This window comes from Shewanella aestuarii (assembly GCF_011765625.1).
In the GTDB taxonomy this organism is placed as follows: domain Bacteria; phylum Pseudomonadota; class Gammaproteobacteria; order Enterobacterales; family Shewanellaceae; genus Shewanella; species Shewanella aestuarii_A.
This window is the reverse complement of sequence record NZ_CP050313.1, coordinates 3,239,088-3,296,758: the sequence shown is the minus strand read 5'-3', so window position 1 is coordinate 3,296,758 and position 57,671 is coordinate 3,239,088. Positions and strand designations below refer to the sequence as shown.

The following is a 57,671-nucleotide window of genomic DNA, read 5'->3' as shown; positions in this document are numbered from 1 at the left end:
TTTGATAATATTAAACTTGTTGTTGCAGTATTAAGTGAGTCACAGCAGGATTTTAGTTGTCATGAAATTACTCTTGATCCTACAGAGGGGGATTAGTGTACTTTGCCGTCTGCTGGTTGGAAGGATGGATTGTTTGCGGCCCATGTAATCAATATCAAGTATCATTCAAACTTTGTGATAACCCTAGTAGTATAAAAGTGCTCAGCCAAATTGATGTACCAATAATGAGTATGCAACAAGTCAGCTTTATGTGTGTTGAAAGCGCTCACTTTGATCATTGCTGATATTTTTAGTTATTGTAGATAATAAAAAACCGCCCGCAGGCGGTTTTTGTAATACATTTATTTATAAGCCGGCATCAGCGCGTAAAACTTCTGCTTTATCAGTTGCTTCCCATGGGAAACATTCACGGCCAAAATGGCCATAAGCTGCCGTTTGTTGGTAAATCGGACGCGCTAAATCTAGCATTGCTGTTAAGCCATACGGACGTAGTTCGAAGTGTTGACGTACTAATTTAATTAATACTTCCTCAGACACTTTTCCTGTGCCAAATGTTTCGATGCTAATCGATGTTGGCTCGGCCACGCCAATGGCATAAGATACTTGAATCTCACAGCGGTCAGCTAAACCAGCAGCAACAATGTTTTTAGCAACATAACGCGCAGCATATGCTGCACTACGGTCGACTTTTGAAGGGTCTTTACCTGAGAATGCTCCACCACCATGGCGAGCCATGCCACCATAAGTATCTACGATGATTTTGCGGCCTGTTAGACCACAGTCACCCACAGGACCACCAATCACAAAGCGACCGGTTGGGTTAATGAAAAACTTGGTGTCTTTATTTAACCATTGCGCAGGTAATACAGGTTTGATGATGGTTTCCATCACACCTTCAATGAGATCTGCTTGCTTGATGTCTTCGCGGTGTTGAGTGGACAATACGATAGCATCGATACCAACAATTTTACCTTCATTATAAGCAAAGGTTACTTGGCTTTTTGCATCAGGGCGCAGCCAAGGCAATGTGCCATCTTTACGTACTTCAGATTGGCGTTTAACCAATTTGTGAGCGTAAGTAATAGGGGCTGGCATTAATACGTCAGTTTCGTTGCTAGCATAGCCAAACATTAACCCTTGGTCGCCGGCACCTTGCTCTGCTGGATCTTCACGGTCAACACCTTGGTTGATGTCTGGCGATTGCTTACCAATTGCGTTTAATACTGCACAAGAATCTGCGTCAAACCCCATGTCTGAGTGGGTATAACCGATTTCACGGACGGTTTTACGGGTAATTTCTTCGATATCAACCCAAGCAGAGGTGGTCACTTCGCCACCCACTAATACCATGCCTGTTTTGACATAGGTTTCACACGCAACGCGAGCTTTAGGATCTTGCTCAAGAATTGCGTCTAATACCGCATCAGAAATCTGATCGGCGATTTTATCTGGATGACCTTCTGAAACTGATTCAGAAGTGAACAAGTGCTTTGCCATAGTTGGAAGTTCTCGTCGTTTGCTGGAAGAAAAAATTTTAAAAAAGTATACGTCTAGACGTCTATTCTAGTCGAAATCGATTTTGATAACACCCCTGTATACGATCAAAAGCTAAGTTTTGTGCAATACCGCAAAAATTCATTTTTAGTCCATTGTTTTTGTTTCATATCAAATTTAATTAACTTTATGATTAATTTTGACTTTTGTGATGGCCGAACAATTTGCCGTTTCTATTTTGTACAAAAATATGAACAATCTAATTTATGAAAATAAATTTAATTCATGCTTGCAATGATGAAATTAGCTTTTGTTTAGTGATTATTTATTTTGTGTTAGCGCTAACTTTCTGGTTTTAGATAGTTTTATCATAATAACTAGCGTGTAAGTTGGTGGGATATTAACCGCGACGAAATATAAATTTGCGTCACGCCGCCGAGTAAGGGAAAATATGACTCCATAATTGCCCGCTAGACCTCATCAACAAGAACAAGCAGGAGAGAGCATGTCATCTCGTAAAGAACTCGCTAACGCAATTCGTGCGTTAAGTATGGATGCCGTTCAAAAAGCTAATTCTGGACACCCAGGCGCACCAATGGGTATGGCCGATATTGCTGAAGTGTTATGGAATGATTTTTTAAAGCACAACCCTAACAACCCAAATTGGGCAGACCGCGACCGTTTTATTTTATCTAACGGCCATGGTTCTATGCTTATCTACTCTTTACTGCACTTAACCGGTTATGCACTGCCAATTGAAGAATTAAAACAATTCCGTCAATTACACTCAAAAACACCTGGGCACCCAGAATACGGTTACACCCCTGGTGTTGAAACAACCACAGGCCCATTGGGTGCGGGTATCAGTAATGCCGTCGGTATGGCGATTGCTGAAAAAACTTTAGCCGCTCAATTCAACCGCCCAGGTTTTGATATTGTTGATCACTTCACATATTGTTTCTTAGGTGATGGCTGTTTAATGGAAGGTATCTCTCATGAGGCTTGTTCATTAGCAGGTACATTAGGTTTAGGTAAGTTAATTGCATTTTGGGATGACAACGGTATTTCTATCGATGGTCATGTTGAAGGCTGGTTTACTGACGACACACCAAAACGTTTTGAATCTTATGGTTGGCATGTTATTGCAGACGTTGATGGCCATGATAGTGATGCTATCCGTGCTGCAATTGAACAAGCTAAAGCTGTCACAGACAAGCCAACCATGATTTGTTGCAAAACCATTATTGGTTTTGGTTCACCAAATAAGTCTGGTAGCCACGATTGTCACGGAGCGCCACTTGGTGATGCTGAAATTGCAGCGGCTCGTGAATTTTTAGGTTGGCCACACGCACCATTTGATATTCCTGCTGATGTTTATGCGGGTTGGGATGCAAAAGAGCAAGGTCAAATGAATGAAGCAGCATGGAACGATAAGTTTGCTGCATATCAAGCTGCATTTCCTGAATTAGCTGCAGAATATGAACGCCGTGTATTAAAAGGTGAACTACCAGCTGAATTTGAAGCCAAAGCGCAAGCCTTTATTCAAGAGTGCCAAGATAAAGGCGAATCTATTGCAAGTCGTAAAGCGTCACAAAATGCCATTGGTGTATTTGGTGCCATGTTACCTGAATTACTAGGTGGTAGTGCTGACTTAGCTGGATCAAACTTAACCCTTTGGTCTGGTTCTAAAGGGATTCAAGATGATCCTGCTGGCAATTATATTTTCTACGGTGTTCGTGAATTCGGTATGAGCGGCATAATGAACGGCGTGTCTTTACACGGTGGTTTCATCAATTATGGCGCAACCTTCATGATGTTTATGGAGTACGCTCGTAATGCGGTACGTATGTCTGCGTTAATGGGTATTCAAAATATCTTTGTTTACACCCATGACTCAATTGGTCAAGGTGAAGATGGCCCTACTCACCAACCCGTTGAGCAGTTAGCTAACTTGCGCTTAACACCTAATATGGCGGTATGGCGTCCATGTGATGCAGCAGAAACTGCAGTAGCTTGGAAAGCAGCTATTGAGCGTCGTGATGCACCAACGTCATTAATTTTTAGCCGTCAAGGCTTAAAAGCACAAGCGCGTAATGCTGAGCAGCTAGTAAATGTAGCTAAAGGTGCATATGTACTTCAAGACTGTGATGGCGTAGCCGATGTGATTTTAATTGCAACCGGTAGTGAAGTTCAGCTAGCACTTGATTCTGCTGCGGCATTAACTGCTGATGGTATTAAGGTTCGTGTGGTATCTATGCCTTCAAACACTGAGTTTGATAAGCAAGATGCTGCTTACAAAGAATCAGTATTACCAAAAGCGGTCACTAAACGTGTTGCAATTGAAGCCGCTCATACAGATTTCTGGTACAAGTATGTTGGCTTTGGCGGTGATGTTGTTGGTATGACAACATTTGGTGAGTCAGCGCCTGGTGGTGACTTAATGAAACACTTTGGTTTCACTGTTGAAAACGTTGTCAGCAAAGTAAAAGCATTAGCTTAATCGCAATTTTAATTAGCACTTATATATTAAGTGCTTAATTGTGTATAATGTTACGGCCTGCATCTTGATGCAGGCCGTTTTTGTTTTTATCGCCTAATTATTATTAGATGCTGGTTTAAATTACATCTGGATGTTGAATGATTCGAGTCGCAATTAATGGGTATGGTCGTATTGGACGCTCAATTCTGAGAGCGTTATATGAATCTGGAAAACGTCATCAAATTCAGATTGTTGCGATTAATGAACTGGCTACTCCACAAGGTGTTTGTCACCTCACACAATACGATACCACTCATGGTCGTTTTCAAACTCAAGTTGCCTTAAAAGACAATCATCTAGTGATAGGTGATGATGCAATCATTCTCTTAAATCAACCCGACCCAAGTAAACTACCCTGGGCAGCGTTAGATATTGATATTGTCTACGAGGCGAGTGGAAGCCTACAAGACCGCCAAGAGTGTGAAGTTCACCTCCATGCGGGCGCAAAGCAAGTGTTAATATCACATCCATCTTCTGCTGATGTCGATGCTACCATTGTGTATGGTGTGAATCATCATTTGCTGCAAGCTCATCATACAGTGGTGTCTAATGCATCTTGTACCACTAATTGTATTGTGCCGGTTATCGATGTTTTAGATCGACATTTTGGCGTTAAAAGTGGCGCAATTACCACCATCCATTCGGCAATGAACGATCAACAAGTCATTGATGCTTATCATGAGGATTTGCGCCGCACCCGTGCAGCTGGGCAATCGATTATTCCGGTAGACACTAAACTCGCTCGAGGGATTGAGCGGATTTTACCGGCAATGAAAGACAAGTTTGAAGCGATTTCTGTCAGAGTACCAACCATTAATGTGACTGCGATTGATTTGTCTGTAACGCTGGAGAAACGTGTTGATATTGCTCAGGTCAACTCTGTTTTAGCCAAGGCCTCTAATGGCAGTTTTAACGGAATTTTAGGCTATACTGACGAGCCATTAGTGTCGTGTGATTTTAACCACGATCCAAGGTCTAGTATTGTTGATGGTACGCAAACCCGTGTCAGTGCCGGTCATTTAGTTAAATTATTATTGTGGTGTGACAACGAGTGGGGTTTTGCTAACCGCATGCTCGATACCAGCTTGGCGATGTATGCAGCCAAGCAAAATGATGTGAAGTCGTAAGCGAATTTTAAACCGTGGGTATGCTACCGGCGGGAATTCAGTATTTGTTTTATTATTTTTTAACTTTAAAAGGAAAGGCTGATTATGGCAATTATCAATATGTCAGATTTAGATCTGCAAAATAAGCGTGTCCTTATTCGTGAAGATTTAAACGTACCCGTAAAAGATGGTGTAGTTACCAGTGATGCACGTTTACGTGCCGCATTACCAACCATTAAATTGGCGCTTGAAAAAGGCGCGGCTGTAATGGTGATGTCGCACCTTGGTCGCCCAACCGAAGGTGAATTTAACCCAGAGTTCTCACTACAACCTGTTGTTGATTATTTGGCTAATGCGCTTGATTGTCCTGTACGTCTAGCTACTGATTATTTAGACGGTGTAGAAGCTAATGTTGGTGAGGTTGTGGTATTTGAAAACGTCCGCTTTAACCTTGGTGAAAAGAAAAACGATGAAGCTTTAGCCAAGAAAATGGCCGCTTTATGCGATGTATATGTAATGGATGCTTTTGGTACAGCTCATCGCGCTCAAGCTTCGACTCATGGTGTTGGTTTATTTGCACCAATTGCGTGCGCTGGCCCGTTATTAGCGCAAGAGTTAGATGCCTTAGCTAAAGCTATGGATAACCCTGCTCGTCCTTTAGTCGCGATTGTTGGTGGTTCTAAAGTGTCTACTAAGCTAACTGTGCTTGAAAGTTTATCAACGATTGTTGATCAACTTGTTGTGGGCGGTGGCATTGCGAACACCTTTATTGCCGCTGCAGGCTACAATGTTGGTAAATCATTATATGAAGCGGATTTACTGGATGAAGCTAAACGTCTTGTGGCTAATGCGAAAAGTCGTGGTGGTGATATTCCTGTGCCAACTGATGTTGTTGTTGCTGGCGAGTTTAGCCCAACGGCAGCTGCCACATTAAAGCCTGTGAGCGAGGTATCTGACTCGGATATGATTTTTGATATTGGCCCAGACAGCGCAGAAGCCTTAGCTAAAATTATCGAACAAGCAGGCACCATTGTGTGGAATGGACCTGTTGGCGTGTTTGAGTTTGACCAATTTGGTAAAGGTACTGAGCGAATTGCAATGGCCATTGCGGAATCCAAAGCCTTCTCTATTGCTGGTGGTGGTGACACCTTAGCTGCAGTAGATAAGTATGATATTGCTGATAAAGTTTCTTATATTTCTACTGGTGGTGGTGCATTTTTAGAGTTTTTAGAAGGCAAAAAATTACCAGCGGTAGAAATGCTTGAACAACGCGGTGCATAATTTGCATTAATTTGTCGACATAAGATTGTGTTATGTATTGCGACATAAAAATAATAATTATTAAAACGAAAACCGCTCTGTAAATGTCATGAACCATATTTACAGGGTATAAAAATCCATCCAAAAAATAGCGACCTAGGTGAGTAATCACCCTATAATTGGAGAAAAAAATGGCTCTTATCTCTCTACGACAATTGCTAGACCATGCCGCAGAGCATGGTTATGGTGTTCCTGCTTTTAACGTCAATAACCTTGAGCAAATGCGTGCGATTATGCAAGCTGCTGAGGCAACAGACAGCCCTGTTATCGTGCAGGCATCCGCTGGTGCGCGTAAATATGCTCGCCCGCAATTTTTAAAATACTTGATGGCAGCTGCACTTGAGCAATACCCTGATATTCCAGTCTGTATTCATCAAGATCACGGTACCGATCCGGATATTTGTCAGCGCTCAATTCAGTTGGGTATGTCATCTGTCATGATGGACGGCTCGTTAATGGCTGATGGTAAAACACCTGCCTCTTATGAGTACAACGTCGATGTAACTCGTCGAACTGTTGCGTTTGCTCATGCCTGTGGTGTGTCAGTGGAAGGTGAAATTGGTTGTTTAGGTAGCCTAGAAACCGGTATGGCTGGTGAAGAAGATGGCGTTGGTGCAGAAGGTGTTTTAAGCCATGACCAGTTATTAACAACACCTGAAGAAGCTGCCCGCTTTGTTGCTGATACTCATGTTGATGCTTTAGCTATTGCAATTGGTACTAGCCACGGTGCTTATAAGTTTAGCCGTAAGCCAACAGGTGATGTTTTACGTATCGACCGTATTAAAGAAATTCACGCACGCATTCCTAATACTCACCTTGTTATGCACGGTTCATCTTCTGTACCGCAAGAATGGTTAGAAATTATCAATCAATATGGTGGCGCTATTCCGGAAACTTATGGCGTGCCATTAGAAGAAATCGTTGAAGGTATTAAGCACGGTGTGCGTAAAGTAAACATTGATACTGATTTACGCTTAGCCTCAACGGGTGCTGTACGTAAATTCTTAGCAGAAAACCCCGCTGAGTTTGATCCTCGTAAATTCTTAAAAGCGTCAATGGAAGCCATGGCAGACATTTGTACTACGCGTTATGAAGCATTTGGTTGTGCTGGCATGGGCTCTAAAATTAAGCCTAAATCATTACAGGCAATGTATAAAGCTTACCAAGCTGGTGAGTTAGATCCGCAAATCAACTAACCCAGACTGTTAAATCTAAAAACCGCTTAATACCCTTAGGCGGTTTTTTTATGGGGCAAATCTGTTTAAGTGGGAGATGAACTCGGCTCAATAGAATAAAAACAATACTTACAACAAGTTACTATATTTATAAATCTATAAATATTTTTGTTGGTAATTTTATTACTAAGTGTGTTGTTTATTTGTGCAAAATGACGCATTATCCTCGCCCCAAAATGGTCTTTAAGACTATTTTAAGTGGACTTTAGCGTACAATTAATAAGGTTTATTATGGCTTTGTGGCGTTTCAGTTTGAATTGTCATACTTGTTTAACATGTAATTTAATTTCTTAGATTAACTCCCCAGATTAACACCTTGCTTTAAGTGAACTTGCAACATGCACACACAATCAGACAAACCTTTATCGTTATTTTCCTTAACTTGGCCATTATTTTTTGATTTTGCGCTGCACTTTCTAACTGCAGCGTTGAACACTTTTATGATCAGCCATGTGTCTTATCAAGGCGTAGCCGCTTTGTCTGTCGGTAATATGGTATTTGAATTATCAATTACTTTATTTAGTTTTGTCAGTATTGGTGCCAGTGTAGTGATAACACAATACTTAGGGGCTAAGAATAAAGCTGGCGCGCGTGATGTTGTGTATTCCGCAATAGGTTTTAATTTAGGGGTTGGGGTTGTTGCGGCAATTGGTGTGATATCAGGTGCTAGCACCATCTTATATTTAATGAACTTGCCTGAGCATCTGCTCGCAGATGGGAAGTTATATCTGCAAATTGTCGGTTTGTGCCTGATTCCCGAGGCAATGGCAATGTGTGTTGCTGGTGCAATGCGAGCCCATGGTCATACTCAACAAGCCATGTGGGTAACTTTAGCGATGAATTTGATTACTTTTGTGGGTAATTTATTACTGCTATATGGCTGGTTTGGTTTGCCTGAAATGGGAGTAGCAGGTGTAGCAATAAGTACAGTTATTGGTCGCTTGGTTGGTATGACTATTATGTTGGTATTGTTTGTTCGTTATACCGGTATTAGTTTGAATGTTGGCGCAATTTTAAGACCTCAATGGAAAATGCTCAAAAAAGTGTTTCATATTGGTCTGCCTGCAGCAGGTGAAAATTTGTCCTGGATGCTGCAGTTTTTAGTGGTGACCTCTTTTGTTGGATTGATGGGTGATAAAGCATTAGCGGCACAGTCCTTATATTTTCAGATCTGCATGTTTATTTTACTGTTTGGTCTGTCAATTGGTATTGGTAACGAAATTATTATTGGTCATTTAGTGGGAGCTAAGCAGATTAAAGCTGCTGAGGCGCAAATGTATCGCGCATTGAAAATCGGCTTAGTGGTTACAACACTTGTTGCAGCCTTTGCCGCAATGTGGGGGGATGATCTTGTCGCTTGGTTTACCGATGAAACCGATGTATTAGCATTAGTCGGTCCTTTATTTATCTTAACCCTATTTATGGAGCCAGGACGTACCTTTAACTTGGTCGTCATTAATGCATTAAGGGCTAGCGGGGATGCTAAGTTTCCATTTTTTGTAGGTGTCCTATCTATGTGGTGTGTAGCTGTGTCAGGGGCATATTATTTAGGTGTGCACCTAGAGTATGGCTTGTTAGGTATTTGGGCAGCACTTGCTCTTGATGAATGGCTTCGAGGCTTAGCAATGTTATGGCGCTGGCGTAGCGGTCGTTGGCAATCAAAAAGCTTAGTACTAGAGTCTGCGTAGTTTGGTGTAGCGTTTTTGTCAAATAGATATTAAAAGTGTTAATATGCGTGCGATTTTTAGGGGAATACTGGTTTAAAGGGATCGTATACATGAATAAAATGCTTTTAGTGGCAGCAATGACATTAGCGACAGGTTTTGCTACTCCGTTTACTGCTCAGGCTGGTGCTGACTTTGTTGAGGGCGATAAAACTTTCGCAGGTGAAGCAGAATTAGGCGCAACACTTACAACAGGCAATACAGATACATCATCGTATAAAGCTCGTTTAGCAATGAAGCATGAATTAGGCAATTGGGAAAATCAGTACCTTTTAGAAGGCTTATATAAAGAAGACACTGATGAAGTAACCGCTAAGCGTTACTTTGCTGGTATTCAAGGCGATTACCAGCTAAGCGATCGTAGTTACTTGTTTGCTAATACTAACTATGAAGTTGACCCATTTACAGGTTACGACTTTACCTCTACAACTTCAGCTGGTTACGGTTACCGTTTCATTGACACTCCAGATATGCTGTTTAAGGCTGAAGCGGGTCCCGGTTACATATATCAAAAGCTAGATGATGAAAACGCATTAGTTGAAGGCGAAGATAGTGTTGATAGTATTGTTGGCCACGCCGTTGTTGATTTTGAAATGAAGATCAGCGATTCATCTAAATTCAAGCAGCGTTTTATCGGAGATTGGGGTGATAAGTTAGATGCTCGATCAGAAACGTCATTAACGGCTAACATTGTTGGCGCATTAGCAATGAAGTTTGCGGTTATTGTGCGTTATAACAGTGACCCACTCGATGATAAAAAAAGCACAGATACAGAAACCAACATGACCTTACTATATGCATTCTAGTTTTTCTATTATGTAGTGCAAAATCATTTGGTTTAACAAAGTCGACTATGTCGGCTTTGTTGTTTCTAAGTAATCCATATTTAAAGCTGGGCTTACTTATATAAGAAGGAACATACAAAATAATAAATGCACATCGAAAAGAGATGGCTTTAGTTAACTTTAGTAAAGTTCTCGAAAGATAAAACCAGCATACCGCATTTGACTAACTATCTTTACTTGAATCCACTTTCAATACTTGTTTTAAAATCCAATTAAATATTTTGTATCTAGCAGTAAAATTGACATTTTGTGGATAAGTTTGGGGGTAATAAGTGTGTATCTTGTATTTAAGTCACTAATTCTAAAAAAAGCCAAATTAATTCAAAAAAGCCCTTGCGCTAAAATCTTATCTGCCTATAATGCGCATCCACTGACACGGCAGACAGCAATAGCCAACACCGAGCCAGCTTGATTTGATTAGCAAATAGGCAATCAAATTAAGGCGAAAAGAAAGTTTGAAAAAACACTTGACGCCAACACGGGAAAGCGTAGAATACGCAGCCCAAGCCAACGACCTAGCGTCAACGGCCACTAAGCAAAGGTTAATTCTTTCGGCATTAGTAACGCTCTTTAACAAACTAAACAAGAAATCTGTGTGGACATTCACAGGTATTGAGTTATTCGAAATTGCTTCTTAGGAAGCAATCAAAAATTTAAACTCAATGTCTTCTCTCTTAAATGAGAATGATGAATGTTCATAGCAATATGTACAAAAGACTTTGTTAACTTCGGTTGATAAAGCAATCAGAATTCATTGAGCCGAGACTTAGTCTCAAAAAACTTTAATTGAAGAGTTTGATCATGGCTCAGATTGAACGCTGGCGGCAGGCCTAACACATGCAAGTCGAGCGGCAGCGGGAAGATAGCTTGCTATCTTTGCCGGCGAGCGGCGGACGGGTGAGTAATGCCTAGGGATCTGCCCAGTCGAGGGGGATAACAGTTGGAAACGACTGCTAATACCGCATACGCCCTACGGGGGAAAGGAGGGGACCTTCGGGCCTTCCGCGATTGGATGAACCTAGGTGGGATTAGCTAGTTGGTGAGGTAATGGCTCACCAAGGCGACGATCCCTAGCTGTTCTGAGAGGATGATCAGCCACACTGGGACTGAGACACGGCCCAGACTCCTACGGGAGGCAGCAGTGGGGAATATTGCACAATGGGCGAAAGCCTGATGCAGCCATGCCGCGTGTGTGAAGAAGGCCTTCGGGTTGTAAAGCACTTTCAGTAGGGAGGAAAGGTTAGCAATTAATACTTGTTAGCTGTGACGTTACCTACAGAAGAAGGACCGGCTAACTCCGTGCCAGCAGCCGCGGTAATACGGAGGGTCCGAGCGTTAATCGGAATTACTGGGCGTAAAGCGTGCGCAGGCGGTTATTTAAGCCAGATGTGAAAGCCCCGGGCTCAACCTGGGAATTGCATTTGGAACTGAGTAACTAGAGTCTTGTAGAGGGGGGTAGAATTTCAGGTGTAGCGGTGAAATGCGTAGAGATCTGAAGGAATACCGGTGGCGAAGGCGGCCCCCTGGACAAAGACTGACGCTCATGCACGAAAGCGTGGGGAGCAAACAGGATTAGATACCCTGGTAGTCCACGCCGTAAACGATGTCTACTCGGAGTTTGGTGTCTTGAACACTGGGCTCTCAAGCTAACGCATTAAGTAGACCGCCTGGGGAGTACGGCCGCAAGGTTAAAACTCAAATGAATTGACGGGGGCCCGCACAAGCGGTGGAGCATGTGGTTTAATTCGATGCAACGCGAAGAACCTTACCTACTCTTGACATCCAGAGAACTTTCCAGAGATGGATTGGTGCCTTCGGGAACTCTGAGACAGGTGCTGCATGGCTGTCGTCAGCTCGTGTTGTGAAATGTTGGGTTAAGTCCCGCAACGAGCGCAACCCCTATCCTTATTTGCCAGCACGTAATGGTGGGAACTTTAGGGAGACTGCCGGTGATAAACCGGAGGAAGGTGGGGACGACGTCAAGTCATCATGGCCCTTACGAGTAGGGCTACACACGTGCTACAATGGCGAGTACAGAGGGTTGCAAAGCCGCGAGGTGGAGCTAATCTCACAAAGCTCGTCGTAGTCCGGATTGGAGTCTGCAACTCGACTCCATGAAGTCGGAATCGCTAGTAATCGTAGATCAGAATGCTACGGTGAATACGTTCCCGGGCCTTGTACACACCGCCCGTCACACCATGGGAGTGGGCTGCAAAAGAAGTGGGTAGTTTAACCTTCGGGAGAACGCTCACCACTTTGTGGTTCATGACTGGGGTGAAGTCGTAACAAGGTAGCCCTAGGGGAACCTGGGGCTGGATCACCTCCTTACCTATACGACTAACTCAATATTTGCTGAGTGTTCACACAGATTACTTGTTAACTTCTTCGGAAGTAGAGTGAAATGCGCCGCGAGCCGGTATGCATTGTTCTTTAACAATTTGGAAAGCTGATAGTATTTAATTGCATGAGTCTGTCATGTAATTACTTACAAATCGTTTAATACGATAAGTATTAAACATTGAGTTCTCAAAACACTGTTTAAGTGTCTTGAATATTCTAAAACTAAGGCGATTTCGTGTGCGAAAGTGCATGAATTATCAAAGTAAAAACCAGCTAGTTGCAATACAGCTCAAGTGAAACTCATTTGGGTTGTATGGTTAAGTGACTAAGCGTATACGGTGGATGCCTTGGCAGTCAGAGGCGATGAAGGACGTAGTAACTTGCGAAAAGCGTTGGCGAGCTAGTAACAAGCATTTGAGCTAACGATGTCCGAATGGGGAAACCCAGTTGCATAAGCAACTATCCTGCAGTGAATACATAGCTGTAGGAGGCAAACCCGGGGAACTGAAACATCTAAGTACCCGGAGGAAAAGAAATCAACCGAGATTCCCCTAGTAGCGGCGAGCGAACGGGGATTAGCCCTTAAGTCAGTGGGGTGTTAGTGGAATGTGTTGGAAAGCACAGCGGCACAGGGTGATAGCCCCGTACACGAAAACTAACCATTGATGAAAACGAGTAAGGCGGGACACGTGATATCCTGTTTGAATATGGGGGGACCATCCTCCAAGGCTAAATACTCCTGACTGACCGATAGTGAACCAGTACCGTGAGGGAAAGGCGAAAAGAACCCCTGTGAGGGGAGTGAAATAGAACCTGAAACCGTATACGTACAAGCAGTGGGAGCGGTTCTTGAGACCGTGACTGCGTACCTTTTGTATAATGGGTCAGCGACTTACGTTTTGTAGCGAGGTTAAGCGAATAGCGGAGCCGTAGGGAAACCGAGTGTTAACTGCGCGTTTAGTTGCAAGGCGTAGACCCGAAACCCGGTGATCTAGCCATGGGCAGGTTGAAGGTTGAGTAACATCAACTGGAGGACCGAACCGACTTATGTTGAAAAATGAGCGGATGACTTGTGGCTGGGGGTGAAAGGCCAATCAAACCGGGAGATATCTGGTTCTCCTCGAAAGCTATTTAGGTAGCGCCTCGAGCGAATACCATTGGGGGTAGAGCACTGTTAAGGCTAGGGGGTCATCCCGACTTACCAACCCTTTGCAAACTCCGAATACCAATGAGTACTACTCGGGAGACAGACGGCGGGTGCTAACGTCCGTCGTCAAAAGGGAAACAACCCAGACCGTCAGCTAAGGTCCCAAAGTTATTGCTAAGTGGGAAACGATGTGGGAAGGCTTAGACAGCTAGGATGTTGGCTTAGAAGCAGCCATCATTTAAAGAAAGCGTAATAGCTCACTAGTCGAGTCGGCCTGCGCGGAAGATGTAACGGGGCTAAGCAATACACCGAAGCTACGGGTTTGCACTTAGGTGCAAGCGGTAGAGGAGCGTTCTGTAAGCCGTTGAAGGTGAAGGGGTAACCCACGCTGGAGGTATCAGAAGTGCGAATGCTGACATGAGTAACGATAAAGGGAGTGAAAAACTCCCTCGCCGAAAGACCAAGGGTTCCTGTCCAACGTTAATCGGGGCAGGGTGAGTCGACCCCTAAGGTGAGGCCGAAAGGCGTAATCGATGGGAAACAGATTAATATTTCTGTACTTCCGCTAACTGCGATGGAGAGACGGAGAAGGCTAGGCTAGCGCGGCGTTGGTAGTCCGCGTTTAAGGTAGTAGGCGGTGTTCTTAGGCAAATCCGGGAACACATAACGCTGAGAGCTGATGACGAGTCACTAAGGTGATGAAGTAGTTGATGCCATGCTTCCAGGAAAATCTTCTAAGCTTCAGGTTAGCGGGAATCGTACCCCAAACCGACACAGGTGGTCGGGTAGAGAATACCAAGGCGCTTGAGAGAACTCGGCTGAAGGAACTAGGCAAAATGGTACCGTAACTTCGGGAGAAGGTACGCTCCTGGTGGTGATGAGACTTGCTCTCTAAGCTGCTGGGAGTCGCAGATACCAGGTGGCTGCAACTGTTTATCAAAAACACAGCACTGTGCAAAATCGCAAGATGACGTATACGGTGTGACGCCTGCCCGGTGCCGGAAGGTTAATTGATTGGGTTATCGCAAGAGAAGCTCATGATCGAAGCCCCGGTAAACGGCGGCCGTAACTATAACGGTCCTAAGGTAGCGAAATTCCTTGTCGGGTAAGTTCCGACCTGCACGAATGGCGTAATGATGGCCACGCTGTCTCCAGCCGAGACTCAGTGAAGTTGAAATTGCGGTGAAGATGCCGTATACCCGCGGCTAGACGGAAAGACCCCGTGAACCTTTACTATAGCTTGGCACTGAACATTGACCCTACATGTGTAGGATAGGTGGGAGACTTTGAAGCATGAACGCTAGTTTGTGTGGAGTCGTCCTTGAAATACCACCCTTGTAGTGTTGATGTTCTAACTCTGGCCCCTAATCGGGGTTGAGGACAGTGCCTGGTGGGTAGTTTGACTGGGGCGGTCTCCTCCCAAAGAGTAACGGAGGAGCACGAAGGTTGGCTAAGTACGGTCGGACATCGTACGGTTAGTGCAATGGCATAAGCCAGCTTAACTGCGAGACATACACGTCGAGCAGGTACGAAAGTAGGTCATAGTGATCCGGTGGTTCTGAATGGAAGGGCCATCGCTCAACGGATAAAAGGTACTCCGGGGATAACAGGCTGATACCGCCCAAGAGTTCATATCGACGGCGGTGTTTGGCACCTCGATGTCGGCTCATCACATCCTGGGGCTGAAGTCGGTCCCAAGGGTATGGCTGTTCGCCATTTAAAGTGGTACGCGAGCTGGGTTCAGAACGTCGTGAGACAGTTCGGTCCCTATCTGCCGTGGGCGTTGGATGATTGAAGGGAGCTGCTCCTAGTACGAGAGGACCGGAGTGGACGAACCGCTGGTGTTCGGGTTGTTATGCCAATAGCATTGCCCGGTAGCTACGTTCGGAATCGATAACCGCTGAAAGCATCTAAGCGGGAAGCGAGCCCTAAGATGAGTCATCCCTAGGTCTTTAAGACCTCTAAAGAGCCGTTCGAGACTAGGACGTTGATAGGCATGGTGTGTAAGCGTTGTGAGGCGTTGAGCTAACATGTACTAATGACTCGTGAGGCTTAACCATACAACCCAGATGGGTTTTACTTAAAACGTTCCAGACGTTTAAAGCACTTCCTCCTTCCGTGGAGGTCGTACTGATACTTAGTATTAGGATAAAGCACTTAAGCAGTGTGAACTCAAATCAGCTTTCCGAATTATTATTTAATGCCAAGGCGTTAAATAGACAAATTTGTCTGGAAACCATAGAGCTGTGGTCCCACCTGATCCCATTCCGAACTCAGAAGTGAAACACAGTATCGCCGATGGTAGTGTGGGGTCTCCCCATGTGAGAGTAGGTCATTTCCAGGCGTCAAATAAAGCAAAAAGCCCGTTACTAGCGTAACGGGCTTTTTGCATTTTGATTTTTCATATCGAATAGTGCTTATCAAATAGCATCGAAGTTTTGCAACAAGTGATAGTGTGGCCAATATGCCCATATGAGAGTAGGTCATTTCCAGGCGCCAATTAAAGCCAAAAAGCCCGTTACTAGCGTAACGGGCTTTTTGCATTTTGATTTTTCATATCGAATAGTGCTTATCAAATACTATCGAAGCTTTGCAACAAGAGATAGTGTGGCCAATATGCCCATGTGAGTGAATGTCATTTCTAGTGTTAAATAAAGCCAAAAAGCCCGTTACTAGCGTAACGGGCTTTGTTGTATTGGTTTTTGAGTATCGGATAGTGTTTATCAAGTGCAATCGATCTATTACAACATGCTATAGAGGGCATATCTGATTTCACATTCTTTGTTGGTGATAAATGTTTTTTATTTATTGATTTTAATATAGATCAAATATTCATGTGCATTGGCTTAACAGTAAATTATTTGATGCCATTTGCAGGTGATTTTGTTAATCCACTGATACATATTGTTTCTTTTATAGCGTTGAATCGGGCTTGTGGTCACGTATTTAAAATTAACTTGGGTACACAATACGGTATGTTCATTTTGCGATTTCTCTTGTGAGAGAATAATAAGCAGTGATTTCAGTTTAATTGACTTAAGCATAATGAAGAAATAGATCACGATAATCTCTCAATACTGAGTATTCGCAAAATGTATTTCAATTGTTAAATTAGATTATGAGAATAAGGCATGCAAATTGGCCCTTGTTGGTTCGACCCGCAAATGAAGGTGTTAGTCGACCATAAAAAAGACATCTCTTGGGCGTTAAATGAACAAGAGTTTTGGGTGCTTGATCAACTGGTTCAACACCGTGGGCAAGTTGTACCATTAACTCTGCTTAAACAAGTCAAATCTTATAATGCTGATCATAACAATCAGCTTCTCAGTATATCTAGTGTTGAAAAAATAATCGATTCTATCGCACGTTTTTTGGGGCAAAATGATGCAAGTTTGATAGAACTTGTTCCGCATCAAGGTGCTGTATTGTATAAACGTCCTATGGTCAAACGTGGGCGATTAATGGATACGCCAACCAAATTAATGTCGCTTTGGCAATACATGCTTATTATATTGCTAACATTGGTTACCTTATCATTTGTTTATTCCAGTATGTCACCGCCGTCGTATATTCAACCGGATTATGCAAGACAGATATTATCGAAGGAAGGCAATATTACTCAGTTATTAGTTTATACCGATCAAGATCACCATGAAGAACTACGAGATCAGGTAGATGTGTTGGCTAATCATTTGCGCAGTTGTGAAACCTTGTTATGGCAATCCATTACTGCGGCACTATCCAAAGATAGATTGAGTCTCAATGTGGTCATGAAAAAGCCTCTTGAGCGCAATTGGATATTTAGTAATATCAAAGTAACTAGACCACACTTAGATGAGCACCTTATTAGTCCAGATTGGCTCAAAGAGGTGATGATCTGTGGTTAAATTCAAGCAACCATTGTCAATGACTGCAATATCCTGTTTTTTCGCATTCACAGGTCTGTCAATTTTGTTTATTACAAATGGGTTAGAGCATTTTGCAAGCAAAAGACAGATTCAAGCATTTAAATGCGATGCAATTGCATATTCTGTTGAACATCAGAGCAATATTTCTCAAGCGATAGGAAATATTCATCTCAAGGCTGTTGAACATAATGGATCATTAAGTCTGTCTTATTATTCTGCATTTGAAAATGATGTAAGAGAATATGCCGTTTTTTCGGGTAATAATACTGATTTAGACGTCGGTGCATTGACTTATCATTTTGATATGACAACGAAAGAGTTTAAATTTGTTGAAATGAGTCCATTTGCGCAGTATTTATCTCAAGAACTGAATATTGAGCGGTTCGAAGTCGATCAAGTATTTGAACAAGATATTCAGATACTTGATATGGACCTTGCTCGTCACTTTTTAGTCATCAAGTTTATGCCAAGTAATCATATTTGGGCGTGCGATATCCTTGGTGGTCAGTAATTTATTTTTCTATGCCCTTAAATGAACAATAGGGCTAAAATTCATTTAAATCTAGTTTTCTCGATACGATTAATCTTCCGTCTTAATTAATCTATAGTAAGATTGTTGAATCTATAGGTTAATTTGAGTGGCATTGTGGCAAAGGTAAAGGTAAAGCAAGAAGAAGCGTTGTCGGTTAAGTTTAGCCATCAAATGGGCACCGGCGATCAACGTATATTTGATTTATACTTTTTCCTTCCCAATGAAATGGGAATTGGTAGCAACACTCTTGATGAAGAAGAGTATTATCATAGTGCGGTTATCGGTCGACGTTCTTATTACTCTCAAGGTTTACACCTTCCTCTAGTTCAATCTCGCTTTGCCAGTCTAAACAAACGTACTTTAGAAGAGTTTCGCTTATACCTAAATTTGTTTGCCTATCAATTTGCTGTAGCTATTGAGACAGACGTTAAAGAGTTACGCCAAAAAACGGAAGCCAGTGATTTTTATCCTGGTCTGAATGAATTATGTGAGCAAGTTGGGCAATTATTAAAAAAGTTTCGTCGTAATGAACCGAGTGAAGAGAAATGGAAATCTTACTTTGAGCATGCTGATAATTACCTCTCATGGTTTTGTGAACAACAATTGTTAAAAACGTTAGCTCATGGTCCTCGGAGTGCTGAGTTCGCCGAAATCAGCGAAAAAGTCATTAATTTATGTCGAGCCGAAAATGTGTATCGTGAAGAAGAGAAGCGCTATAACTCTGCCCAAACTCGCCAAGATGCTAATCGTATTTCCAATAAGATGCTCTTGTTAAGGCGTCTTATTCAGCAAGGAGTTGTATTAAAGGAAGAGTTAAAACCTTTAGGTGTAGGGTTAAAAAAGTTTGTTACCGGCTTAGCAACGGGGTTGGTGATGCTAGTGGTGTCAGCGTTAATTATTAAAGCTCAAGGCTTTTTTAATGGCTTAACCATGACATTGGTATTCACTCTGGCTGTTATCTATGGCTTTCGTGAAATATTTAAAGAAGATATACGCAATGCGATGTGGCGGGCGATTCAAAGAGGTAGACCTCGTTGGAGTCGTGTGCTGCGTGATACAACTACGCAGAGTGTGATTGCTAGGCAGTTGGTATGGCTTGAGTTTATCAGGCCGCAGGATATTCCTGAGCCGGTGCAAAACATTATGAAACAACGTCATAGTCAAAATAAGGTTGAGACTACGCCATTACATTATCGTATTTCAACCAAGGTAACGAATAAACCTTTTGAGGCTGGATATACGTTAATACAAGAGCAAGTAAATTTTAGCTTAGTGCCTTTTGCACGTTACTTAGACCGTGGTAAGGCTAAAATTTATCGCGAAGTTGACGGAAAGATAAGCAATGAATCTGTGGAGAGACGCTACCAAGTTAACTTGGTAGCTGTGCTTAAAGATGGGAAAAATCCGCCAGAGTATGCGCGCTTTAAAATAACGATGAATCGGTCAAGTATTATTGAAATCACTGAAAGCAACTTACCTGATAATGTTAATCCGTTTAGTATTGAGCAAGAGTCAAGCTAAGCTTACTTGGTTAAATTAAAATTGGTTGAACGAGTATAGGCCTGACAAATATTTTGATCGCCAGATTGTTTGGCGCGATTTAACGCAACATCGGCGTTGGCTAGGTATTGGTCTAAGCTTTGTTTTTCTAAATATCCTGCAATACCAATATTAATTCCTTCATCAAGCTTATTTGTCGCAAGTTTTTCAATAACACTGATGGCAAACAAGTGGGCTTGGGTAGAGTCTGTTTGTGGTAAAAACAGTACTAATTTCCCTAATTGCCATTTAGCGAGTAGATAACTGACCGGTAAGTCTTTTAATAACTGTACTTCAATTTCTTGTTGACGTTTTTCAAGCTGGCTTATATCTCCAATATTGCTAAAAATACCTTCAGGGTTTATGTCCATTACCAGTAAGCTGGAACTTGCTTTGATAATTTCGCTGGTATTATTAAAGTGATTTTCTAAATCCACCAAGCGTAAAATCATATTGCTGTTGGTAAATATATTGTATTTACTGTTTTGAACTTTCGCGGTGAGTTTTTCTACCGTAAAAATCAGTTTTTCAATGTCGCCTTCTAAAGATAAATGGCCATTGATCGTCACTTTTAATGGCTGAGAAAATGAGCTCTGGTCAAACGGACAAATCTGTCCTTGCCATTCGCCCTGCAAGCTAACCTGGGTGATGATATTGTTCCAAATTTGCTTTATATCGTTACCCAATAATTTGCTGATGAAGGTGTCAGTGTCACCATGTAATTTCATTAGTTCATCGAACTTTTGATTACAATTAATGATTCTGCCATGGGCATCGGTTAACGCTGTCGCAATTGCAGATTCGCTTAACAACATATTTAAAAATGCTGTCTCACGGATTTGTGCTAGTTCACTGATATCGTTCAAGACGACTATCCAGTGTTGCTCGGTAAGCGATAGCGATTCTCGGCGAATATCAATACTTATCTGTTGATTACAATCGTCTGGCGAGGTAATTACGCCTGACCAATGTTGACGAGTTAATAAAGACTCTACAATCGGCTTGAACTCATCGTCAGTCAGATTGAGGATCCGTTGAAGACTGCGATCAGTGAGTGAGTCTTGGGGTTGGTTTAATGTCTTTGCGCCGCTTTCACTAATACTTAATATACGACCGTGGTCATTGGTTATGGCGTAACTGAGTTTTGCGTTAAAAATGCCGTTAGAGAGACGAATGCTGTTAAAGCGGGCTTTATTCTCCATCAAATAGCGTTGTCGGAACAAAATCAGTCCAATGGCTAATATGCCAATCACTGTGCTGGCAAGTATTAATACAATTTTCCATTGCTCAAACCGAGTAGCAATATCTTGATGACGGATATATGACAGCAAAATATACTCACGTTTGGATTCTCTATTGCCTGTAAGCTCCACTTTCAAGTAAACATAAGTTGACTCATCACTATAATACTGGCCAAAGTTATTCATCGCGATGGTTTGCCACAGTTCTGGATAAGTTTGTTTTAGGCTGGCCCCTAAAGTATCTGGCATACTACTTAGTGGAGCGGGCTGATTTGCGCCTGCATATAAAAAGCTTTGGCTATCTAGTAATAGCAAGGGCGAGTTTGGATTGAAAAAAGCCGGTTTTATACTGTCTAACACTCGAGTGACTGAATTGAATGTAACTAGATAGCCATTGACAGTTTGATCTGCGTTTTCTAACCACGCAACTTGATAAATATAGGGTTCGAGTTTGCCATCAATTGGGGTAAAAGCCATGTCTGAGGAGTAAACATCTGACCCTCCCATACTGCTATTTTTACTAAAAAGTTTGTCTGGAAGCCTTAAGCCATTGAAATTATAAGAAGTTGATAATCGTAATTTCCCTTGGGGATCATACAAGGCAAGTCCTAGTAGCTCGGGGATGTTCTTGATTAGCGAATTCCAATTTTGGAAGAGTTTGCTCTGCTGATCTTCATTTGGAGTATTGATAAATTGACGAAGTAATTCACCGTTGGCGATCGTTTGGGTTCTAAATTGTAAAAATGCAACTTTATCAGAGGCTAGTGATGCCACTGTTTGCAGTTCACTATAGCGCTGTCCGGCCCAATCTTCTTGTAGTCGGCGCTCCCCAAGTTCGATAATCATATGGGTGATAATGTATAAACCAATAATCAGCACTATGATCTGGCTTGCCATTGATAAAATATGTGCGCGCGACCAATGTATGTCTTGCAAAGAGGCAATCAACGATGTGGTGTTTTTAATTTTGTTGTTTCGTTTGAACATTGTGCCAGCTTTATTAGTTGTCAACAGCGTGTCTTATAAAGCCATATAGTAACACTATTTAGTACAGTAAATCTTCCCAAGTAGGTGTTAGCCAACAACATCTAGTTGTCGTTCATTGAAAAAGCAACCTGCATCTTCTGCTATGCGTCGACATTGCTGAATATCAACATTTGCTAAACCATTAATTGCACTGACTGAAACAGTATCTATGTATTGCGGTGCTAATTGGATAAAATCTAAAACAGCAGGGTAAGCACCACGCAGCTTAGGTTGGCAATGTTCGATATAAGCCGCTTCAGTATCGGCGTTCAATGAAATGGAAATAGCATCAATACATGTGGCCAATTCAGGCAAAATGTTTCGTCGATGAAATAAATTACCTAATCCGTCGGTATTTAATCGTACTTTCTTTGCTCCGCGCTTTTTTAGCTCGCTACCTATAGTGATTAAGGTATCTAAATTTAAGGTAGGTTCGCCATAGCCACAAAAAACGTATTCTTCAAATTCAGCCACATTACCCAACAATGGGATCACATCACCTGCTTTAATGGTTTGGTTGAGTGTTAAATCATATTGATCGACTTGTTTGCTACCGTTGTACTTAGGGCAAAATTGACACCGTAATGTGCAGCGATTAGTAATATTCAAATAACGATTTAATCGAATATCATATACTAGGGTATTGTTGTTTGTGGCTAGATTTTGTTGGCTCATAAGGTGCTGTTGATGGCTGGTTTTAGCTATGATATCTAAGACGTTTAGATGTGAATGCCGCGTTGATCCCATAAACAAAAACAGAGCTCATTAAGCTCTGTTTTGTGATTTAGATTTAATTGACACTAGTGATAATCAGCGTCTGTAGTTTTCGGTTGCCACCACCACACATAAAAGCGCGATAAAATGTGCTTGATATCATCAAGAATGATATACAACACAGGCACTAGAATTAGCGTCACAACAGTTGAAAACAAAATACCAAAGGCTAATGATGTTGCCATTGGAATGACGATTTTAGCTTGTAAGCTCTTTTCCATAATAATCGGAGCTAAGCCAACAAAGGTGGTGAGTGAAGTTAAGATAATCGCTCTAAAGCGATAACAACCTGCATCAATAGCGGATTGCAGTATTGGTTTACCTTGCTCACGTGCTTTGTTAACAAAATCGACCAGAATAAGCGAGTCGTTAACCACAACCCCGGCTAATGCGACAATGCCACATAAACTGAGTACGCTCATTGATAATCCCAGCATAAAGTGACCAACCAGCGCACCAATCATACCGAAAGGGATGACCGACATAATGATCAGTGGTTGGGTGTAGGACTTTAGCGGAATAGCCATAAGAGCATAAATGGTAAACATGGCAAAAAAGAAGCCTTGAATCAAACCAATCAATGCATTTTGTTCATCCAAACTACTGCCATCTAATGCTGCTGAAACATGCGGATATTTGGCTGTGAGCTTAGGGATGAATTCAGACTGAATTTCATTGGCAACTTTACCCGGTTCCACTTTGTTTTTGTTGGCGTTTGCGCGAATGGTGATTGCTCGGCGGCCATCAACCCGAGTGATTGAGGCATATGAATCACCAAGCTCGATAGAAGCCACGCTTGAAAACGGCACAGATTCGCCATTGTTAGTGCGGATCATCATATTTTCAAGATGACCAATGGTGCGGCGTTCCTCTAATGGGTAGCGCACCATGACTTTCACTTCTTCTTTGTTACGTAGAATTCTTTGTGCTTCAAAGCCGTAGAATCCGTAACGGACTTGACGAGCTAAATCTGATAGCGTTAGCCCTTGAGCCTGCGCTTCAGGTAAAATATTTAAGCGTATTTCATGGCTACCCGATGAGAAGTTATCAGAGATATCATACACACCTTCGTAGGTTGCTAGTTTGGCTTTAAGCTCTTTTGAGGCCTCTGCTAGTTGATCTAAATCTGTAGCGGTTAATCTAAATGATAAATCGCCTCCAGTGTCATTGGTGCTAGCATTGATATTAAGCTTTTTAACTGACAAAAGTTCAGGTAATTGCTTGCGCCATTCTTCAGCAATGGACACTCCGTCAACTTCGCGGTCTTCACCCTTAGTTAACTCAGTAAAAATAAAGGCAGAGGTCCGAGAATTTAAGGCAACAAAGCTATGCTTTACCACTCCTGTACCGTATTCTTGCTCCATTACAGTATCCATTTTGTATAGAGCGTCTTCTACTTGTTGTAGTACTTTAAGCGTATTGAGTTCAGAGCTACCTTCTTCCATTTCTAATTGCACTTGAATGAAGTCTGATGGGATGTCTGGAAAAAATACCCAGCGCACTTTACCGCTAACAACTAACGCAATAGATAAAATTAGTACTCCAACAAATGCCGCAACAACATTGTAGCGTTGCTTAATGGCAAACTCTAAAAAGTGGCGATAATTGTTATGGATAAAAAACTGTAGCTTTTCATTTAATGCAACTTTAAAGCGCGAGAACAGGTTAGTCGGTGGTGTTTTCTTTTTTACTCGCATGTGAGCTAAATGTGCAGGCAGGATAAGTTTTGATTCAACTAATGAAAATGCTAAGCACAAGATGACGATCATCCCGATAGATTTCCAGATAATTCCCATTGGACCTGAGACTAAAATCATCGGCACAAAGGCTGCAATTGTGGTCAGCACCCCGAAGGTGGCAGGCATAGCGACACGGTGTACGCCAGTGATGACATTTTGCAATGAATGGCCGTTTTCTTCTACTTCGGTATAGGCGCTTTCGCCAATGACAATGGCATCATCGACCACAATGCCGAGCACGAGAATAAAGGCAAATAAGGTCAGCATGTTAATCGACATGCCCACGGTTGGCATTAATAACATGGCTCCCAAGAAACACACTGGTAACCCATCATGACCCAAAAAGCGAGTTTTAAATCAAGGAAAAGTGCCAAAATAATAAACACTAATAAGGCACCATAAAACATGTTAGATAACATCATGTTTAAGCGGCCTTGCAAATAATGGGTTAAGTCACCCCAAGTATCTAATTTTACACCAGCCGGTAAGCTTGACTGACGCTCAGCAATATAGGCTTTAACTTGCTTTGATATTTCAAGGGCGTTTTGATCGTCAATACTGGTGATTTCAACAATTGCCGCAGGTTTGCCATTAAAACGGGTATAACCTAAGCGCTCTTCAAAGTCATCTTTGATGGTGGCAACTTGTGGCAGCATAATCCGGCTGCCATCAGGGCGAGTTAATACCACGATTTCAGCAAAATCATCGCCTGTATACGCTTGGCCTTTGGTTCTAAGTAAAATATCACCATCGGTAGCGCGAATTGATCCACCGGGTAAATCAATAGATGAGTTTTGTACTGCTTGGGCGACTTGGGTGAAGCTTAAACCGTATTCTCGAAGCTTGTCTTCAGACACTTCAATGCCAATTTCGTAGTCTCTAACGCCATTGACTTTAGCGCGAGTCACACCGGGTAAACTGGTGATGTCTTCACGAATGGATTTGGCCATTTCTTTCATATCATGCAAAGACAAATCACCATATACCGACACCCAAATAACATTATTTTCAGGTTTTATTTGGTAAATATTGGGTTTTTCAATGTTGTCAGGAAACGTCGAAATGGCATCAATACGAAGCTTGGCTTCATCTAAAACCTCTTGAACATCATAATCATCGTCAACTTCTATTGATACCGAGCCAACGCCATCACTGGCAACGGAAGTGGTTTTTTTGATGCCAGAAATATCTTGAATGGCCTCTTCAATTTTTATGTTGATGCCTTCTTCAATTTCTTGCGGTGCCGCACCTGGGTAAGCGACGGTGACGCTGATCAGGTTTAGGCTAAAACTTGGAAAGACTTCTTTGTTGATAAGCACCGCACTAAATAAGCCGCCACCAATCAGCACTAACATAAGTAGGTTTGCGGCAACATTATTGCGGGCAAACCAAGCAATAATACCCGTTTGATTGTGCATTATTGGTCTCCTGCAGAGGTAATAACGTCACTAGATACATCATCAGCAGGGGTCAGCTCATCCTGCTCACTCTCACCTAACACCTTCACTTTTTGTCCGTTTGTCAGGTTGGCTACGTTAGTGATCGACACTCGCTCGCCCGTTGTGAAGCTGTCTTTAATAAATACATTGTCGATATCGGTTCGAACGATATTAACGTCACGCATTTCAATGCTGTTATCGTCTTTAACTACTGCAACTTGTCCGTTTCTTACTACGTGACGAGGTAATTGAGCGATGCCAGATACTGTGCGTCCTTTGATAACCGCACTGACAAAACTACCATATTTTAATGGCAGCTGATTTGCTGTTGCTGTCATTTGTAGGTAAGGGTCAATCACTTCTGCCACAAGGTAAATCATGCGGTTTTGTTCATCAATGACATTTTCACTGCGAACAATATTACCTTCCCAAGTGACTTGCTTGCCTGCCAACGAGGCGCTTAAAGTCACTTCAGTATCAGGCGTATCTGCGGACTCAAGGTGCGCTAAGTCACTGTTTGTAATAGGTAAACGGATTTCGGCGGTGTTAATGTCGTATAATTCACCTAGGTTTGTCCCTAATGTCACGTATTGACCTAAATCGACTTTGCGTTCTTTGATAATGCCGTCAAATGGGGCGCGGATAATTGTGCGCTCTAAATTACGTTTTGCTCGGGCAAGGGAGGCTTGAGCTGATTTTACATTGGCCTGTTCTTTTTTTAGTTGTGGGATACGTAAACCCAGTTCAGGCGCCATGCCTGAGTCGAAGTCTTTGAATTCGATTTTGGCGACTTCACCACGAGCAATTTCTTCGTTTAGCATGGCTGTTGCTTGAGCTAAGCCAGCTTCGGCTTGCATTAAATCGGCTTCGTAGTCTGAAGGCTCAATCACAGCAAGTTGTTCGCCTTTTTTTACTAAGCCGCCAGCAACAAAATTAGGCGATAAAGACTGTAATCGTCCTTGTACTTCGGTAACTAATTGTGTTTTATATTTAGGGTTAACGACACCGTATGAGGGCAGGTTTAGCGATACAGTTTGTTGCTGCACCGTCATGACATCAACAATAGTGAGATTTGCGGTTTCTTCTTTTTGCTCTGGCGATTCTTTTGTGCTTACCAGTAAAAAGGCCAAACCAAAAAACACGATCAGGATAATGAGTGGACTGAGTCTTCTTAATAGGGTTTTCATTCTTATGCGTATCCATGCTGAATTGCTGCTGGAGAAATCATTTACTAGCGAAATGTTGTATGAATAATCAACAGTTTAAAGTTTTTATCGTTTTCATTCGTAAACATAAACTACCAGAGTCGGGCAGTCATCTAAATAGCTTTTTGTAAATAAATTGTATCAAAATTAATAAAGGTTGAATTGAAGAGTTATAACGCTGTTTTTCGCAACAAAAAAGCGAACCGTTTGACGGGTTCGCTCGTTTATTCAATAGCCTATATTATTTCTTTTTCTTTTTAAATTTTTTGCTGCTCTTTTTGGTATCACTCGCTTTGACTTTCTTTTTCCCAGGCGGCTTAGCTTCTTTGTGCTTTGGACGTAACTCTTCAATGATGCGACGCTTTAAGGGGAGTTCAATATAGCGCTCAATTTTGCCAACAATTCGCATGTCATGAGCTTCGGCTAACGAAATAGCTGTGCCTTTGGCGCCCGCGCGACCCGTACGGCCAATTCGATGCACATAAGTATCTGCAGAACGTGGCATATCATAATTAATAACGTGAGTAATGTCGTCAATATCAATACCGCGAGCTGCCACGTCGGTTGCTAATAGGACATTGACTTCACCTTTAGTAAAGCGGCCTAAAGCTTGAAAGCGTTTCTTTTGTTCCATGTCTCCGCGCATAAAGGCACAAGGGATATTCGCTTTTAAAAGCTGGCCTTCAAGGCTTGCCACAACGTCTCGTGTTTTGACAAACACAATGGCACGTTTAACTTGCTCTTGACGCAAAATATTGCACAAGAGTTCAAATTTATGCTCTTTATTATCGGCTAGATGGATCCATTGGTGAATTTTAGCTTTCTCACTACGTGGAGCTTCAACATCAACGGTAAGTGGATCATTGAGTAGATCGCGTGCAAAACGTTCGACCCCGCCACCTTCTAAAGTGGCTGAAAATAGCATGTTTTGTTTGCGGCCTTGGGCTTCAATAGCAATAGCTTGCACTACGGATGAGAAACCCATGTCGAGCATCCGATCAGCTTCATCAATCACTAAAATATCAACTTCAGTGGCATCAAACTTTTTCTTATCAAGGTATTCCATTAATCGACCCGGTGTGGCGATTAAAATATCGATATTGCCTGCTAATGCTTCTTCTTGTGGAGCGTAAGGGACACCGCCAGTAATAGTGACGATATTTAACCCTAAGTCAGTGGCTAAGTGGCAAGCATAACGATGAATTTGGCTTGCGAGTTCACGAGTTGGTGTAAGCACTAATACTCGAGCTTGTCCTTCAAAACGGCGAGGGAAATCGATTAAGTGCTGAAGCGCTGGTAATAAAAAGCTAGCTGTTTTACCTGTTCCTGTTGGCGCACGCGCAAGAATATCCCGCTGCTCCATCGCCATTGGGATGGTTTGTTGCTGGACAGTCGTGGGTGTTTTGTGGCCCATGGCTTTTAACGAATCTAATAACCGTGAGTCTAAATCAAAATCTTCAAATAACATGCGCGTAGGGTCTCGCTGAAAAGTAGCCGAGCATTATAACTGACGAATGGCATTGGCTAAAGTTTTAAGTAGAAATCTTGGCATAAATTTGCCATCTGAGGGGAATAGTACCCAAGTCGATCACGAATATTTAACACACCAGATTGGCAAAGCCCTTGTTCTCCATGCATAAAGGACATTAATAATCTATTTGCGGGTTTGCCCTCTACACTGCTGACTTCTACGCGTTTACATAGATGCATTTTATTCAAATTAAAGGCTTGGGTTAACCTAATCTCTTCTTGGTAAGGAATGATAAGGCTGGCTTCACCAGTATTTGATAGTAAGTGATAAATGGCTAATGCAAGCTCATCAAAGCTTAAATGATTAGTATGCCTTGCTGTGGCCCTCGCTTCTATTTGGGTTTGTGGTCCATGACTAAAGTAGGGCGGGTTACAGATAATATGGTCAAATTTCGTGTTGGGAACTAATGATGTCGCTGCGAACTGAAGAAATTGTTGCACATAATGTTGAATGCTTGTTTGTATAACCGTGATTTTATGTGCCCATGGACTATTTTGAGCGTTGATTTGGCAATCAACTGAGGCCAGTTTATCTATCTCTATCGCGATTATCTGACTTGTTGGAGATGTACGTTGGGCGGTCATTAAACTTAATAAGCCACTGCCGGCACCAATATCTAGAATGTGTTCAGCTTGCCGTAAATTAGCCCACGCCCCCAGTAATACTCCATCAGTGCTGACTCGCATACCGCAATGACTATCATCTATATGAAACTGTTTAAACGTAAATGGCATGAGGTGATCATCGTTTTTAATTATTTGCACATGATAACAAAAAATGCAGTGAGTCGCTTATAACGCTAGTTAACTCTCAGGTTGTAGTTTTGTTAACTTATGTTGGTGTAATGGTCTTTGTGTGGTGTGATTGTTTTTGGATTTTGGTAGTTGTTTCGGGGGTAAAATGTTTTTTTAGTGAATTGGCTTGCAGGACTTGTAGCGAATGCCCGAGTTTGCTATTAGTTCCCCCCCTATTTGAGAAAGAAGATGTGAGCAATTTAACTTAATGTCGGTTTTTTAGGATTAGCAGAGTCTTTTAAGCAGACTTGTTGTTGAATTATTGCTCAAACAAGGTCGTTTTTTTAGTAAGTTTAAGTGTATTTTTTTTTTTACATCCGTGGTCTATTTTGGGTCATGGGGTAGCTAAATTTATCTTAATCACTTAAGTTTGTTAAAAAACAAATATAACAAGACGAGATTTCAACGTGCAAACAACTAAATTATCCATTTCAGATACCATCAGCTTAGGGTTTATGGCTTTTGCTTTTTTCCTTGGCGCAGGCAACTTGATTTTCCCACCTTTCGCAGGCTTTTTAGCTGGCGAAAACATGTCCGTCGCGATGATAGGGTTCCTGTTAACTGCGGTCGGTATGCCACTGATTGGGCTGATTGCGGTTGCTAAGTCTAATGGCAAGGTGATGGCCATGTTGCCTACATTTGCTGCTACTGCGTTAGCGGTTTCAATCTATATCATTATTGGTCCTGCGTTTGCAGCTCCTCGTACTGGTTTAGTTGCTTTTGAAATTGGCGCGCGTCCATTTATTGAAAACCCGGATGCCGTGATCATGATTGCCGAGCAAGCAATCAACTCCGCACAGTTGTTTTTTACCTTGGGTTTCTTTTTCATTGTGATGTTGGTGGCTTTATTTCCTGGTAAGTTGCTTGATAACGTTGGTAAGGTATTAACACCAGTACTGATTTTGTTATTAATTGGCTTGGCGATGAGTGTGATGTTTATCCCTGGCGCTCCTGTTGGAGCTCCGGTTAATGAGTATCTTTCAAGCCCATTATCAAAAGGGATCATCGAAGGTTACAATACTATGGATACCCTAGCATCAATTATGTTTGGCATGCTGATTATCGATATTTTACGTAAAAAAGGTGTTAATAATCCTGAAGATCAAACCAAATATTTAATCCGTGCTGCAATTATTGCCGCTGCTGGTTTAGCCTTTGTATATATCTCGTTATTCATTCTTGGTGCCTCTGCTGGTGATTTAGCGAAAGGCGCCAGTAATGGTGGTCAAATTTTGACTAATTATGTGGAACATAACTTTGGGACAACGGGGATTTTCTTGTTGTCGGCTGTGGTTGCTTTAGCTTGTTTAACGACGGCTATTGGTTTAGTGACTGCCTGTGCTGAATTTTTTAATGAGTTATTGCCATCGATTTCTTATAAAAAATTTGTAGTTTTCTTTAGTGTTGTTTGCGCAACAGTAGCTAACGTAGGTTTATCTCAGTTAATCACCATAAGTATTCCCGTATTAATGACGATATACCCCGTAGCTATTGCATTGGTATTAGTCACTTTCCTAACGAATAAGTTTGCTCGCCCTGAGTTTTCACATCGTTTAGTACTAAGTGTGGCTTTGTTCTTTGGTATTTTTGATGGCTTAAAAGCAGCGGGTGTCGATACTGCATTCATTGATTTTTTACCATTACAAGCTGAAGGTATGGGGTGGTTACTTCCAACATTGATTACAGCAATTACATGTTTATTTATATCTAAGTCAGATAAACACACAGCGACTGCTTAAATCGACATCGTTAAGTTTGTGATTCTAAGGCGTGATAGTATGCTAGTCTCTAGTGTGCATTGCGTCTTTTTATTAGGTAAATTTTGAGTCCCAGTCCTTATATTCTTAACCCATTGATTGAACAATTTATTGATGACTTATGGTCTACTAAAGGCCTGAGTGATAATACCTTGTCTTCATATCGTACCGATTTGGCCCACTTTGAACGTTTTGTGTTGAGCCGTCGTAAATCGTTAATTGAGGTTGATTGCTTATTAATAAGGGACTATTTGACGTATCGTTTTGATAAGCAATTCGCCAAAACCAGTACCGCGAGATTACTTAGTAGTTTACGTCGGTTTTATGGTTTTTTAGTGATCAGTAAAATGATGACCGAAGATCCTACCGCCTTGATTGAATCACCAAAGCTTGCCAGAAAACTGCCTGATGCATTAACAGAAGCGCAGGTTGACAGTTTGTTGTCAGAGCCCAATGTTGATGACCCAATAGAGCGTCGTGATAAAGCGATGCTGGAATTGTTATACGCAACAGGGCTTAGGGTAACTGAATTAGTTAGCTTGACCATGGATCAAATCAGTCTTCGTCAAGGTGTTGTGAGGGTGATGGGTAAGGGGGGAAAAGAGCGACTTGTACCATTAGGTGAGCTTGCTATTGCAGAAGTCGAACAGTTTATAAAAACAGCCCGACCTGAGCTATTAAACCTTAAACAATCAGATGTGTTGTTTCCTTCTAAGCGCGCGCAAATGATGACAAGGCAAACCTTTTGGCATCGTATTAAGTTATACGCAGCAAGGGCGGGGATAAACTCGCATTTGTCGCCGCATACATTGCGCCATGCTTTTGCTACTCATTTATTAAATCATGGTGCAGATCTTCGAGTTGTACAGTTATTACTGGGCCACAGTGATTTATCGACCACTCAAATTTATACCCATGTGGCTAAAGCAAGGTTGCAACAATTGCATCAACAGCATCACCCACGTGGTTAACAAAGAAAATGCTTACATTAAAAAGCGCTCATGCAGTTGCGAAAAGCGGATTAAATCTGTAAGTTTTGCAGACAAAGTCGGGTCTAGTACTTTAAGCCCGTGCAATTAGGAAAAATCATGAAGTTAACTAAAGCCTTTATTCTTGTTGCCAGCCTATTGGCACCAACATTTGTTTTTGCCGCACCCTCAACTAATGCAAATAATGATGAGTTAAAGCAAAAGTTGTCAAATACGTTAGGCGTTGAAGTCTCAATGATCCAGCCATCACCTATTGCTGGGTTACTGCAAATATTAACTGACCGTGGCGTGTTATATATCACTGAAGATGGTTCAAAGTTGGTTCATGGTAATATTTATGACATGAATGACCGTATGAATAATCTAACGGAAGCGGCATTAGCTTTGCCACGTCTTGAAATGCTTAAGCCATTTGAGCAAGACATGCTAGTTTATAAAGCCAAAAATGAAAAGCATGTGGTCACTGTGTTTACTGATGTTGATTGTGGCTATTGCCGTAAATTACATAATCAGATGGACGAGTATAATAATTTAGGTATCACTATTCGTTATTTAGCATATCCGCGTGCGGGTATTCCGTCGGCGAACGCTGATGAGATGCAAGCGGTTTGGTGTGCTAAAGATCCACTTAAAGCGATGACAGTGGCTAAATCGGGTGGCAATGTTAAGGCTGCAAGCTGCGATATTGATATCGCAAAGCAATATCGTTTAGGCGGCTCATTTGGTATTAATGGCACTCCTGCGCTGATCCTTGAAGATGGCACCATGATCCCAGGTTATCAACCTCCGGCCGATTTATTGCGAACTCTTGAATCACGTAAGTAAGCTTATTTGAAAATTAAGGGTATGCATTGGGGGTGAGCATTAGCTCACCTTTTTGTTATCTTAGTCATGATTATATTTGTCTTTAGGATTTGTTTTGCCGCATAAAATTATTCGTCGTCCACAAGTTGATGACTCGCACCTTCCCGCTTCAATGCCTGCACTGCTTAAACAGCTTTATGCCCGCCGAGGTGTTAATCAAGATGACTGCGAATTAGTCTTAGCCAAATTGTTACGCCCGCAAACCATGAAGGGCTTAGATATTGCTGGCGAGATTGTTGCCGATGCAATACAAGCCAATAAACGCATCTTGATCGTCGGTGATTTCGATGCCGATGGAGCAACCTCTACCAGTGTTTGTATGCTGGCTTTAAAAATGATGGGGGCAAGTAATATTGATTATTTGATCCCTAATCGTTTTGATTTTGGTTATGGGCTAAGCCCTGAAATTGTCGCAGTCGCACATGCAAAAGGTGTCCAATTATTGATTACGGTCGATAATGGTATTTCATCTATAGATGGTGTCTCAGCCGCAAAAGCGTGTGGGATGCAAGTGGTGGTGACGGATCATCATTTGCCGGGGCAAGTGCTACCTGAGGCAGACGCAATTGTGAATCCCAATCAGCATGATTGCCAGTTTGCAAGTAAATCCATTGCGGGGGTTGGCGTGGCATTTTACTTGATGACAGCCATACGAGCTGAGCTTAGAAGTCGTAACTGGTATCAAATACAATCGATTGCCGAGCCAAACTTAGGTGTGCTGCTTGATATTGTCGCTTTAGGTACTGTTGCTGATGTGGTGTCGTTAGATGCTAATAACCGCATTCTGGTGCAAGCCGGTTTACAAAGGGTGAGAAGCGGGCGTTGTCGTCCGGGGATCACCGCGTTGCTTGAAGTTGCAAAAAGAGACCCAAGTAAAATTGTTGCAGCTGATTTTGGCTTTGCGGTTGGCCCAAGGTTAAATGCCGCTGGGCGTTTAGATGAGATGGCTTTGGGGGTTGAAACCTTATTATGTGATGACATTATGCGAGCACGGCGAATGGCAGCTGAGCTTGATGGTTTAAATCAAGACCGTCGTGATATTGAAGCTGGTATGCAGCAAGAAGCCCTAAAAACCTTACAAGCCATCACCTTAGATGAAGCAACATTGCCTTGGGGGTTAGCGCTATTTCAACCAGATTGGCACCAAGGGGTGATCGGCATTTTAGCCTCAAGAATTAAAGACAGATATCACCGCCCTGTTATTGCCTTTGCTGATGCGGGTAACGGTGAAATTAAAGGCTCGGCTCGCTCAATTAAAGGTCTGCACATGCGTGATCTACTTGAGCGTATTAATAGCCAGTATCCAGGTATCATAATCAAATTTGGCGGTCACGCGATGGCGGCTGGATTATCCATTAAAGCTAATGCGTTAGATACCTTTAAACAGGCTTATGACGACACAGTAAAATCCATTTTAGATTATGAACAACTCACGGGTGAAATTTTATCAGATGGTGAGTTAAGTGCTGATTTAATGAATTTAGATACTGCGTTTATGCTACGTAATGCCGGTCCATGGGGGCAATCATTTGAAGAACCTTTATTTGATGGTTTTTTTAAAGTGGTTCAACAACGTATTGTGGGCGAAAAGCATTTAAAGTTATTACTAGAAACCGAGTGCGGCAAATTAATGCTTGATGGTATCGCCTTTAATGTTGATTTGCAGATATGGCCTGATGCAACAATTAATCATGCTCGGGTAGTGTATAAACTCGATGTAAATGAGTTTCGCGGCAATCAAACGGTGCAACTGATGGTGGATTATATTGAGCCCATGTAATTGGTGCGGTTTGATTGCGAATAGGTCGTGTCAGTTTGATCAACAGCAGCTTGTAGCCTGGTTTGATAAACAAGCTGAATTTAGATACAAAAAAGCCTCGCATTGCGAGGCTTTTTTGTGAGATGTCGACTAAGTCAGCACCTGTAATATGGTGCCCGAACCCGGAATCGAACCAGGGACACGAGGATTTTCAATCCTCTGCTCTACCGACTGAGCTATTCGGGCGACGGGGTGCAATTTAAGGTTTTATAAGGTTTGAGTCAACCGTTTTTTATAAAAAAAGCTTTTTTTTAAACTCAGTGCTGAATTAACCAGCATTTAGGTCAATCAAGCAGCAGGGGCGCTGAAAAAGTAATCGGTGGGTTTTAAATCATTCTTGACTAATAAAGCTGAATTTTACGGGGGAAGTTTATTTGGTTTAATCTCAACCTAGGTTATGTACTAACGCTGGCAATAAAAAAACAGCCTCATTAAGAGGCTGTTTTTAAATCTATGGTTTAAGTGCTAATTAACTAATTCATTATTTGGAAAATTAGCTTTCATTACGGTTAATACGTTTTGTTTGAGTTGTTCTTGACCTAGCTCATCGTAGGCCGTTGCCATGATTTCAAGTGCATGTTCTGTCTCTGGCGTGCCCGGAAACTTTTCCATTACACTTTGTGCGCGAACCGCCGCAGCGCTCCATGCATTCATTTTGATATAGTACTTAGCAACATTAATAGAGTATCGCGCTAAACGGTTTTTTAAGTACAGCATACGCTGCTGAGCATCGGGTGCATACTTACTATTAGGATAAGATTTGATTAAGCGATCAAAGTCTCTAAAGGCATCTTCAGCATTTTTGGGGTCGCGATCTGTGCGATCAATATTCATCATTTCATGAAATAAATAATTATCTGCCTGCATATTCGTCAAACCACGCATATAATACACGTAATCAATATTAGGATGAGTTGGGTTTAAGCGTAAAAATCTGTCAATATTCGCTAATCCCGATGCAACATCGTCCATTTTGTAATACGCAAAAATCAGATCTAATTGCACTTGAGTTTTATGAGGGCCAAAAGGATAGCGCGAATCTAAAGCTTCTAAAGATTGCACTGCTTTAGAATAGTTACCGAGTTCCATTGAGGTTCTGGCTTGGCTATACAGTATTTCTGGAGAGGCTTTAGTAACAATTGGGTCTTCTTCAGGACTGCTACTACAAGCTGTAATCGCAACTGAAAGTAATACTAGGGCGGCGCCTTTGGCTAATTTATACATACTTGAATTCAATTCTTTTATAAGTTGTGGTTAAGAATTTTTCCATTTCACGGTAAAATAGAAAACATCCGATTGTAACAGATAGTACATTTACTTTGGACCCCAAAAACGGGGTACGGTTCCTATGACACAAGAGATTAATCTAAAAAGCGAGATAACATCAACACAAACAGGACAAAGAATCGATCAAGCATTGGCGATTTTGTTCCCTGATTACTCGCGCACACGCATCAAGGAATGGATTCTATCCGGTGCAGTTAAGGTAGACGGTAGCATAGTCGACAAGCCACGGGAAAAGGTTTTTGAATCTCAGCAAATTGAGGTTAATGCCACCCTTGAAGAAGAAGTCAGTGCTATTGCTCAAGATATTGATTTAAATATTGTCTATGAAGATGACGATATTATCGTAATCAATAAACAGGCTGGCTTGGTTGTTCACCCCGGTGCTGGTAATGCTGACGGCACATTAATGAATGCACTATTGCATCATTGCCCTGATATTGAGCATGTACCAAGAGCGGGTATTATTCATCGTTTAGACAAAGACACCACAGGTTTAATGGTGGTTGCGAAAACGCTAGAAGCTCAAACCCACTTAGTTGCGGCTTTGCAGGCTCGTGAAATTGTGCGTGAATATGAAGCGATTGTGCAAGGTACAATGACAGCGGGTGGAACGGTCGATGAGCCGATTGATCGTCATCCTACTAAGCGTGTGCAAATGGCTGTGATTAACGGTGGTCGTCCGTCTGTGACACATTATCGCGTGGCAGAGAAGTTTCGTGCCCACACGCGTTTGCGATTACGCCTAGAAACCGGTCGAACTCACCAAATTCGTGTGCACATGGCGTATATTGGCCATGTATTAGTGGGTGATCCTGTATATGGTGGTCGTCCTCGTCCGCCAAAAGCGGCTAGCCCAGAGTTTTTTGAGTTATTAAAGTCATTTAAACGTCAAGCGCTGCATGCTGTGCGTTTAGAGTTAGCTCATCCTGTGACCTGTGAAATCATGAGTTGGCAAGCGCCTATTCCTGAAGACATGGTTAACCTGACTAAAGCATTACGTAAAGATACTGAATTAAATCCTGTTGAGTATTTATAAATGCTAACGCACGATTGGCCAATACCCGATAATGTAGCCATTGTTTTTACTGATCGTCATGGAGGCTATAGTGAGCCTCCCTTTGACAGTTTAAATTTAGGCATGCATGTGGGAGATAACCCACATAAGGTATTAGCCAATCGTCGCGTATTAGTAGAGCGTTATGGTTTACCTGCCGAACCTTTGTGGCTGAACCAAGTCCATGGAACAAAAATGGTATGCGAGTCGACTTTATCTGATAAACAAATCAATCAAGTCCCCAGCGCAGATGGCAGTTTTAGTAATCAATACGGTCAAGTATGCGTAGTCATGACAGCAGATTGCTTACCGGTTTTGCTATGTGACAAGCAAGGTACACAGGTTGCAGCGGTTCATGCCGGTTGGCGTGGTTTGTGTGACGGCATTATTGAGCAGGCTCTAACTCAATTCAGTCAACCATCATCCGATATCATTGCTTATTTAGGGGCTGCAATTGGCCCTGAAAAGTTTGAGGTAGGTGCTGAGGTTAAACACGCCTTTATGCGGCATAACCCGCAAGCAGAATCCTGTTTTAAAATGGCGACATCATCAACATTATCAACACCCAAATACCTTGCCGATATCGTTGCATTGGCTAAGTTAAGGCTTAAGGCGAAAAATGTGACCTCAATTTATAGCAGCGATATATGCACTGTAAGTGACGAGAATTATTTTTCCTACCGCCGCGATCATCAAACGGGACGAATGGCCTCTTTGATATGGTTAAAATCATAAACGTATCAATCTGCAATTAAAGTTTGAAACTCATGTTTATTTTCGCTTAAAAAGTAAACGGTCTTGAAATCATCTCAGCCAGCCCCCATCTTTTAGTTAACAGTAGATCCGTTTGTGGATATTACATTTTTGTATCAGATGTAGGAGGTTATATGAGACTCGATCGTATGACTAATAAGTTTCAAATTGCCATTTCTGATGCTCAGTCATTAGCTTTAGGACGAGATCATCAGTTTATAGAGCCAATCCATCTAATGATGGCATTGCTTAATCAAGATTCGGGCTCTATCCATCCTTTACTAACTCAAGCAGGTATTCGAGTTAGTGTTTTACGTTCTACGTTAAATAAAGAATTAGAACGATTACCACAAGTTGAAGGCAGTGGAGGTGATGTTCAATTATCACAAGGATTAATTAGGCTGTTAAACCTTTGTGATAAATTGGCACAGAAGCGTAAAGATAAATATATCTCCTCAGAGTTATTTATTCTTGCTGCACTTGAAGGCAATGATGCTTTAGCCAAAGCATTAAAAGAATCAGGCACGACCAAAGAGTTAATGGAAGCCACCATTGAACAAATTCGTGGTGGCCAAAAAATAGATGATCCTAATGCCGAAGATCAACGTCAAGCATTGAAAAAGTTTACCGTTGATTTAACCGAACGCGCCGAACAAGGCAAATTAGATCCAGTAATTGGTCGAGACGATGAAATTCGCCGCACTATTCAAGTCCTGCAACGTCGCAGCAAAAACAATCCTGTATTAATCGGTGAGCCAGGTGTTGGTAAAACGGCGATTGTTGAAGGTTTAGCGCAGCGGATTGTGAATGGCGAAGTCCCTGAAGGGATCAAAAACAAACGAGTGCTTTCTTTAGATATGGGCTCATTAATTGCAGGTGCCAAATATCGTGGTGAATTTGAAGAGCGTTTAAAAGCGGTACTCAATGAACTGTCGCAAGAAGAAGGGCAGGTTATTCTGTTTATCGATGAACTTCATACCATGGTCGGTGCGGGTAAAGGTGAAGGCGCAATGGATGCAGGCAATATGCTTAAACCTGCATTAGCCAGAGGAGATTTGCATTGTGTGGGCGCCACCACTCTTGATGAATATCGTCAGTATATTGAAAAAGATGCCGCCCTTGAGCGCCGTTTTCAAAAGGTGCTGGTGGATGAGCCAAGTGTTGAAGACACCATCGCAATCTTACGTGGTCTGAAAGAGCGTTATGAATTACATCATCATGTTGAAATTACTGACCCTGCCATTGTTGCCGCCGCCAGCATGTCGCATCGCTACATATCAGATAGAAAGCTACCTGATAAAGCTATCGACTTAATTGATGAGGCAGCATCCAGTATTCGCATGCAAATTGACTCTAAACCAGAGCCTCTTGAAAAGTTAGAACGTCGTGTAATTCAGTTAAAACTAGAAGAACAAGCATTAGCCAAAGAGGCCGATGAGGCGAGTCGTAAGCGTCTTGACACTTTACAACTTGAATTAAAAGATGTTGAAGTAAAAGCTTCTGAACTCAATGAAATCTGGCGAACAGAAAAAGCTGCATTGGCGGGTACACAGCATATTAAAGCCGATTTAGAGCAAGCTCGTATGGATATGGATGTCGCAAGACGTGCCGGAGATTTAACTCGCATGTCTGAACTACAATATGGCCGTATCCCCGAGTTAGAAAAAATGCTCGATTTGGCATCACAAGCAGAAATGCAAGATATGACGCTATTACGGAATAAAGTCACAGATATTGAAATCGCTGAAGTGCTTTCAAAAGCGACTGGAATTCCGGTATCTAAGATGCTTGAAGGAGAACGAGAAAAATTACTGCATATGGAAGATGCGTTACATGAACGCGTTATAGGCCAAAATGAAGCGGTTGAAGCCGTTGCAAATGCAATTCGCCGAAGCCGAGCTGGTCTTGCTGATCCGCAGCGACCAATTGGCTCATTCCTATTTTTGGGGCCAACAGGCGTGGGTAAAACAGAGCTTTGTAAGTCATTAGCTAAATTTTTATTTGATACTGAAAGTGCATTAGTTCGGATTGATATGTCTGAGTTTATGGAAAAACATACCGTATCACGCTTAGTGGGTGCGCCTCCTGGATACGTGGGTTATGAAGAAGGTGGTTATTTGACGGAAGCCGTTCGCCGTAAACCTTACTCGGTGGTGCTATTAGATGAAGTTGAAAAAGCCCATCCAGATGTATTCAATATCTTGTTGCAAGTATTGGATGATGGCCGTTTAACTGATGGGCAAGGTCGTACGGTAGATTTTAAAAATACCGTGATCATCATGACATCAAATCTAGGTTCAGATTTAATTCAAGAAAGCTTTGGGCGAGCATCTTACGATGAAATGAAGCAAAGTGTCATGGAAGTGGTGATGCAAAACTTCCGTCCTGAGTTTTTAAATCGTGTGGATGAATCAGTTGTATTCCATCCATTAGATGAACATCACATTAAACACATTGCTAATATTCAAATTGAGTTGCTTCGTAAGCGTCTTGTTGAGAAAGACTATGATCTACAAGTGTCAGAGTCAGCGCTAAGCCTTATCGCTGAGGCTGGATTTGATCCTGTCTATGGTGCAAGGCCGCTAAAACGCGCTTTGCAACAAGAGATTGAAAACCCATTAGCACAAAGATTGTTGCGCGGAGATTTATTGCCGGGGAAAATGATTCGTGCTGATGTTGAGCATGGTCAATTAGTGTTTGTTCAATAAATTAAACTGGGATCAGTAAAGGGAGCCTCGCGCTCCCTTTATTTTATTTATGCAGTACAACTAAAAAATTTTACTGACAGAATAGTTTAATGCGTTTTTCATTTTCAGCTCTAGCCGCTATTTTTTCTTCTTCAGTCATTGTCACTTGCTCGCCCGTTTTTTCATCTTTTCTAGATAAACGATTGTATGAATTGAGCAAATCCAAACTATGTTTAGCACTATCACAAATTGATTTAGCTTGTGCAGTATCTTTTTCTTTAATGAGCTTAGCCGACTTAGCTAAATCATCTTCAGGCGTTTTAGTTTCAACACGCTTTATTGGAGATTTCGTTCCAATTTTACCGGGTTCAATTTCTTCGCTGCTAATCAACTTAGCATCAACGCCTTTTGGCATCTGATGGCTGTAATGTGCGACGCCATCTTCATCAACCCAAGTATAAATAGTGGCAGCAAGGCTCGATGACATCAAAAAAAGGCTAGTTACGAATAATGCTAATTGTTTCATATGATAGATATCCAATTTAAACACTGATAGTTGTGACTATCTTTGATTAAATAAAAGTATGTTATATTCATGTAAAATCCAACATTAATTTAATAATGATTTGAGCGTATGCAAAATTCAACTAAGCAAACAGACAAAAACAAAGGGATATACCTACTGCCCAATCTATTTACCACCGCAGGGTTGTTTTCAGGTTTCTACGCGATAATCGCATCAATGAATGGGAATTTTGAAGCTGCAGCAATAGCCGTATTTGTCGCAATGATTTGTGATGGCTTGGATGGGCGCGTTGCAAGAATGACAAATACCCAAAGTGATTTTGGTGCCGAGTATGACAGCATGGCAGATATGGTATCTTTTGGTATGGCGCCAGCAATATTGGCATATAACTGGGCATTAAACGATATAGGTAAAATAGGCTGGTTTGCTGCATTTATTTATTGTGCAGCTGCAGCTTTGCGCTTAGCACGATTTAACACTCAAGTTGGTATTGCCGATAAACGTTACTTTCAAGGACTTGCAAGCCCTGCTGCCGCAGCTGTAATAGCTGGAAGCATATGGAGTGGCACAAGTTATGATATCGATCCCAACAACATCAGTTATTTGGTTGCCTTTGTTACTGCGCTAATGGGGCTATTAATGGTAAGCAACTTTAAATACCATTCATTCAAAGAAGTTGACTGGCGTGGGAAAGTTAATTTCTTAGTTATGCTTATACTTGTCGGGTTATTTGCGATCGTATCGGTCGACCCTGCGGTTATCCTCTGTCTTACCTTTTATATTTATGCATTGTCAGGTCCATTTATTACTTTTAAAAGTGTAGATAAGCTAAAAGTAGAGCATGTAATTGGTGATGAAACAGATGATATTGCCAATGAAAGTAAAATTCACGCGCAATCAAATCCTCAAGCAAGCCACGATAAATCAAATTCGAATAGTTAAAATGACAGCGAATTGAGAATCGTGTTCAGATTTTAATGCCCTTAACATAATGTAAAGGGCATTTTTGTCTATGTATAAACTGAGTTCATATATCGAAAACTAAAAAAATTGATCAAATTTGCTGGATTAAACATCGATCTGCTGCTTTAATAATCGGTCGGGGTTGATAGGTTTAAAAACTTCAAAAAAGCCCTTGCGCTAAAATCTTATCTGCCTATAATGCGCATCCACTGACACGGCAGACAGCAATAGCCAACACCGAGCCAGCTTGATTTGATTAGCAAATAGGCAATCAAATTAAGGCGAAAAGAAAGTTTGAAAAAACACTTGACGCCAACACGGGAAAGCGTAGAATACGCAGCCCAAGCCAACGACCTAGCGTCAACGGCCACTAAGCAAAGGTTAATTCTTTCGGCATTAGTAACGCTCTTTAACAAACTAAACAAGAAATCTGTGTGGACATTCACAGGTATTGAGTTATTCGAAATTGCTTCTTAGGAAGCAATCAAAAATTTAAACTCAATGTCTTCTCTCTTAAATGAGAATGATGAATGTTCATAGCAATATGTACAAAAGACTTTGTTAACTTCGGTTGATAAAGCAATCAGAATTCATTGAGCCGAGACTTAGTCTCAAAAAACTTTAATTGAAGAGTTTGATCATGGCTCAGATTGAACGCTGGCGGCAGGCCTAACACATGCAAGTCGAGCGGCAGCGGGAAGATAGCTTGCTATCTTTGCCGGCGAGCGGCGGACGGGTGAGTAATGCCTAGGGATCTGCCCAGTCGAGGGGGATAACAGTTGGAAACGACTGCTAATACCGCATACGCCCTACGGGGGAAAGGAGGGGACCTTCGGGCCTTCCGCGATTGGATGAACCTAGGTGGGATTAGCTAGTTGGTGAGGTAATGGCTCACCAAGGCGACGATCCCTAGCTGTTCTGAGAGGATGATCAGCCACACTGGGACTGAGACACGGCCCAGACTCCTACGGGAGGCAGCAGTGGGGAATATTGCACAATGGGCGAAAGCCTGATGCAGCCATGCCGCGTGTGTGAAGAAGGCCTTCGGGTTGTAAAGCACTTTCAGTAGGGAGGAAAGGTTAGCAATTAATACTTGTTAGCTGTGACGTTACCTACAGAAGAAGGACCGGCTAACTCCGTGCCAGCAGCCGCGGTAATACGGAGGGTCCGAGCGTTAATCGGAATTACTGGGCGTAAAGCGTGCGCAGGCGGTTATTTAAGCCAGATGTGAAAGCCCCGGGCTCAACCTGGGAATTGCATTTGGAACTGAGTAACTAGAGTCTTGTAGAGGGGGGTAGAATTTCAGGTGTAGCGGTGAAATGCGTAGAGATCTGAAGGAATACCGGTGGCGAAGGCGGCCCCCTGGACAAAGACTGACGCTCATGCACGAAAGCGTGGGGAGCAAACAGGATTAGATACCCTGGTAGTCCACGCCGTAAACGATGTCTACTCGGAGTTTGGTGTCTTGAACACTGGGCTCTCAAGCTAACGCATTAAGTAGACCGCCTGGGGAGTACGGCCGCAAGGTTAAAACTCAAATGAATTGACGGGGGCCCGCACAAGCGGTGGAGCATGTGGTTTAATTCGATGCAACGCGAAGAACCTTACCTACTCTTGACATCCAGAGAACTTTCCAGAGATGGATTGGTGCCTTCGGGAACTCTGAGACAGGTGCTGCATGGCTGTCGTCAGCTCGTGTTGTGAAATGTTGGGTTAAGTCCCGCAACGAGCGCAACCCCTATCCTTATTTGCCAGCACGTAATGGTGGGAACTTTAGGGAGACTGCCGGTGATAAACCGGAGGAAGGTGGGGACGACGTCAAGTCATCATGGCCCTTACGAGTAGGGCTACACACGTGCTACAATGGCGAGTACAGAGGGTTGCAAAGCCGCGAGGTGGAGCTAATCTCACAAAGCTCGTCGTAGTCCGGATTGGAGTCTGCAACTCGACTCCATGAAGTCGGAATCGCTAGTAATCGTAGATCAGAATGCTACGGTGAATACGTTCCCGGGCCTTGTACACACCGCCCGTCACACCATGGGAGTGGGCTGCAAAAGAAGTGGGTAGTTTAACCTTCGGGAGAACGCTCACCACTTTGTGGTTCATGACTGGGGTGAAGTCGTAACAAGGTAGCCCTAGGGGAACCTGGGGCTGGATCACCTCCTTACCTATACGACTAACTCAATATTTGCTGAGTGTTCACACAGATTACTTGTTAACTTCTTCGGAAGTAGAGTGAAATGCGCCGCGAGCCGGTATGCATTGTTCTTTAACAATTTGGAAAGCTGATAGTATTTAATTGCATGAGTCTGTCATGTAATTACTTACAAATCGTTTAATACGATAAGTATTAAACATTGAGTTCTCAAAACACTGTTTAAGTGTCTTGAATATTCTAAAACTAAGGCGATTTCGTGTGCGAAAGTGCATGAATTATCAAAGTAAAAACCAGCTAGTTGCAATACAGCTCAAGTGAAACTCATTTGGGTTGTATGGTTAAGTGACTAAGCGTATACGGTGGATGCCTTGGCAGTCAGAGGCGATGAAGGACGTAGTAACTTGCGAAAAGCGTTGGCGAGCTAGTAACAAGCATTTGAGCTAACGATGTCCGAATGGGGAAACCCAGTTGCATAAGCAACTATCCTGCAGTGAATACATAGCTGTAGGAGGCAAACCCGGGGAACTGAAACATCTAAGTACCCGGAGGAAAAGAAATCAACCGAGATTCCCCTAGTAGCGGCGAGCGAACGGGGATTAGCCCTTAAGTCAGTGGGGTGTTAGTGGAATGTGTTGGAAAGCACAGCGGCACAGGGTGATAGCCCCGTACACGAAAACTAACCATTGATGAAAACGAGTAAGGCGGGACACGTGATATCCTGTTTGAATATGGGGGACCATCCTCCAAGGCTAAATACTCCTGACTGACCGATAGTGAACCAGTACCGTGAGGGAAAGGCGAAAAGAACCCCTGTGAGGGAGTGAAATAGAACCTGAAACCGTATACGTACAAGCAGTGGGAGCGGTTCTTGAGACCGTGACTGCGTACCTTTTGTATAATGGGTCAGCGACTTACGTTTTGTAGCGAGGTTAAGCGAATAGCGGAGCCGTAGGGAAACCGAGTGTTAACTGCGCGTTTAGTTGCAAGGCGTAGACCCGAAACCCGGTGATCTAGCCATGGGCAGGTTGAAGGTTGAGTAACATCAACTGGAGGACCGAACCGACTTATGTTGAAAAATGAGCGGATGACTTGTGGCTGGGGGTGAAAGGCCAATCAAACCGGGAGATATCTGGTTCTCCTCGAAAGCTATTTAGGTAGCGCCTCGAGCGAATACCATTGGGGGTAGAGCACTGTTAAGGCTAGGGGTCATCCCGACTTACCAACCCTTTGCAAACTCCGAATACCAATGAGTACTACTCGGGAGACAGACGGCGGGTGCTAACGTCCGTCGTCAAAAGGGAAACAACCCAGACCGTCAGCTAAGGTCCCAAAGTTATTGCTAAGTGGGAAACGATGTGGGAAGGCTTAGACAGCTAGGATGTTGGCTTAGAAGCAGCCATCATTTAAAGAAAGCGTAATAGCTCACTAGTCGAGTCGGCCTGCGCGGAAGATGTAACGGGGCTAAGCAATACACCGAAGCTACGGGTTTGCACTTAGGTGCAAGCGGTAGAGGAGCGTTCTGTAAGCCGTTGAAGGTGAAGGGGTAACCCACGCTGGAGGTATCAGAAGTGCGAATGCTGACATGAGTAACGATAAAGGGAGTGAAAAACTCCCTCGCCGAAAGACCAAGGGTTCCTGTCCAACGTTAATCGGGGCAGGGTGAGTCGACCCCTAAGGTGAGGCCGAAAGGCGTAATCGATGGGAAACAGATTAATATTTCTGTACTTCCGCTAACTGCGATGGAGAGACGGAGAAGGCTAGGCTAGCGCGGCGTTGGTAGTCCGCGTTTAAGGTAGTAGGCGGTGTTCTTAGGCAAATCCGGGAACACATAACGCTGAGAGCTGATGACGAGTCACTAAGGTGATGAAGTAGTTGATGCCATGCTTCCAGGAAAATCTTCTAAGCTTCAGGTTAGCGGGAATCGTACCCCAAACCGACACAGGTGGTCGGGTAGAGAATACCAAGGCGCTTGAGAGAACTCGGCTGAAGGAACTAGGCAAAATGGTACCGTAACTTCGGGAGAAGGTACGCTCCTGGTGGTGATGAGACTTGCTCTCTAAGCTGCTGGGAGTCGCAGATACCAGGTGGCTGCAACTGTTTATCAAAAACACAGCACTGTGCAAAATCGCAAGATGACGTATACGGTGTGACGCCTGCCCGGTGCCGGAAGGTTAATTGATTGGGTTATCGCAAGAGAAGCTCATGATCGAAGCCCCGGTAAACGGCGGCCGTAACTATAACGGTCCTAAGGTAGCGAAATTCCTTGTCGGGTAAGTTCCGACCTGCACGAATGGCGTAATGATGGCCACGCTGTCTCCAGCCGAGACTCAGTGAAGTTGAAATTGCGGTGAAGATGCCGTATACCCGCGGCTAGACGGAAAGACCCCGTGAACCTTTACTATAGCTTGGCACTGAACATTGACCCTACATGTGTAGGATAGGTGGGAGACTTTGAAGCATGAACGCTAGTTTGTGTGGAGTCGTCCTTGAAATACCACCCTTGTAGTGTTGATGTTCTAACTCTGGCCCCTAATCGGGGTTGAGGACAGTGCCTGGTGGGTAGTTTGACTGGGGCGGTCTCCTCCCAAAGAGTAACGGAGGAGCACGAAGGTTGGCTAAGTACGGTCGGACATCGTACGGTTAGTGCAATGGCATAAGCCAGCTTAACTGCGAGACATACACGTCGAGCAGGTACGAAAGTAGGTCATAGTGATCCGGTGGTTCTGAATGGAAGGGCCATCGCTCAACGGATAAAAGGTACTCCGGGGATAACAGGCTGATACCGCCCAAGAGTTCATATCGACGGCGGTGTTTGGCACCTCGATGTCGGCTCATCACATCCTGGGGCTGAAGTCGGTCCCAAGGGTATGGCTGTTCGCCATTTAAAGTGGTACGCGAGCTGGGTTCAGAACGTCGTGAGACAGTTCGGTCCCTATCTGCCGTGGGCGTTGGATGATTGAAGGGAGCTGCTCCTAGTACGAGAGGACCGGAGTGGACGAACCGCTGGTGTTCGGGTTGTTATGCCAATAGCATTGCCCGGTAGCTACGTTCGGAATCGATAACCGCTGAAAGCATCTAAGCGGGAAGCGAGCCCTAAGATGAGTCATCCCTAGGTCTTTAAGACCTCTAAAGAGCCGTTCGAGACTAGGACGTTGATAGGCATGGTGTGTAAGCGTTGTGAGGCGTTGAGCTAACATGTACTAATGACTCGTGAGGCTTAACCATACAACCCAGATGGGTTTTACTTAAAACGTTCCAGACGTTTAAAGCACTTCCTCCTTCCTTGGAGGTCGTACTGATACTTAGTATTAGGATAGAGCACTTAAGCAGTGATAACTCAAGACAGCGTGTTTGAAATAGAGCATGCATTAGCTTTCCGAATTATTATTTGATGCCAAGGCGTTAAATAGACAAATTTGTCTGGAAACCATAGAGCTGTGGTCCCACCTGATCCCATTCCGAACTCAGAAGTGAAACACAGTATCGCCGATGGTAGTGTGGGGTCTCCCCATGTGAGAGTAGGTCATTTCCAGGCGCTAAATAAAGCCAAAAAGCCCGTTACTAGCGTAACGGGCTTTTTGCATTTATGATACTCTCTTAGGACCTTGATTTATTTGGGAACTGCTTGCTATAAGGCTTCCAAATTTTCTAAATAATGTTTTGCCGTATCCAATATTGCTAAGCGTTTTGGTTGTTCCATTTTATCCCATGTCCGATAGAGCATTGCTATGCGGGGTTGTTAGTAAGACGTGCTCTGTGTTTGTGCATAAACTGCCAATATAAACTATTGAATGGACAAGATCTTTCACCACTTCTGGCTTTAATGTCGTAGTGACAGCCTTTGCAATAGTCGCTCATTTTATTGATGTAAGAGCCGCTTGCTGCGTAAGGTTTAGTACCAACAATTCCACCATCAGCAAATAATGCCATTCCTCTGGTGTTAGGCATTTCAACCCACTCTATAGCATCGACATATATTCCTAGATACCAGTCATCCACTTGGTTTGGCGCTATTTCTGTAAGTAAGCAAAAATTACCTGTCACCATAAGCCGTTGTATATGATGTGCGTAGGCATAATCTAAAGACTGGTTAATTGCATTGTTCATACAGGCCATTTGGGTTTGCCCCGTCCAAAAGTAATCGGGCAATTTGTTGCTGGCACCAAGACTGTTTTTATTCGCATAATTGGGCATATTTGCCCAGTAAACCCCGCGAATATACTCTCGCCAACCTAAAATTTGCCTAATGAAACCCTCAATTTGTGAAATATCAATAGCAGTATTATTTTTATATTCTGCCAGTGCTGCATCGATAACTTCTTTAGGATGTAATAACTTGCAGTTGAGTGAAAAGGACAATCTGCTGTGATATAGACTCCATTTAGCATCATGATTTTTGGTCATTGCATCTTGGAATTGACCAAATAAAGGCAAGCAGACTTTACAGAAATAAGCTAGCAAGGACAGGCTTTGACTGCGATTAACGGGCCATAGTAGATTGCCTTGCAAACTCCCTATAGTGTTAATCTTGTGTCGTTCAAGACGCTGTTTTACCGCTTCGATATTTTGACTAAAAAGTAATGGCTCTGGCAGCTTTGCTAAGTCTGATGCTTTTAGTTTGTTACGATTGTTTGCGTCAAAGTTCCACTGACCTCCATAAGGTTTATCGTCATCCATGAGAATATTGAACCGCTTTCGCATTCGGCGATAAAAGAACTCCATTAATATGTGTTTGTCTTGAGGGAACTGTTGGTCTATTTCATTGAAAGGCAACAAAAAGTGTTCTGTGTCGACACAGCGGACTACTGCGTTGTCTATCTTAAGTTTGGATAATTGTTCAAGTAAGCGATATTCATCAGGGCGTTGGTATTCAAACTTGCTAGCACCAAATTTTGCCATGTAATAACGGATCAATTGGTTTAGATCGCTAAAATCAGCGGTATTATCGAGAGTTAGGTGTAATATTTGATGACCTTGTGAGCCTTTTTCAATGGCAAATTGCTCCATTGCACAAAAGAACGCGCACACCTTTTGAATATGATGGGTGACATAGGTGTTTTCTTGTTTAAGCTCTGCAATGATGTAGAGCACCTTATTATCGACTTGCTGATACCAAGTGTGCTCTTCATTGAGCTGATCGCCCAGAATGAGTCTAACAGTATCAATGCCCATTTAGGTATCTCCCTTATTTGTGACTGAAGTAATAGGCCAATCTACATAATCTTGAAAATCAATTTGTGAGTTTTTACATTCACCATGCCATTGCGAAATAAACTTTAAATCAGGGTCATACACTTGTGTTTGTTTGTCTAAATTAAATCGACGACTACCACGGGGATCAGCTCCCACTCCGGCTAAATATTGCCAATTGCCCCAGTTTGATGCGACATCGTAATCAATTAGTTGAGTCTCAAAATATGCGGCCCCATAGCGCCAGTCTAAATTTAGCTCGTGCACTAAACAACTGGCCACGAGTTGTCTGCCACGATTTGACATATAGCCCGTTTGATTTAATTGATGCATACAAGCATTAACAATAGGAAAAGGTGTTTGGCCATGTTTCCATTGTTGAAACCGTTGTGCATAAAAGCTGGTGAGTGGAGGGTTGTTTCTAATACCACCAAAATGAAATAGTGCGTTTTGATAACGTCTTGCATACCAATAAAAGTACTCTCGCCAGAGTAGTTCAAAATAAATCCAGTAGGTTGATTCGTTAGCGCCGTTAATTTTTTCGTATTGTTTTAGCATGGCGTAAATCATAGTTGGTGATATACAGCCTAATGCCAACCAAGGGGAAAATTTGGTTGAATTGTCAAAACCATCCAGTGCGTTGCGAGTTTCCTTATATCTACTTGGGTATGTAGTTTCAAAATACGTTTGACAATGTTTTAAAGCCGCCTGCTCACCACCTTTAAATAACAGAGTTTTTTTCGTTTGATTAAGAGGTAATGTGGCCATTTTTAGGGATGAGACATCAATTTCAGATGGCATTGGTGGCAATGAGTCCAAATGATTTAAATTAATGTCAATGGCAATGTTTTCGACTTTTTTACGAAACTGGCTGAAGGTGCTAGGTAGAGCATTTATCTGAAATGGCAGTGTATTTTTTGTGAATAAGCAATTAACTTCTTTCTGTACTATATGTAATGCAGGGTTGTCCGTTTGAATTATATCAAGCTGTCGTAATTCATCCCCCCTGCTTGTTCATCAACATACAAGTGAGTGAGTTTAACTTGTTGCTGCAATAGGGTAATTGCTTTGTGGAGTGGCATAGCTAGTACAATTAATCCTTGTGAAAGCCTACTAAGTGATTCATTAAGGTTATCAAGCGATTGATTTAAAAATAGTTGTCTGCTGTAACCTAATTTTGCTTCTTGAGCATATTGTCTTAGAAATGGACTCAATTCTGGATAACAATAAACGCAAATTAAAGCATCGACTTCCACAGAAGCGCGTTGAAGCAATGGGTTATCGTGTATCCTTAAATCATTAGTGAACCAATACACGCCAATGTTGTTATTCAACTCAATACCTACATTTTTATCGTCAATTTTATAACATCTAATACGAGATAATCCGCAAATCAGATCAATCCATAAAGGCAAGAAACTGAATCATATGAGCTGCAGTATGAGAGGTTGTTGAGGGCAGCAAATCAATTGATGATATCCATTTGGGGCTGACTATTTAAGTCACATAATATTTAGGAAAGCATCATATTAGGCTTAAATTATTTTGTTTTTATTAATGAGTATGATTCGTATTAATAGATTTGATTATCAGCTCACAATTTTAGGCCGCAAACTTGTTAGATTGGATAAAGCTATATATAACCTTGTAGTAACTTAATTTACACTTTGCTTCTTAATGTAACTATGAAAGCTCATTCAACAGAAAAATGGTCTCAAACACATAATTTTAATCATCATAACCACGAGGGGGAAAAAAATACCCGTTACGTTCTGATATTGACCGTATTGACAATGATCATTGAGATTGTTGCTGGCACCGTTTATGGTTCAATGGCCTTGTTAGCCGATGGCTGGCATATGGGCACTCACGCCGCAGCATTTATGATCACCTTATTTGCTTACCATTACGCTAGAAAACATGCAGACTCGCCGCAATTTGCATTTGGTACGGGTAAAGTAAGCGTGCTGGGTGGTTTTACAAGCGCAATCGCCCTGGGGATGGTGGCATTATTGATGCTTGTCGAGTCGTTTTCGCGAATAATTAATCCACACGAGATTCAATTTGAACAAGCTATATTTGTTGCCGTGATTGGTTTAGCAGTCAATATAGTTAGTGCATTTCTGTTAAAAGATCATCATTCTCATGACCATCATGACCATCATGACCATCATTCTCATGCACATCATGATCACAATTTGAATGCCGCCTATATGCATGTGTTGGCCGATGCGCTGACATCTTTATTGGCGATATTTGCGCTTGTGTTAGGCAAATACTTAGGTTGGTTATGGCTAGATCCTATCATGGGTATAGTGGGTGCAATTATTATAACGAAGTGGGCTTATGGTCTTATTATGCACACTAGCCCAATATTGTTAGATGACAATCAAGCGGCAAAACAGCAAGAATCGATAAAAGCCTTTGTAGAAAAACATTGCGCCTGTGTGATAAGCGATATTCATTTATGGCGCGCAAACTCTGCAGATTTTGTATTGGTACTGTCAGTCGTGACTCACGAAGATATCGATAATCTAAAATTAAAACGACAATTACAGTCAAAATTTAACCAAGTTAAACACATCACACTTGAGGTTCATCAATGCGATTTACCTGAATGTGCTGATGTAATCGTTAAGTAATTTGGCTTTTAGATGATTCCAACGGCTAACTTGGCTGAAAATGCTTCAGTTAGCGGTTTTTGTTGAAAAAGTACTTTACCTTTGTCAGTGGTTTTTGCATAATGCCCCACGTCAACAGGGGTGTAGTTCCAATTGGTAGAACAGCGGTCTCCAAAACCGATGGTTGCGGGTTCGAGTCCTGCCACCCCTGCCAAATTTAGAGGGCCTAGCATTTATGCTAGGCCTTTGTCTTTTCTGACTTTTTTAAATTTATTACTCTCCAGTTCAGCCTTAATTTATTACGCTATAGAAGCTCAATTTTGCAAATGGTGACCAAATGGTGACCAAACCGTGACAACAACTTTTTCTGATGCAGATTTATGTTCAGACACTCCTAATTAAGATAGTGTGATTTTTTGGCGTTTTGCTATTAGATTAATTAGGCTAAAACGTACTATAAAATGAATTGATATGGCTTGTTTCTGCAAGTATCAATTCACTATTTCCAACCCTGCACCCATTTATTATTATTTTTGAGTTCAGTCCAATCAATGAGATACGCATTCTTTGTCATTACAGCTTCTAATTGACATGACAACACTGAGCCATCTTCTTCAAACTCAATTTCAGATACCAAAAAGTGCTTTTCTCGGTGCATCGGCTTTGATGCTGTCCATTTACTATTTAATAGCTTAGCAGGATTAATCTTGTTCATTTAGTCTCCATCAATAGCAATAGAACATAATTCAATATTACGTTAGCTAGATGATTTAAGCCCAAGATGAGCTTAACCTTTTATGAGCAAATTTATCATTGAGCAGAAATTTTTAATGAACCGCTTATTGATGCTAGGAGTCGTTCGCCAGATGGATGCAAAACGATAAGTCCATCTTTGTTTATGGGCGAGCGTGGTATGTATATATGAAAAATTATGTAAATTAGTCAGGAAACCTACGAGGTTAGACATCTATGCTACAGTTAATAATGTGCCGAAATTAGGATGGAGATTCTTTAATTGCACATAAATGCTGTAGACAAAGTTTGCATCGCAATATTCCTCATATTGGTATCACTATTGGGATATTTTTCCAGTCTAGCTTTGAATTCATATAGCGATAGGCAGACTTTTCTTGTGTCTGAAATCGTACACACTCAGACTCAGGCAATCGAAAGGCGTTTAGGTCAATCTCTCTCATCAACAAAAATTTTAGCACAGGAAGTGCGCCAGAACCGTGGGCTTTTTCCTGACTTTGAAGAGTACGCCCAAGAGGTTATGGATACTGTCGGCGGCATCTCTAATCTTCAATTAGCTCCTAATGGCATCATTCACTCAATTCATCCTATAGATGGAAATGAAAAGGCTATTGGTCACGATATTTTGAAGGATGACAGTAGGCGGAAGGAAGCACTCTTGGCACTGCATGAGCAGCATATGACATTAGCGGGACCATTTGAACTGATCCAAGGGGAGTGGCGGTGGTTGGACGAAACCCCGTCTTTTTGAAAGATGAGGTGACTAACAAAGAGTATTTTTGGGGTTTTGTTTCAGCGCTATTGTTTCTGGATGACCTTTTAAGTGTTACCGAACTAAACAATTACGAACAAAAAGGTTACGCTTACCGGCTGTCACGTAAACATCCAGATACGGGGGAGGTCATTTTAATATCAACCTCAAAAAATGAGATCGGTGAACATTCTCTCGAGGGGACAATAGAAGTGCCAAACGGAGAGTGGTACCTTCAAATGTCTGATCCAAATCCATTACCCAGTTTCGTTCGTGAACTCGCCTTTTTCTCTTCTTTGTTGGTTTCACTTTTCATCGTGGCACTCCTGCGGAAAATTCTAAATCAACCGCGAATTTTGAAAGGGGTGGTCGAAACGCAAACGCGAGAATTACAACATCTCGCTCATCACGACCCATTAACCAAACTGTCAAATCGATCGAAATTAAAAGAGGCAGTAGAACGAGCGTTAAGTCAATACAAGCGTTACAGAGTCGGTTCAGCGCTACTTATTATTGATCTTGATAACTTCAAACCTATTAATGATATATGTGGTCATGACGTTGGTGATACTGTGTTAAAAATAATCTCGGATCGCATTCGTTCATCCGCTAGAGATATGGATACTGTTGCTCGTATGGGGGAGATGAGTTTGCCGTGATACTAGATCGTACTGAAACAGTTGAAGATTCAATCCTGTGCGCGAAGAGGATTTTAGAGGAAATATGTAAACCTGTTTTAGTTACTGATCGTTCGCATAATTTGTCTGCATCAATAGGTGTAGCGTTTTTGCCGAACGACGGTGATGATTTCACGACCTTGTATCGTAATGCTGATTTGGCGATGTATGCTGCGAAGAACGCAGGCAAGAGTCAAATTGTTGTCTATGATATGGCGTTACAAGAGGAAGCGGTTAGCAGAATAAATATTCAGAAAGAGCTGCAACAAGCGATAAATAACCAAGAGTTAGTACTTTATCTCCAACCAATTGTAGACATATCAAGTGGCTTGACTGTCTCCTACGAAGCGTTAATGCGTTGGAATCACCCTGAAAAAGGATTAGTTCCACCTGATTTGTTTATTCCGATTGCTGAAAGTTGCAATGTTATTTTTGAATTGGGTTATTGGGCATTCGAAGAATGCTCTCGAATCATCCGAGATGAGAATATTGATGTACCATTATCGGTAAATCTGTCACCCAAACAGTTTAGAGATCCAAATCTCATTGATAGGGTTAAATCGACTTTAACACAGTACCGTATTCCAGAAGGTAGTATTGAGATAGAAATAACCGAATCCAGTTTTATTGAGGATATTGAAAGCGCTTTGTCGATCATGAATGAATTTAAAGAATGTGGAATTTCTATATCACTGGACGATTTTGGAACGGGGTACTCCTCTTTAACACTTCTGCAGAGATTACCAGCGGTTAAACTTAAGATCGATCGAAGTTTTATTCAAGATATAATTACTAACGACCGCGATAAAAATATTGTCCAAGGAATCGTTTGGACTGCTCAAAGTCTTGGTTTGTCGGTGGTTGCTGAAGGAATAGAGAACCAAGAGCAATTGAGTTTTTTACGTGAGATGAAATGTAATTTGGGTCAAGGATATTTTTTCAGTAAACCTCTACCTGTCAGTCATTACATAAACTAGACCCCCTCTGAATTACTTAATCTGGCTGTGGATTGCTGCCATTATTTCACGACATTTCCTATGCATGTAGCATCAGATGATATGTTTGAGTTAATTTCGTGGAATATTGATTTAGGTGAAGCTAAATAAGCTTAATCGGTTAGCGACTGCTTGCAAATAAAATCTATACTCATACGGTTATTTAGTATCTATTCCTCTTTAAATTTTATTCAAACAAATTTAAACATTAACGTCAGCTATTAAAATTCAAGATTACCAATTAATTGCTACTTTAGTTGGAGTGCAATTACGAATTAATCTCACCTTTAAAAGATGTATTTAATTAGCTTATTAATAAGTTTGATATAGATCTTATATTAACATTTCCTTCTATATAACAAATGCAAAACCTAACTATCACAAAATAGGTATGCCGATTTTTAAGTTGTTGATAGTTAACTTATTAATTTTTTGGTAAATGATAATCGTTATCAGTGCGCTGCGATTTAAAGCTCGCTTCTTACTATTTTTTAGTGATTCATCACAATTCTTATCTGTTATTTTTTAACAATCGATGATTTGTTTAATTGCATATTAAAATCTTCGGCCAATTTAGAAATCAATTTAATAAATACTTACCTTAATAAAGGGGATTATATTTATGAAAAAAATGGCCTTCATGTTAATAATTGGAGTTTCTTCAATATTAATTCCCTATTCAAGCGCTAATGCTACCCCATGGGATGATCTTAGTGCTGAACAATTAGAACAACAATTAGTTGATAAGTTTGCTCAAGGAAATTACTCCCCTAAAGGTGCAGACAACTGCTTAATGTGTCACCGTAAAAATGAAAAAGTCATGGATATTTTTAAAGGCACCCATGGCAACTTAACCAATAGCGAATCTCCTATGGCTGGTCTACAGTGTGAAGCCTGCCATGGCCCGCAAGGCAATCACAACAAAGGCGGTAAAGAGCCGATGATTGCCTTTGGTCAAGACAGTAAGCTTTCGGCGCCAACTCAAAACACCGTCTGCCAAGGTTGTCATAACGACCCAGAGCAAATGGCATGGCATACCAGCACTCATAATCTTGAAGAAATTGCCTGTGCAGACTGCCACACCGTGCATGCCGCCAAAGACCCTGCGCTAGACAAATTATCAGTGAACGACACCTGTACCTCATGTCACACCCAAGAAAAAGCCGACATGAACAAGCGTTCTTCTCACCCAATGAAATGGGACCAAATGACCTGTATTGATTGTCATGCTCCACATGGCTCAATGAGCGAAAGCGCACTGGTTAAGCCTACCGTTAATGACACCTGTTACAGCTGTCACGCTGAAAAGCGCGGTCCATTCCTATGGGAACACGCCCCAGTCACTGAAGATTGCAGCAGTTGCCATAACCCACATGGCAGTGTGAACGATAACTTACTTGATAACCGCGCACCGCAGTTATGTCAGCAATGTCATGCCTCAGATGGTCACGCCTCTCGCGTGGTACCTGAGCCTGGTATGGATGCATTTGGTGGTGGTAAAAGCTGCTTAAATTGTCACAGCCAAATTCACGGGTCTAACCACCCCTCTGGCAGTCTGCTGCAACGCTAATGGAGAGCAAGATTATGTCATTTAAATTGAATCTTATTACCCTGTCACTGCTGGCGGTATCAACCTCTAGCGTGGCGGCTAACTTCGGGGTCGGTCATGCCAATACTACCTCAGTAGACACCCATAAATATGAATGTAAACGCTGCACTAACGTAGCAGGTTATAGCGGTGAAGTGAGTGTCGCTGCTGGCTTTAACGATGTTAGCGATGTGCATGCAGGCAATGCGTTCGGCACAGGTAAAGATGGCGGCATTGGTGCGGTTAGTGGTGATGTTAAATTTCAAGGTAGCTCAGGTTATCAAGCGCAAATTCAAGCCCATCAATTAGGCATGGATAATGGCTTTGCTCATATCTCTGGTGGTAAAGCAGGCTTGTATGAATTTAGCCTCGATTATGATGCGATTAAAACCTATCAAGCCGGTGATGTGGAAAGTCGTTTGTGGCACAACGATGGCATGTTGACGCCATCTGATGCGATCAAAACTTTCGACTTAGCTCAACGCCGCGAAAAAGTGGCATTAGGTTTTGACTATGGCCAAGATTTTTATGGCGCCTTTGTGAAATACAGCCAAGAAGACAAAACGGGTCATAAATCAGCAAGTCTGGTGTCGCCTAGTCCGATCAACTTTGGTCTGCCTATTGATGCCACTACTAAACAGTTTGATGCCGGTATTCACTTCTCTGGCCAAAATTGGCTCACCGAACTGAGCTATTTTGGCAGTGTATATGAAAACCACATCGACCACTTAAGCTTGCCTTATGCCAACGATGTCTATTCT

34 protein-coding genes, 2 tRNA genes, 6 rRNA genes and 3 pseudogenes (2 of these 45 cut by a window edge) are annotated in these 57,671 nt (G+C 42.2%); 31 read left to right on the top strand and 14 right to left on the bottom strand.

The features are described 5' to 3' along the window. Positions 1-96, top strand: partial view of a hypothetical protein gene (locus HBH39_RS19855; RefSeq protein WP_244325666.1) — the 3' portion only. 63 nt of this gene lie to the left of the window's left edge; only the last 96 of its 159 coding nucleotides appear in the window; its start codon lies beyond the left edge, outside the window; it ends in the stop codon at positions 94-96. 249 nt (positions 97-345) lie between these two features. Here the strand turns inward: HBH39_RS19855 and metK are convergent, their stop codons facing one another. Further along, entirely contained in the window at positions 346-1,497 is a 1,152-nt protein-coding gene (gene metK, locus HBH39_RS14440) for a methionine adenosyltransferase (RefSeq protein ID WP_167679390.1), read from the bottom strand. Between the two features lie 502 nt (positions 1,498-1,999). Here metK and tkt point away from each other — a divergent pair. From tkt to HBH39_RS14380, 12 genes are all read left to right on the top strand, one after another. Beyond that, the gene (tkt, locus tag HBH39_RS14435) at positions 2,000-3,994 is read left to right on the top strand and encodes a transketolase (RefSeq protein ID WP_167679389.1); all 1,995 of its coding nucleotides are present in this window, start codon (positions 2,000-2,002) and stop codon (positions 3,992-3,994) included. A gap of 137 nt (positions 3,995-4,131) precedes the next feature. After that, positions 4,132-5,160: an erythrose-4-phosphate dehydrogenase gene (gene epd, locus HBH39_RS14430; RefSeq protein ID WP_167679388.1), complete on the top strand. Its 1,029-nt coding sequence runs from the start codon at positions 4,132-4,134 to the stop codon at positions 5,158-5,160. Between the two features lie 84 nt (positions 5,161-5,244). Beyond that, the gene (locus tag HBH39_RS14425) at positions 5,245-6,420 is read left to right on the top strand and encodes a phosphoglycerate kinase (protein WP_167679387.1); all 1,176 of its coding nucleotides are present in this window, start codon (positions 5,245-5,247) and stop codon (positions 6,418-6,420) included. 170 nt (positions 6,421-6,590) lie between these two features. Further along, on the top strand, positions 6,591-7,655 hold the full coding sequence (fba, locus tag HBH39_RS14420; RefSeq protein WP_167679386.1) for a class II fructose-bisphosphate aldolase: 1,065 nt from the start codon (positions 6,591-6,593) through the stop codon (positions 7,653-7,655). Between the two features lie 377 nt (positions 7,656-8,032). After that, entirely contained in the window at positions 8,033-9,382 is a 1,350-nt protein-coding gene (locus HBH39_RS14415; RefSeq protein WP_167679385.1) for an MATE family efflux transporter, read from the top strand. An 89-nt stretch (positions 9,383-9,471) separates the two neighbouring features. Then, positions 9,472-10,224 carry a DUF481 domain-containing protein gene (locus HBH39_RS14410; protein WP_167679384.1) on the top strand — a complete coding sequence of 251 codons (753 nt, stop codon included), beginning with the start codon at positions 9,472-9,474 and terminating at the stop codon, positions 10,222-10,224. Positions 10,225-11,046: 822 nt separating this feature from the next. After that, a 16S ribosomal RNA gene (locus HBH39_RS14405) occupies positions 11,047-12,591 on the top strand. 327 nt (positions 12,592-12,918) lie between these two features. Beyond that, a 23S ribosomal RNA gene (locus tag HBH39_RS14400) occupies positions 12,919-15,810 on the top strand. A gap of 168 nt (positions 15,811-15,978) precedes the next feature. Then, positions 15,979-16,094, top strand: a 5S ribosomal RNA gene (gene rrf / locus HBH39_RS14395). Together the 16S, 23S and 5S rRNA genes form the textbook arrangement of a ribosomal RNA operon. A 787-nt stretch (positions 16,095-16,881) precedes the next feature. Then, entirely contained in the window at positions 16,882-17,637 is a 756-nt protein-coding gene (locus tag HBH39_RS14390; protein WP_167679383.1) for a hypothetical protein, read from the top strand. Between the two features lie 64 nt (positions 17,638-17,701). Next, a complete protein-coding gene (locus HBH39_RS14385; RefSeq protein WP_167679382.1) occupies positions 17,702-18,169 on the top strand; it encodes a hypothetical protein in 468 nt (155 codons plus the stop codon). 135 nt (positions 18,170-18,304) lie between these two features. Beyond that, entirely contained in the window at positions 18,305-19,711 is a 1,407-nt protein-coding gene (locus HBH39_RS14380; RefSeq protein WP_167679381.1) for a hypothetical protein, read from the top strand. Between the two features lie 2 nt (positions 19,712-19,713). Here HBH39_RS14380 and HBH39_RS14375 read toward each other — a convergent pair whose 3' ends face one another. The 6 genes and pseudogenes from HBH39_RS14375 to HBH39_RS14350 form a co-directional block, all read right to left on the bottom strand. Next, positions 19,714-21,957 (bottom strand): diguanylate cyclase, encoded by a 2,244-nt coding sequence (locus HBH39_RS14375; RefSeq protein WP_167679380.1) that lies wholly within the window; start codon positions 21,955-21,957, stop codon positions 19,714-19,716. 87 nt (positions 21,958-22,044) lie between these two features. Next, positions 22,045-22,671, bottom strand: coding sequence for a TatD family nuclease-associated radical SAM protein (locus HBH39_RS14370; protein WP_244325665.1), 627 nt, complete (start codon positions 22,669-22,671; stop codon positions 22,045-22,047). A 125-nt stretch (positions 22,672-22,796) separates the two neighbouring features. Further along, a pseudogene (locus HBH39_RS14365) lies at positions 22,797-25,927 on the bottom strand (efflux RND transporter permease subunit). Next, complete coding sequence (locus HBH39_RS14360; RefSeq protein WP_167679378.1) at positions 25,927-27,135, bottom strand: efflux RND transporter periplasmic adaptor subunit; 1,209 nt, start codon at positions 27,133-27,135, stop codon at positions 25,927-25,929. The pseudogene HBH39_RS14365 and the gene HBH39_RS14360 overlap by 1 nt, the downstream one beginning before the upstream one ends. Before the next feature lie 259 nt (positions 27,136-27,394). Beyond that, positions 27,395-28,621: an ATP-dependent RNA helicase SrmB gene (gene srmB / locus HBH39_RS14355; RefSeq protein WP_167679376.1), complete on the bottom strand. Its 1,227-nt coding sequence runs from the start codon at positions 28,619-28,621 to the stop codon at positions 27,395-27,397. 56 nt (positions 28,622-28,677) lie between these two features. After that, entirely contained in the window at positions 28,678-29,418 is a 741-nt protein-coding gene (locus tag HBH39_RS14350) for a tRNA1(Val) (adenine(37)-N6)-methyltransferase (protein ID WP_167679374.1), read from the bottom strand. Positions 29,419-29,885: 467 nt separating this feature from the next. Here HBH39_RS14350 and brnQ point away from each other — a divergent pair, with 467 nt between their 5' ends. From brnQ to recJ, 4 genes are all read left to right on the top strand, one after another. Next, complete coding sequence (brnQ, locus tag HBH39_RS14345) at positions 29,886-31,217, top strand: branched-chain amino acid transport system II carrier protein (RefSeq protein WP_167679372.1); 1,332 nt, start codon at positions 29,886-29,888, stop codon at positions 31,215-31,217. A gap of 83 nt (positions 31,218-31,300) precedes the next feature. After that, positions 31,301-32,206 carry a site-specific tyrosine recombinase XerD gene (gene xerD / locus HBH39_RS14340; RefSeq protein WP_208764164.1) on the top strand — a complete coding sequence of 302 codons (906 nt, stop codon included), beginning with the start codon at positions 31,301-31,303 and terminating at the stop codon, positions 32,204-32,206. 117 nt (positions 32,207-32,323) lie between these two features. After that, complete coding sequence (gene dsbC / locus HBH39_RS14335) at positions 32,324-33,049, top strand: bifunctional protein-disulfide isomerase/oxidoreductase DsbC (protein ID WP_167679370.1); 726 nt, start codon at positions 32,324-32,326, stop codon at positions 33,047-33,049. Between the two features lie 94 nt (positions 33,050-33,143). After that, positions 33,144-34,868, top strand: a complete 1,725-nt coding sequence (gene recJ / locus HBH39_RS14330) for a single-stranded-DNA-specific exonuclease RecJ (protein WP_167679368.1) — start codon at positions 33,144-33,146, stop codon at positions 34,866-34,868. 149 nt (positions 34,869-35,017) lie between these two features. Here the strand turns inward: recJ and HBH39_RS14325 are convergent. Both HBH39_RS14325 and HBH39_RS14320 read right to left on the bottom strand, forming a co-directional pair. Next, positions 35,018-35,093, bottom strand: a tRNA-Phe gene (locus tag HBH39_RS14325). 279 nt (positions 35,094-35,372) lie between these two features. After that, positions 35,373-36,131: an outer membrane protein assembly factor BamD gene (locus HBH39_RS14320; protein ID WP_167679366.1), complete on the bottom strand. Its 759-nt coding sequence runs from the start codon at positions 36,129-36,131 to the stop codon at positions 35,373-35,375. A 124-nt stretch (positions 36,132-36,255) separates the two neighbouring features. Between HBH39_RS14320 and rluD the strand changes: the two genes are divergently transcribed. The 3 genes from rluD (at position 36,256) to clpB (ending at position 40,709) form a co-directional block, all read left to right on the top strand. Further along, positions 36,256-37,230 carry a 23S rRNA pseudouridine(1911/1915/1917) synthase RluD gene (gene rluD / locus HBH39_RS14315; RefSeq protein ID WP_167679364.1) on the top strand — a complete coding sequence of 325 codons (975 nt, stop codon included), beginning with the start codon at positions 36,256-36,258 and terminating at the stop codon, positions 37,228-37,230. After that, the gene (gene pgeF / locus HBH39_RS14310; protein ID WP_167679362.1) at positions 37,231-37,983 is read left to right on the top strand and encodes a peptidoglycan editing factor PgeF; all 753 of its coding nucleotides are present in this window, start codon (positions 37,231-37,233) and stop codon (positions 37,981-37,983) included. 152 nt (positions 37,984-38,135) lie between these two features. Continuing rightward, on the top strand, positions 38,136-40,709 hold the full coding sequence (gene clpB / locus HBH39_RS14305; protein ID WP_167679360.1) for an ATP-dependent chaperone ClpB: 2,574 nt from the start codon (positions 38,136-38,138) through the stop codon (positions 40,707-40,709). A 70-nt stretch (positions 40,710-40,779) separates the two neighbouring features. On the opposite strand, the gene HBH39_RS14300 is transcribed toward clpB, so the two are convergent. Next, positions 40,780-41,214 (bottom strand): DUF4124 domain-containing protein, encoded by a 435-nt coding sequence (locus tag HBH39_RS14300; protein ID WP_167679358.1) that lies wholly within the window; start codon positions 41,212-41,214, stop codon positions 40,780-40,782. 108 nt (positions 41,215-41,322) lie between these two features. Here HBH39_RS14300 and pssA point away from each other — a divergent pair, with 108 nt between their 5' ends. The 4 genes from pssA (at position 41,323) to rrf (HBH39_RS14280) (ending at position 47,870) form a co-directional block, all read left to right on the top strand. Then, positions 41,323-42,156 (top strand): CDP-diacylglycerol--serine O-phosphatidyltransferase, encoded by an 834-nt coding sequence (gene pssA, locus HBH39_RS14295; RefSeq protein ID WP_167679356.1) that lies wholly within the window; start codon positions 41,323-41,325, stop codon positions 42,154-42,156. Positions 42,157-42,799: 643 nt separating this feature from the next. Further along, positions 42,800-44,344: ribosomal RNA gene (locus HBH39_RS14290) — 16S ribosomal RNA — on the top strand. A gap of 327 nt (positions 44,345-44,671) precedes the next feature. After that, a 23S ribosomal RNA gene (locus HBH39_RS14285) occupies positions 44,672-47,560 on the top strand. A gap of 194 nt (positions 47,561-47,754) precedes the next feature. Next, positions 47,755-47,870: ribosomal RNA gene (gene rrf / locus HBH39_RS14280) — 5S ribosomal RNA — on the top strand. Positions 47,871-47,963: 93 nt separating this feature from the next. Here the strand turns inward: rrf (HBH39_RS14280) and HBH39_RS14275 are convergent. From HBH39_RS14275 to HBH39_RS19850, 3 genes and pseudogenes are all read right to left on the bottom strand, one after another. Beyond that, positions 47,964-49,507 (bottom strand): annotated as a pseudogene (locus tag HBH39_RS14275) (cryptochrome/photolyase family protein). Next, the gene (locus HBH39_RS14270; protein ID WP_244325812.1) at positions 49,508-50,476 is read right to left on the bottom strand and encodes a DASH family cryptochrome; all 969 of its coding nucleotides are present in this window, start codon (positions 50,474-50,476) and stop codon (positions 49,508-49,510) included. A gap of 26 nt (positions 50,477-50,502) precedes the next feature. Then, a complete protein-coding gene (locus HBH39_RS19850; RefSeq protein ID WP_244325664.1) occupies positions 50,503-50,940 on the bottom strand; it encodes a deoxyribodipyrimidine photo-lyase in 438 nt (145 codons plus the stop codon). Between the two features lie 270 nt (positions 50,941-51,210). On the opposite strand from HBH39_RS19850, the gene dmeF reads away from it, so the two are divergent. Continuing rightward, positions 51,211-52,167 carry a CDF family Co(II)/Ni(II) efflux transporter DmeF gene (gene dmeF, locus HBH39_RS14265; protein ID WP_167679354.1) on the top strand — a complete coding sequence of 319 codons (957 nt, stop codon included), beginning with the start codon at positions 51,211-51,213 and terminating at the stop codon, positions 52,165-52,167. Positions 52,168-52,283: 116 nt separating this feature from the next. Continuing rightward, a tRNA-Trp gene (locus tag HBH39_RS14260) sits at positions 52,284-52,360 on the top strand. A 285-nt stretch (positions 52,361-52,645) separates the two neighbouring features. Here the strand turns inward: HBH39_RS14260 and HBH39_RS14255 are convergent. Next, positions 52,646-52,861, bottom strand: coding sequence for a TIGR02450 family Trp-rich protein (locus tag HBH39_RS14255; RefSeq protein ID WP_167679352.1), 216 nt, complete (start codon positions 52,859-52,861; stop codon positions 52,646-52,648). Between the two features lie 417 nt (positions 52,862-53,278). Between HBH39_RS14255 and HBH39_RS14250 the strand changes: the two genes are divergently transcribed. From HBH39_RS14250 to HBH39_RS14230, 5 genes and pseudogenes are all read left to right on the top strand, one after another. Beyond that, positions 53,279-53,650 carry a CHASE domain-containing protein gene (locus HBH39_RS14250; protein ID WP_167679350.1) on the top strand — a complete coding sequence of 124 codons (372 nt, stop codon included), beginning with the start codon at positions 53,279-53,281 and terminating at the stop codon, positions 53,648-53,650. Between the two features lie 239 nt (positions 53,651-53,889). Beyond that, positions 53,890-54,473: pseudogene (locus tag HBH39_RS20135) on the top strand (diguanylate cyclase domain-containing protein); the annotation flags it as partial. Between the two features lie 18 nt (positions 54,474-54,491). Then, the gene (locus HBH39_RS14240; protein WP_432280159.1) at positions 54,492-55,304 is read left to right on the top strand and encodes a putative bifunctional diguanylate cyclase/phosphodiesterase; all 813 of its coding nucleotides are present in this window, start codon (positions 54,492-54,494) and stop codon (positions 55,302-55,304) included. Between the two features lie 649 nt (positions 55,305-55,953). Further along, positions 55,954-56,892 carry a DmsE family decaheme c-type cytochrome gene (locus HBH39_RS14235; protein ID WP_167680094.1) on the top strand — a complete coding sequence of 313 codons (939 nt, stop codon included), beginning with the start codon at positions 55,954-55,956 and terminating at the stop codon, positions 56,890-56,892. Positions 56,893-56,906: 14 nt separating this feature from the next. Next, a protein-coding gene (locus HBH39_RS14230) for an MtrB/PioB family decaheme-associated outer membrane protein (RefSeq protein WP_167679344.1) crosses the window boundary here: on the top strand, positions 56,907-57,671 show its start. It continues 1,230 nt past the right edge of the window; 765 of the gene's 1,995 nt are visible here — the first part of the coding sequence; its start codon is at positions 56,907-56,909; its stop codon lies beyond the right edge, outside the window.

Excerpts from the sequence above, each read along its gene's own strand:
- metK (WP_167679390.1), bottom strand. The coding sequence starts at position 1,497 with ATGGCAAAGCACTTGTTCACTTCTGAATCAGTTTCAGAAGGTCATCCA.
- tkt (WP_167679389.1), top strand. The coding sequence starts at position 2,000 with ATGTCATCTCGTAAAGAACTCGCTAACGCAATTCGTGCGTTAAGTATG.
- epd (WP_167679388.1), top strand. The coding sequence starts at position 4,132 with ATGATTCGAGTCGCAATTAATGGGTATGGTCGTATTGGACGCTCAATT.
- HBH39_RS14425 (WP_167679387.1), top strand. The coding sequence starts at position 5,245 with ATGGCAATTATCAATATGTCAGATTTAGATCTGCAAAATAAGCGTGTC.
- fba (WP_167679386.1), top strand. The coding sequence starts at position 6,591 with ATGGCTCTTATCTCTCTACGACAATTGCTAGACCATGCCGCAGAGCAT.
- HBH39_RS14415 (WP_167679385.1), top strand. The coding sequence starts at position 8,033 with ATGCACACACAATCAGACAAACCTTTATCGTTATTTTCCTTAACTTGG.
- HBH39_RS14410 (WP_167679384.1), top strand. The coding sequence starts at position 9,472 with ATGAATAAAATGCTTTTAGTGGCAGCAATGACATTAGCGACAGGTTTT.
- HBH39_RS14390 (WP_167679383.1), top strand. The coding sequence starts at position 16,882 with ATGCAAATTGGCCCTTGTTGGTTCGACCCGCAAATGAAGGTGTTAGTC.
- HBH39_RS14375 (WP_167679380.1), bottom strand. The coding sequence starts at position 21,957 with ATGTTCAAACGAAACAACAAAATTAAAAACACCACATCGTTGATTGCC.
- HBH39_RS14370 (WP_244325665.1), bottom strand. The coding sequence starts at position 22,671 with ATGAGCCAACAAAATCTAGCCACAAACAACAATACCCTAGTATATGAT.
- HBH39_RS14360 (WP_167679378.1), bottom strand. The coding sequence starts at position 27,135 with ATGAAAACCCTATTAAGAAGACTCAGTCCACTCATTATCCTGATCGTG.
- srmB (WP_167679376.1), bottom strand. The coding sequence starts at position 28,621 with ATGTTATTTGAAGATTTTGATTTAGACTCACGGTTATTAGATTCGTTA.
- HBH39_RS14350 (WP_167679374.1), bottom strand. The coding sequence starts at position 29,418 with ATGCCATTTACGTTTAAACAGTTTCATATAGATGATAGTCATTGCGGT.
- dsbC (WP_167679370.1), top strand. The coding sequence starts at position 32,324 with ATGAAGTTAACTAAAGCCTTTATTCTTGTTGCCAGCCTATTGGCACCA.
- HBH39_RS14320 (WP_167679366.1), bottom strand. The coding sequence starts at position 36,131 with ATGTATAAATTAGCCAAAGGCGCCGCCCTAGTATTACTTTCAGTTGCG.
- rluD (WP_167679364.1), top strand. The coding sequence starts at position 36,256 with ATGACACAAGAGATTAATCTAAAAAGCGAGATAACATCAACACAAACA.
- pgeF (WP_167679362.1), top strand. The coding sequence starts at position 37,231 with ATGCTAACGCACGATTGGCCAATACCCGATAATGTAGCCATTGTTTTT.
- clpB (WP_167679360.1), top strand. The coding sequence starts at position 38,136 with ATGAGACTCGATCGTATGACTAATAAGTTTCAAATTGCCATTTCTGAT.
- HBH39_RS14300 (WP_167679358.1), bottom strand. The coding sequence starts at position 41,214 with ATGAAACAATTAGCATTATTCGTAACTAGCCTTTTTTTGATGTCATCG.
- pssA (WP_167679356.1), top strand. The coding sequence starts at position 41,323 with ATGCAAAATTCAACTAAGCAAACAGACAAAAACAAAGGGATATACCTA.
- dmeF (WP_167679354.1), top strand. The coding sequence starts at position 51,211 with ATGAAAGCTCATTCAACAGAAAAATGGTCTCAAACACATAATTTTAAT.
- HBH39_RS14255 (WP_167679352.1), bottom strand. The coding sequence starts at position 52,861 with ATGAACAAGATTAATCCTGCTAAGCTATTAAATAGTAAATGGACAGCA.
- HBH39_RS14240 (WP_432280159.1), top strand. The coding sequence starts at position 54,492 with ATGTATGCTGCGAAGAACGCAGGCAAGAGTCAAATTGTTGTCTATGAT.
- HBH39_RS14235 (WP_167680094.1), top strand. The coding sequence starts at position 55,954 with ATGGCCTTCATGTTAATAATTGGAGTTTCTTCAATATTAATTCCCTAT.